Below are 57,671 nucleotides of genomic sequence, written 5' to 3'. Positions count from 1 at the left end.
ACAAGTAATTTCCGTGTGTGTTTCGTTAAGAGTTAATTCAGATTGTGGTTGCGATATATGAAAGCTAGTTACAACTTCACAGCCAGGAGTATTAACCAATTTAGCTACAACGTTATATTCACCAGCAATTAATCCTGAAATTACTAAGGGACCACTATTATCTGCCTGTCCTTCAATAGTTGGCATAGCTCCTGTGATGCTATAATTAAAGGCTCCCGCTTCGTCTGTTGGAAGAGGTTTCGTATCAATTAAGGTCAATTCTACAGTTCCATTAGAAGCGCCGTAACAGATATCTGACTTAATAGGATTAACTTTAATCTCAAATGTATTTGGATCAAATACGTGATAATAGTCCGAAATTTCACAATCTGAATCAGTGTTAATAACTGTTATTAAATAGTCCCCGATTCCTAAACCCGAAAATTCCCCCGTATTATTTGTTTCAGGAACAATTACTGTTTTGTCTATTCCTGTTAATGTAAATTTCAAAGGGGGTGCAATCGTTCCGGTAACAGCGACATTTACTTTTATAGATTCACCAGAAGAGCAACTAATAGGCAAAACTTTACTAAAACTAATATCATCTAACATTACAAAAGGATTAATTGTAAGCGGCCATGATGTCCCAACACAATTATTATGATCGTATACATTTACGATATAACTTCCGCCTAAGTGATCTGTTTCTGTGTAAACATTCGAATCCTTGTTTTGAACCTCGACACCATCCCTTAAGAATTGATAGGTCACATACTTACCAGAACCACCTTCTACCTTATCTATAGTTATAGTCGCATTGCTCGCTCTATTTATATCGGATGCGCAAGTGTATTGCGCAACAGTTGTCTTTGTTACTAATATTAATGGCGACTGGCCTACCACAACATTTTCCAGAGTTGATGTACAACCTCTTCCGGATTTAACCGTGATTGTATAAGTGCCTGCTTTTAAATTACTAAACTCAGATGAAACTTGATCTACGATTGGACTAATTGAACTACCAGATAAACTATATGTGTACTGGGGATTGTCATTTGTTTCATCAATATTTACCGATATACCTCCGTCAGAGCCATCAAAACAAGTTACATTTCTTGTAGTTGCTAATAGTCCTATTACATCTGTAGCTTTGGGAATAATTACCTCACATCCTGTTTCACATTTAGTTCTCTTATCTCTTACCATAAAATTATATTTCCCCGGAATGAGACTACCAAAAATTTCTGAAGCCTGAGTTGTACTCCAATTGTCCTTTGTGAATTCATAATCATCAAGTGAAGAATCTGCCGCTCCACCAGATGGATCTAAAATAACCTCACCTGTATTACTATTACATACTGGCAATTTTGTAATCAATGGAGTAACTTTTAATGGTGCATTAATTGTTATAGATTTTGTATTTGAACAACCATTAGCATCTCTTATAGTAATCTCATGAGATCCGGAAGTTAATCCCATAACATCGTATGGAAGTCCTGCTATGCTGGTAAAAACTCTATTATCAATTTTAATATCGTATGCTCCTGTTCCCGGAGTTATTTCAACAACATGAAGCGCAAAAGCATTTTCGTCAGCGCACTGATTAATTATTGACAAATCAATAACAGGGCTTGGATCTATGATTGTCATTTGATTTAAAGCAAATGTACATCCTTGAGAATCTTTAACAATTATATTCCAGTTTTCACCTGGTGCCGGAAGTTCTAATACATTACTAGGCAAAAACACGGAAGGTATTGCAGGCGCCACGGCAGCCGCATATGAATATGGCCCTTTACCGCCAGTAGTTTCTATTGCTACCAGAGCACCTCTTTGGCAATTTCCATTTACTACACTAGCAATTTTTGAATCAAGAGGCATTGTTGGCTGATTAATTTGAAAAACTTCTGAAGTAGAGCATAACCATAACGTACCATCAAATTCTTTAACAAAAAGAGAATAGTTGCCCGGTTTCAATCCCTTTAAAGTATCTGTATACCCCCCCCCGCCTAAACCAGTTGCTACTCCTTTGATTGGTGGGTTAAGTGGCAAATTAGTTAAGTTGTCTCTAACTTCAAAATGAAGTTCTGCAGCATTGTAATTAGATATGGTAAATGTAACCTCTCCATTAGCAGCTCCATTACAAGTTACATCTGTACTTATGATCGGATCAATAGCAAGATTAGAAATTTTTGGAGTTTTAATCTCAATATAAGATGGACATCCGTTCGAATCTGTTACCTCAAAAACATAATTTGTATTTTGGTCTAGATGATTAAATGTATATGATTTCAGTGGCACTGAACCTGAAGTTGTACCAATACCATAAATAGTGTACATAAAATTTGGTCCAGTTCCTCCTGTAACGCCTAAAGTAATAGAAATACCATCAGCACAAGTAGCTCCAACAACAGTTCCTGTAACATTTAGATATGGAAGTGGTTCAATTCTTAATTTACTACTTTTATATTCACAGCCTTTAGCATCAGTTACGTTAATATAATAATCCCCAAATACTAATCCTGAAAAATTATGTGTAGCTGCAGCATCTGCTACAGTAGCGGCGCTATATTTATCTACTTCTACCATCGAATTATTATACAAATGATAAACGTACGGAGCAGTTCCTCCTGAGACTACATTCACATCAAAACTTCCAGGTTTTGTTGGATTATTGCAAGTAATTCCATTAGTAACAATATTCATACTAATTTCTGGAGGGTCATTTAATAAAATTGTCCCCGCTTCATCACAACCTTTAAAGTCTCTAACAACATATTTATAACTTCCAGCTACTAAATTTCCAAATTTAAACACATTATTAAAAGTGACACCATTATCTATACTAAATTGAAATGGTCCAACTCCAGTAAGTGCTTTTAATGTTATAATACCATCATTGAATCCAGTACAAGTAGGGTCAACTTTTGTATAAGAAGCTGTTACAGGTTCAGGATCATTTATTGTAACAGGGGAAGTTTCTTTTGAACATCCAATAGCATCTGTTATCTCAAATGTATACACTCCCGCTGTTCCAGTTGTATAATCAAAAGTATTAGTGTTAATAGTTGCACCACCTGGTAAAACGATTCCTTCACTGTTCTTAATAATATAGGTATATGGAGATGTCCCACCACTAATAGTAACCGTAATTTTTGCATCAGTTGAACCAGTTAGACAGCTTAATGTTTTTTTAATCTCTATTGCTGCGTCAAACATAGGCGCAATTGTCTGGCCAACTAGTGTTGACTTACAGCTATTTTTGTCGATAATTATAAAATCATATGTTCCCGCTGCAAGTACTTTATATGTAAATGTACGTTCATTAAAGCTTGAACTTAAAGGTCCGTAAGTAGATCCACCATCTCGACTTACCTGATAACTAAAAGGTCCTACACCATCCGTAATACTAACATTTATTGAAGCACCTGTGTTATTATTAAAACATAAATCTGTACTCTGGACAATATTTGCTTTCGGTGGTACTGGGGGATCGATAACGACAGTAGTCTCTTTACTACTATTAGTGCATGAATTATTATCAGTACCTAAAACAGTATACGTACCGGGTTGAATTTGAGTTAAAATACCACCTCCAGATCCATCACTAAGGAATGGAGTCTGAACACCTTCTGAATTTGTAAGTATAAATGAATAAGGTTCAGTGCCACCGGTTGCAGTTGCTTTAATAGTTGCACCATCAGAACACGTTGCTGCTGAAGCTGAAGCATCTACTAAAAATGTTTCAGATGAAGTAACTATCGTAGGGATATCAAAATCACAATCCCCAGCACTAGCATTGTACCTAACTTTAACACTGTACGGAGTATTGCTAGCTTCTAAGCCACTTACTGTTACTGGAGATACACTAGATGATTTCCATGGCTGGCCCTCTACAGAATATTCAAATGTATTTAAATAATTTTCTGCATAGATAGTAAATGATCCATTACTATCACCTTTACATTTTGCAGCTGTAACATTTTCAACCCTAGCTGAAAATGCTTTATTTGAATTAACCTTAAATTTGAATAAAGATTGTGTGCCACAAGCTTTAGGAATTTGAAATACTTTAATATCATCTAAAGCAAAGTCGTTTCCATCTGAAGCTCTTTTATTAGAACGAATAATTAATCGCAACGAAGTATTATTCCCAGGATTAAGAGTTATCGGAGTTTGTGGAAAATGCTTCCAATCTGTATCACCGCTTGATCTTACAATAGCACCTGTAGCAAACCATGATATCTCGGAACCATTAGCATCAACTAAAGCAATTCTTAAATCTGGATCTTCCTTACCCGTACCGGGTTTCATTAAATTCATCACATAAAAATCAAAATTAATAGGTTGATTTGGAATAACATCATTAATTTTCTTTTCATATAAAATAGTAGTTGCTGGAATTTGATCACCAATATTAACAACCAGAAATCTACCTTTAGCATCAGCCCCATTACTAGTATGATCTTTTGGAAATCGCCAATTAAAAGCAGCATGTGCTGTTTGATCTATATAACTTGTTACAGTATAATCTCCATCATTTATAGCATAGTTCCCATTGCAGTTAGTAGCCGGTTGATTGGCCAGCTGTCTTTCAAAACAATAATAAAAATTATTAATACCCGGGGAGGTGGTACTTTCTCCGCTACCGAAACTTTCATCTAATAAGCTACTGTATGAACCCACATCTGCCAAGGTGTAATCCACTGAAATATAATGATCTCCCTTAGGAACATTTAAAAAAATATTAGGATTCGTTTTATTAGGATTTGGCAAACCATCAAGATAATATTCATAAGAATACTTAGGGTCTCCCAGGCCACCATTAATAATAACCGTAGCAGTTGCAGTTCCAGTACAATTATACACAGGATCACTAATGGTGATAGTGGGCGCCGGCGGTTTTGCATCTAATTTAATGCCACCCATTTCAAAAATACAACCAATTGCATCTTTTATGTAAACTGAATAGGGTCCTCCAGGCTTAATATAACCTTCGTTTTGAGTTACCCAAGTCAACTGATTATCAAAACTGTACAAATACAAATTAGGCCCAGCAAAAGGAGTTCCTCCCTGTGGGTTTGTAATTCTTGCTATACCTAGTGAGGGGTCGGAATCTGGCCCACATCCAGATTGCGAGCGTATACCTGCAGAAGCCGTTAAGGCGGTGGCTGTACCAATGGTAACCGTTTGGGGGGCGTCTGAACAATTATTATCATTGTTAACACCATTTTTTTTATATCTTACTATTATATTGTATTGCCCTGTACTTAAATTACTAAAAACAATACCTGCTCCATTGCCGTTTTGATAAATAACTCCGTTATCTTTACTATATTCTATAGTAAAACCATTCGCATTTGTAAGATTTACGTTTATAGTCCCCTTCTCCCCACATTTTCCACTACTTGATGTTATAGTATATTCTGGCTTAACTACCTTATTAACAAGAATTGTCTTGTCTACTATACAACCGTTTAAATCTTCAACACGAATTACATAGTTTCCCCCTTTTAAAACAATAATTGTACCATTCGAAGCATCTTGAAAACCAGCATCATCAATATTAACTGAATATCTATAGGGTTTACTTCCTCCAGATGCTGATGCTTTAATTATACCATTATTACATGAAGTTAGTGCTTGAGTAATTGCAGAATTATTTGTAATTTTAGTGGCTGACGTAATTTCGATTATTTGTTCGTCAATGGCGCATGTACCATCAATAGTAGTTACGATTTTGTATGATCCGGCATTTAAACCAATAAATTCATAATCAGATAGAGATAATGGTCCAACATCACTTACAGGTTTTTCACTTCCGTCTTTATAAATTAAATATTTAAGCTGATTATTAAGTGCATTTGTCTTAATATTAATAATTCCTTTTTCTCCAACACATTTTGGCTGAATTGCAGTTACTAAAGTAGAAAAGTCAATTGCATTAATTACCGTATTTTTAACATTAAAAACACAACCACCAGCTACACCTTTTAATCTTATAAAAATATTGTAAGAACCAGCACTTGAAACTTGAAATACATTACTATCCTGCCAAAGATCAGGAGCTGAATTAGTAGTAAAACTGTACTCATATCCATCACCAAATCCACCTGCAATTATTTGTCCCAAGGTTTCACAACCTTTTACACTTTTAATAATATCCCTCTTAATTATTCCGCTAGGATCTAGTTCATTTTTATAAACATTGAAGTAAAAAACGGATTCTGCATTCGTCTGATATCTAATTTTCACTCTAAATTCTCCACTACTATTTGCCAGATAATCTGGACCATCTGCAACATCGGCCCAAGTACAATTGCCATCTTTATTTGCACAAGTACCATTTGATTCGTCTCTACAACCTCCTGTTCTTCTTTGCCAAGTTATAAAAGATGCATCTGTTATACCTGTCTGAATTAATCTTGAATCATTTAATCCGCACAAAAATAGTTTAGGGAGTAAGACACCATCAATAGGGCATTGGGATACAATTCCAGCATATGGACTCTGCGCATACTTTATTACTGGATTTGTTTTTTCAACTGCATCATTTTTAACAGCACTAACCTCATTACCAATAATACCAATTTTGTTATTATACTGATCATTAGTATTTAGAAATACATTATTTATGTACTTGTTAACTTTCGAATTAAATGAAACTAAATTTTGCGAATATGTTGCAAAATTCAAAAGCATTACGAGTATCAAAGTTGCCGATTTTAAGATAGTATTTCTTTTCATTTTATAGTTTTACTTATATATCTTCCGAAATTTTTAATTGTAATAAAGGCATATTCACCTACCAATACAGTGTTTCACTTAGTCTAAATCACTTTTGATTAATAGTGTGAATTATTTTTTGTTGTGTGTTTACATACCCAGTAACTACAGTAAAAGTTTAGATTAAAAACCTTTTATAGATGCTACCTTACATAGAAGAATCTAAATATCACTTCCTTCACATGATTTTTATTGTATCAAAATCTATTATCATTACTAAAATTTTATTAATTGAATACTTAAACTATTTTTTTACAAAATCTAAATTTAAAGCATCAATAAATTGTTTACGAGGCAGCAGCATACCCTATTATGAATCAAATTGTTGTAATTTCAATTTTCTGCTTAACTGTAAAATAAAATTGTAGTCCATTAATACTAGTCTTTCAATTTTTTAGTCATTTGAAGATGTAAGATTATGGTCATTTATAATACATATTGCCTTCGGATTTTACAAACTCTAGTAATAACTGAACATGTATATATATATTTAATTTGCTTTGGACAAATATCAAAAGTTATGAAAGTAAAAAATAACCAAAAGTAGTTAACGGTCAATATAGCCGTAAAACGTTCTTATCTTTAAGATAATCGTTTAATATACTAGTCAAATATGATCAGACAAAGCGTTAAAAAAATTCATTAAAATGAATTTACTATGTGTTACAACAATAAAAAATTAGAAATAAATTACAACCTAAGCTTTAATTTGGATTTTTTATACGCCAAGTAAATTTAAAATTATTGTATAATAAAGAGTCCCTTACTATTGAATCAAATTGACTTTAAATACAGGAAGATTTACAGAATTAAGTAGTAAAGACAAAACAACGTTGCCAGATATTTAAAAGTTTCTCTTACCTATAAAACGGAATACCTTCACTCAACCTAGTTTGCCCCTGAATTGAGTGAATCTAATCTGCAAATATTTTTCATTACTAAAAAAACCTACTAATCAAAATAACAAAGAAATAATGCAAATACAGTGCAATTTAATGCATGGTAATTCCTATTTTATAACTCATTCTATTAAATGTAAAACCTATGATTTACAATAGTGAACTAGTCTATTTTCTATAAATTTGATAACAGTACACTTACTCTTCATTAAAATTTGATCAACATTTTTAGCTGAATAACAATAGTAGATTGAACTGCAATAAACACTGCTAAATTACCAATCAAACAGAACTAATACCAGTAGAATGTAGTTAAAGGTCAAATTATTGATATAACGTCTCAATACGCCGATTATCGTATCATACATAGAAAATACTTTTTGGAGTTGCCATCTTTTTTACTACAAAAAGCCAAGGGCTTTTGTTGAAAATATGTGGAAAGTAAAAACGCAACACGTTCGAAATTTAGTGAATGAAAAAGGCTCTAAAAAAAATACATCTTACAATTTAAGGTGTTGGCAGTGAGAATAAGTATACATTTTGAAGTATCCTAAATGTGGCCAATGACCACAATATTAGCAAAAATTGCTGTTACAGTTGAGGAAGTTCAAACGTGAAGGCAAGTTCATTTTGAAAGCATCTCCCCTATCAGATACGAAAAAAAGAAATTGTTACAATTATGAAAAGAAATTAAAGACCTGAAGACAGAAAGAGACATTCTAAAAAAGACTCTAAATATCTTCTCGAGCAGAAGGCAAGATATTAATTGATCAAAAAAAAAAATTCTCAATTATTTCCCGTTGGAAAAATGTGCAAGGTTTTTCAGATCATCCCCAACAGTTATCACAAATGGCTTAAGGGCCTTCCAACCAGCAAGGCGCTGCACAGAGTTTTCATAACATCCGAAATCTCCCGAATTTACCAGTGGAATGAATTCCAATATAGAAGTTCCAAAACTACAGAAGAATTGGATGTACTAGGTATAACAATTTCCTGACGCCTTGTTGCCAAGATTATGACAAAACATCAACTACAAAGGATTGAAAAATCGAAATTTAAAACCAAAAGCTGCTCTGACAATAACTCGACGAGATCAATAAAGAATTAATAACTTTTTAAGAGGAAAAAAGAAATCTAACAAAAACGATTCTTAATGTTTTGAACGAATTATGGCACTTTGCTTTTCACAAAATAAAAAACCAGTATTATTAATATTTACTGAATTTCAATTCGAATATTATAAGAACATATGGGAACCTAAAAATGTGGTTTAGGCTACAAATAAATTACAAAATTCTATTCAAAATTTTATAGCAATTTGTGATTTACATTACTATAAATATTATGTACTTGGAGTTACTCAAAAAAACTAAAAAAAGACAACCTGCCAAATCAAAAGATTTATAAAATTTTCTCTATTTTACATCTTTTCAATATTTATAATCTAATTAATTTTGTTTCATAATTACAGTTTTGTTTATCTTAAAACTCTGATTTCTTAGTAATACTATCAGCCAAAAAAAAAAAAAAAAAAAAAACGGTGTTAAGCTAGGCTATACCAACAATACTTCCAATAGTATTTTGGCTAAAAAACTGGAAACATAAGTACTTATTAAAGTGGCCATACATAAATTCTTTTGGATAAAATCTTAACTAGTTATCATCTCCAACAGTTTCATATGTAATAGACTATTCTTTATTAAAGTTGATCACAATTGTGCTACCTTCAAAAGCTTTCATTGCAGGCTCATAACCTCAATTAAAAAATTTGGGGGCATCTTCATTATAGTATCTATATTGTAATGTAATAACTTTTGACATCCCTTTCAGCGACCACTAAATTTCCGTCCTGCTCATCTCAGTGTAAATCTCTTTAAAACCATTCTAAAGTGTTTAGCTTAGAACGGGAAGCAAGTTCCAATTACTGCTCTCGGTAATTTGAGAAACATAAAAAGCTTTAATGGACTTTCCTTTTTCCTTAACAAAACTAAATCTCTTTTACATAAAACTCTGAACACGCTAATAAAAATACTGCACCAATCGTCAACTTTGATTACACTAATTCCTGTATTGTGATTTCAACCATAATAAAAAGTCCTGAATCAATACTTCCTATGTAGATTCCCTATTATCTAAACAAAGAAATGAAATTCGTGTAAAGGGAATTACTATTGTACCTTTCACACACCATGAAATTGTTTTAATATGTATAAGCGTTATCACACTAAAATTTTCAACTACATCATCATTATACACATATATTTTTTTTAGCAATTGCGAAACCTTTTGGATCAAAGTTCATGTTCCAATTTGATCTATCGTTTTATGCATGCCTCTTCAGTAAGATACAAATGTTCTTTATTTACAGACTTTTGATTGATAGAATACTTATCCTAGCTAACTAACAATAAGACTAATAACAAAAACAATACATCATTCATTTTCCTCCTATTATTATTTTATTTCCAACTTCCTTCTCCTTTATATTTTAGTAGAAATGGATTTTTAGGATCTATAGTAAAAATAGGTTTTTTATAAGTGCCTAATAAGTAACCTGTTTTTGTATATCCTTTAAGAATATCCGCGTCAGTAAAAGGAAGATCATTCAAATATATTAAATATTTATATAAATTAGCCAACATATCACGTTGGCCGCCTCCTATATCTCCGCCCAAACATAAATTACTAGAGTGGTCATAGCCGCTATGGTGCGAATATTCATGTGACCAAACTCCCATCAAACCTATATACTGTCTAACTACGTAATCAACTTCAAATTGAGAAGCCAATGGACCACCTCCCCATGGATTTTCTCCCCCAACCATTGCCATATTTAAAGTTCGGCCGTCAATATAATTACTATATACTTGCTCAATTTGAGCTTTGGTAAAATAATCATAAACACCATCAACATCTACAGCATTTCCATGCCAATTTAATGACCCATCCGTATCAGTTTCACCTTGTTCTTTTATATACTTATCATAATTCATGAAAGTATCATAATACAAAGGATGACTTAGCACATAGGAATAATTTATAATCATCAGTATTGCTTCCTTGGCCAGAACAGGATTCATCGGCAAGTATCTATCAGGTTGAATCTTGTGATATTGATCACTAAACTGGACTAACCGTGCTGATTTTATTTTTTTTAATTTAACATATAAGGGATCATTTGATTCTACTGAAAATTTAATCTCTTCAGAAGATAAGTCATTAATTTTATCAATTGTTACAGTTTCACCATTCTCAAGTTTATAATTATGTTTTCCATTAGCTAACGGAAGTTGATGAAAAGAACGATGAAAAGCAGGAACTTGCGAAAACTCATAAATTAAAAATCTCTTGTCGTAGTTTGCAAGCTTTGCATACACTTTTACATCCGTCAGTCCGACCGGGGAGTATAAGGAAATCTGTACGGAATCTTTTCCTTTCTGAATGACTTGCATCAGTTGATTTACGCGAAACCATCTATCTTTATTATCATACATTATTGAAGGACTTTCATCGTCCTCAAACATGGTCATTGGTCTATTCCCTTTAGGCAGGTCAGCTGCATTTATTTGCTTATCATAATTTGCTTTCTCTTCTGATGTATCCTTATTTGTACATCTAATAAAAAGGCTCATACATAGAACCAGAAATAAAAAATAAAATATATTTTTTCCCATAAGTCTTTGAGTTAAAATTTTAAAATCAGGAACAACATTCAAATAATTTACTGTCAATTATAAAAACTACCTAAATTGTTATTGCCTGTTTAATTTTTTTTTCATAATAATGAGATTTTTTATGTCCTTCTTCTCAAAATGAGTTTAAAAAGTACGAAAACCGCTTCCCATATATTAAACAGACTATAATAATTCAAACTCTAACCATTACTAATATTCTTGCTGCTTTTTAATAAAAAAAAAAGTAGTTAACGGTAATATTTATCAAATATCGTATCAAATTCTCCGATGAAAGTTTAATCCATATTATAGTAAAAGAAAAAAAATATGCGGTTTAATTTGGAATTATAAAAATTAGAACTTTCATTTTCTATTAAGTAATTTAGATTATAACTTACATACTATCTTACAAAATAATATTATTACTCATTTCTTTAAATCACTTATAACAACTATAAAATTGAAAGACCTTTACTCAATATAATTTGCTTTCTGAGGCTTAATGAATATCCTTTCTATACTCTTCCTTTTTAAATGCGTACTAATTCATAATTAATGATAAAAAAACGCAAAAAATTCCCACCAAAGCTTACTGCACAGAAACCTATAAGCAACTATAAATCAAACCAGTAATTCATTTTAAGATATATACTCAATTTTTAATAAAAATAGAACGATATCCATCAACAGAATTTTGCGCAAGTACTAAATTATTATTATCAATTTTTTCAATAAGATAAGTTACCCCCTCAAAAGATATCATATCATACTGCTTCTCATCAAAAATACTAATGCCTTTACTAAGCACATACTTATTAATTCTTATTTCAACATCGTTTTTGTATGTAATAATTCGTCCATCTTCGGTAAGAATAATCTTTTTTGAACTCCCTATAGTTTTAGGTGTTGATAAATAAGTTTTATTATCAACATGCACTGATTTTGTCCATTTCCATTTACCAACAATTGGAATAGAATTAACAGGTTTCTTAGTTACAACCGATGTACAAGAATAAAATACTACTGAGATTATAAAAAATTTTAAAAATAAATTCATTTTTTTTAATTATTTAATTACGTATTTAATTATTTTTTTAGCTGTTTTTTCTCAATACATTATCTAAAATTTCTTGCACTTCCATAGAAGAAGTTAAATTTTTATCATTTTTAAAACTCTAAAATGGACTAATTTTAAAGTACATATTTTTTAATCAAAATAATGATACAAATATTGGTCTTTGTTCTTTTGATAAATCAATTTTTTCGAAAAGTTATGCCGTCTTTAATTTCAAAATTATAATTTTAATTCAGCAATATTAAAATACTCATTCTCAAAGCTTTTAATATCACGCCCTAATAATGCTTTTTTCGCATTACAAGCAGAATTCATTAATAAAAATAATATTGCAATGTTTTCACTTTTGGATTCTTCCAATTCGGCATCTAAAACTTTCATTTTTCTCTAAATTTATTGAGTTACCATAATCTTTTTGGAATAAATACAACATCTTTAAAGTTGACTTATTCGTTACAAAAAATGGAATAATTTTTCTAGAATAATATGAATATAAATTCTCTTTGTGCATCTAAATTGGTACTCCACCCTTGAAGTTATATTTGCTCATTTTGAAATTTCAGTTATTCTAATTATAGAAGTTTCATCGCTCACATAGCATTATTCTTTTGTCCTTCACTTTTAATGAATTACCTTATTAGTTAATTACTATTATTGTACAATACAGTACTACCCAGCACACAAGTAAAAAACTTATAATTAAGCCTACTGTAAATATTCTCGATTTTTCTCGTTCGTTCATTTGTAATAGATTTAAAAATTGACACCACACCAGATACCCCCAATAATCAATGATTGTATATTAATAAAATTAAACTAAATTTCATTAAATTTATGCAGATATTTATCTGCGTGAAATTTCTTATCTTTAACTTAAAACCATCTAGAAAAGAAACTTTTTTGCATTAAATTTAATTGTATTAAATTCTCTCCTATCAGAAATTATAAAACAAATTTTACTTTTAATTCGATAAATTTTACATAAATTAAATCATCAAACTCACTTAAATAACAAACCCGAATAATAATTATCAAATTGATTTATAAATAAATCAATATTATTATTTTTTAAACTTCAATTATTAACTTACTGGAATAATGATTTCTAATAAATTTTAAAAATCTTTTAAAGAATCATATATATTAATTTTGTTACTCAAGTATTAATCTTCATATCCATCTTTTTTTAATAGAAGACTAAAACTTTCCTTTATTTAGAAATCCTCTTAAAAAAATTAGATTTTAAAATTTGACATTATAACCTTTTACACTATAATAATTCATTGTTTGAAATTTCATGGAATAATAAAACTTAAATATTCCTACCTGGCTTTTCATTGTATAAGAAATTGATAGCAATTACTAAACATATTTTGTATTAATCTTTTTAGATCAATTCACAATTTTATATATGTAAATATCATAAAAAGCACTATTACTTAATACCAAGATGTAGTTATCGGTCATATTCTCTGATTATCGGTCAATATTTGGTATTAATTAAGTTTCAAACTTTTATATTTTTTGTTATCAATTTGTTAGACCGCTCATCAAAATTATGCGCCTTGCAACTTTTATATTTTTGGAGTGGATACCTTTTTTGCCACAAAAAATTAAGGAAGTTTTTAAAAATATTTCACCCTACTAGTTTTGTGGCACAAGCTATTTGGTAAAGACTAAATATCCTGAAAATCAAACTCTAAAAGGTTTGGGGTCGAATCTGCAGCGGCCTTTCCACCACTTCTATGTCTGTTTCAGAAATCACCTATCATTTAGGTACTGAGCATCCGCAATCTTTTCACCGTCTTTTTAAAAACTGGAATTCAGCACCTTTGGAGTTCAGATAATCCTTTAATTAGTAATTCTTATCGAAATTTTACTACCTAAAAAGCTGTTGATTAATATTATACCACCTGAACTATTTTTCGGAAATTTGTTATAGACAATTTAATCTGTTAGCAGTAGTAATATAGTTTGTACTTATTTTAATGAATATCATTCATTAAGTCTAGAGTTATATTATTTATTAGATACGCTGCGGTGGTTAAAAATACAATCACCGCAAAAATGCGGTTTTAATTTAAAGTAATCACCGCAAATTTTGCAAATGCGGTAAATAAACAATAAATTTACCGCAAAATTGCGGTGGATATGTATATACATCAAAAAAAAGAATGGCCAACTTTTAAATGGAATTCAGAAGAAATTACAGTAATACTAGGAAAAGTCAGATATCGCCAAGGAAAAATCCTTGGACAGATGAAAGCACTTGGTTTTAAACTTCAGGAAGAGACTATGCTGCAAACACTAACTTTGGATGTTATAAAGTCAAGCGAAATAGAGGGCAAATTGTTAAATCATGATCAAGTACGTTCATCAATTGCTAGAAGATTAGGAATTGATATCGCTGGTACCATCAAGGCTGAACGAGATGTTGAAGGTGTTGTTGAGATGATGCTTGATGCAACTCAAAACTATTCAAACGATTTAACAGAAGATAGAATATTTGGCTGGTATGCTTCACTTTTTCCAACAGGAAGGAGTGGTATGTATAAAATCACCGTTGGGGATTGGCGTAAAGATCTTATGCAAGTTACTTCAGGTCCTATGGGAAGAGAGATAGTCCATTTCGAAGCGCCATTACCTGACGTAGTAGATCAAGAAATGCAGGGCTTTTTAAAATGGTTAAATAGTACAGCTGAAATTGATCCAGTTTTAAAAGCTGCAATTGGCCATTTATGGTTTGTTACAATACATCCTTTTGATGATGGAAATGGAAGAATAGCGAGAGCAGTCGCAGATATGCTTCTGGCCAGAGCAGATCAAAGCAGACAGCGGTTTTATTCAATGTCTGCACAAATTCAAAAAGAACGAAATGAATATTATAACATTCTTGAATCAACACAAAAAGGAGATTTGGATATTACACCCTGGCTGGATTGGTTTTTAAACTGCTTATTTCGTTCAATGGAAAGCACAGATATTACAATTGAGAAAATACTAGAGCGAGGACAGTTCTGGGAATCTCATAGAGATAAAACTTTTAACGGTCGTCAGCAAAAAATGCTGCAGGCTCTTTTAGATTCATTCTTTGGAAATCTAAATGTATCTAAGTGGGCAGAAATGACAAAAACGTCAACAGATACTGCTTTAAGGGATATCAAAGATCTAATAGAAAAGGACATTTTAATACAAGAGGGAGCTGGAAGAAATACGAGCTATAAATTAAAAAATCATAATTTTTAATCGAAATCAAAAACACAAAATTCAGCATTTTCATAGTAATACTTACTTAAGTAAGTTAGATCAAACTATCGGCAAAAAACAGGTGTTCATTTTGCGAAATTTTATCATATATTGACGATAGCGGAACTTTTTAAAACATTAAATACTAGCCACAATAATTAAAAATCAGTTCTAAATCATTTCGAGTTAGCAAACAAAACCAAGACAAATGAATCAATTTAACAAATAAAACACCTTATATTTACAACAAAAAGAAGGCTAGCAATCAATAGCGAGTCAATTGACTGAAAATCGAAACATTACACACGTAAAATTAACAATTTTATTTTCGTGGCAACATCGTGGCAACACAGGTTTAAGAAAAATAAAAACGCAGGAAATATGCGGGTTTCAAGCTTAAGGTTCGAATCCTGCTCTCCCCACCAAAAGGGTAAAAGAAGTAAAAAGGTCACTTTTTCAATCTTTTCAAAAACCCATAAAAAACGTGGTAAAACCTGCAAATCCTAGGATTCGCAGGTTTTTTGCTTTTAAGACACTTTTCAAACTTTGTAAAAATACTCAAAAGTTTTGTGGCAAAATCGTGGCACATATTATTTTCGAAAACAAGAAATGCAGCAAAATCAAGTGATTATGAGTTTAGGTTCGAATCGTTATGTATAATCTAAGAAAGAAATTTAAATTTAATTTTTTTGGCAGAATCCTGGCACTTCTCCTTTTACAAGAATATAAAATCAGTATTGACAAGGGCGGTCGACCTAGGGTTCGAAACTTCAAGGGAGAAAAATTTAGGCATAAATATTAGTTAGTCTAAAAAGGAAAAATTCTACATTCCTACACCTCTAAATTGAGATCAAAATCGCGGCACTTTTACTGTATTAAAGAATCAATATTAGCAAAATGAATTCCTATTAAAAAAAAAGCAAGTCGCAGAATGGCTTCGTAAAATGATTTTAATCAAGTCATCATAAAAATCAATACGATTAAATTCAAAAATATTAAAAAAAAAGACTGCCCTGAAGGACAGTCTTAAATATGAATTTTAATTTTCTCTACCTAAAATTATTATTGTTTTTATATTTATAAGTATAATCCGAGGATTTTTTACCTCCTGGTAAATTATACTTCATATCTATTTCGTAGTTGCCATAACGCATAAATAGATAATTGCTGTTTAAAAATTGTTTTGCTAAAGCATCATTGTTTACATCACCATTGACATAGTCATTTACAATCTGATTATTTAAATCAACCCAATCCTGTTTATACAATAAAGGCATATTATATTTAAAAGGAAAATTGCTTGTTGTCCAAGATTGATTTACATCGTTCTCAAGACTTGACATATAATAAGCACTAAGGGGAATTGCTTTTGCCGGAATTACACCCAATTCTGCTGTATCTCTGTTCGTTATTACATAAACTCCATTTAAAGGATAATCTCTGTAAAGAGAAGGAAAGATGTCAGTTGTATAATACTCATCATTAAGCTTCGATTGTGCTGCAATAAGAGGTACATTATCACTGTAAGTGGCACCTTGCAATTCTGTCAAATCAAAAGCTTCCTGACTCGTTATCGTATTGGTAAGATAGATTACATCAGAGTACAATACTCCAAAATTGTAGCTTTTTGTTGTTATTGCATTCATCTTAGAAGCAAATGTTTTGTATTTACTGGTTGTAAAAGAATAAGAAAGTCTATCAATATCTCCTTCTGATTTAGATAAAGCATCCGCCTGATTTTCTCTTACTTCAATATTATTTCCTCCGTCACTGATTGTGTTTGTTTTTTCTGTTGAAACAACATTGATTTGCTGTCCATCTTTAAGACTGCTGACAATTGAAAAGTTATATTTCTTCGCCTGATTAATATTAGGCAAATCGTAATTTACTTCATTTGAAGTGTTATTATAAACAAAAACTGCCACAATTTCATTTGAAGTTCCATCTTCATTAAATTTCACTTTTGTTTCCCATTTTCCATCTTCAAACAAATAATCTTGACCTCGTTTGAGCTGTATATATCCTTTAGAAAATTCTTCCTCCAGAAAATATTTTTGTTCTACCACAGGATAAGAATATTTTACGTTGGTAAGCGGAATATGATTAGGTGCATTTCCAGTGGTAAAAACTCTTTCTTCAAGTTCTTTTGCTACTTTTCCATCAACTTTTATGGGCTGAAAAACACCATTTACCATTTTTTGAAAACTAACCTCAACTTCTGCTTTAAGCGTTTTATTTGGTGGCAAAATATCTGTTGATACAAAATTGGCTTTATCTTTCATAGAATTCCATTCCAATACTCCAGGAATCTCTACAGTACCGTCTAAAACTTTAAATTTCTCCAATATCACTTTGTACGTAACATCTCCTTTGTCTTCTGGAATTACAAAAGCTTCATTTACCTTCATTGAAAACGCCGCTTGCGGTACGGCAAAAACATCTACATCTGTAGACTCTTTTTTAGGAGTTACATCAGTAATAAGCTTTAATCCTCCTAATGGCGAGGCATTTTCAAATTGACATACTTCTCCAATTTCCAATTTAAATCGGAACTTACCTTTAATTAAGCCTCCTAAAATATTCATATTTCCTGCCATGTATCCTCGCATCCAAACCGGATTCGGTAATTTTGCCTGCAGCAACACAGCAGCTCCGCCAGAAATAAGCGGTACTTTAAATTTTAAGAACGAAAGTTCAACTCCAATTCCAAGTTCTCCTTGAAGGTAAGCATAAGATTGACCGTTCGCATACCAACCGTTCAAACCGACTGTTTTTCCTGTATTCGAGCATCTGGCTTCCTGATAATCTTTCAACATAATATCGAATCCCATTCCGGCTTGAAAACGGGCATAGAAAAGCAAGAAACTTAAATCTCCAGTATCAAAATTTAAACTTGCTCCAAAAGCCATTCCTCCTCCATTTGCCAATGCATTTTCGTCACGCATATAATCTAATTCTTTAGCATCAACTCCTAAAATATTAGCTACTTCTGGCGGTGGCGGCGGACTTCCAGGAAGTAAAGTTCCAGCCATAAAATAACTTGTCGTTTTCAGGAAAACACCTGCTACACCAATCTTAATACCACAGCGATCCTCTGGAGTTCCAATATACATATACCAATCTTTGGGATCTTTATGAAAAACGGCCCAGCCTGCTCTTCCTCCTTCTCCAATACCCGACAAAAAGTTGCCCGGAGTATTTATAAAAACATCAAGTGAGCCGTGCAAAGAGTTATTCTGGAAATCAAATTCAATAGCGGAAGCTACCTTGATACCCACTTCTGCAGACAGATCGCCCGGCACCCCTTTTTTTGCTTTGGCAATATATTCACTTTCAAATGAGCCTTTTGGTTCAGGATCATCTGCTGCCATAAAGACTGCTTTTGAGACCGCATTCGAAACTACCTTATCCATTAAACCACTGATGCTTTTTGGGCCTGGTATCTTTGCAACGACATTTGCTTTTCCAAAAATGGCTAATTTATTAATACCTCCTTTTGAGTTAAAGGCAATTTCAAGACCAGCTTCACCATCGCAGATTGTTTCTGATCCAATATGAAAATAAATCAAAGCCTTAACTCCTAAATTTATTTTTTCATCTGGTGTATAACTCAATCCCGAGGGTGAAAAATCGGCAACTGCAACATCTGCATTTCTGTGCATTTTATAGTAAGCTCCTCCTCCAAAACCATTAATCATAAACGGAGCCGGTGTTGGCGGCCATTTTACAGAAGCATCAAAATACCAATATCTAAAAGTACTTTTTCCAAAAATAGCTTTGGCCTGCACAGTTACAACTCCTGCAACATCTACTTCTAATTCTGCATTAAAGCCATTTCCGTAAACAGGGTCTTTTTCCATCATAATAAGACTTCCCTTTATCGCCAGTCCACTGAATTTACAGTCAACACTGATCGCCGATAAATCTAAACCATTGTATTTACTTTTTTGCCTATAGCCGTCTTCATACATTTTGCCCAAAATACCTATTCGGGCTGTGGCTCCTGCTCCAGAGGTTCCATCCATCAAATTGATTCCCAAATCAAAATCGATTCTGGAGTTATTCTCGTTAATTGAAACGTTTATATTGCCAATAGAAACAGGGAAATTAGCAAAGCCAACTGTTCCTTTATACCCCATATTACGAACGGCAATAACTGGCGACACGGTCTGCAATTGTAAATTTTCAAAGGAAATTCCTTTAAAATCAACCATACGCTTGCCTTTCACTTCCGTTTCGTCTGTCGCATCTTTATTGGTACCAAAAGAAATACTTCCGTTTAAGTTCGCTTTGGGCAAAAATTTTCCATTTACCAATTTTAATTCGACGGAACTGTTTGGCAGCAATAAAGCCCGAGCTTTCCAGAGATCAAAAGAAATAGAATCTTTGGTGACAACCGTTAATCGCTGTTCTTCCATGGATATAAATCCGCTGTAAGCTAAGCCGGCTCTTTTGGTCTGAGGTGGTGCTTTTGGCGTTTTTTCAGTATTTCCATCCAACTCATCAAAAGTAGTTGCTGCTTCTGTGACGGCAGCGGGAGTATTGTCACTTTCTTTTTCCTTAGGCAGTCCTTTAGTTATTGGAAGTAATATTTGGCCGTTTAAATTTGCTTTTACAAAAAGATTAGCTGCTATTGTTACATCAATATGATCTAGAGAATAGGCCCATGATTTTTCTTCACTCGTTATACCTCGATCCAGCGGAAAAACATTATTTGCGAAAAAGGTTCCCGAAACGCCAAATTTGTCAATGATCAGATTTTGAGCCCCTACAGTGATTCTTTCTTTTTTAGAGGCACTGTCTGTGGTTTGAAATTCTTTTGGCAGCCCCACCTTAAAGGATTGAATAAACACTCCTTTCCAAGATTGCTGGCTTGGCATTAAAAGATTATTCTTTACATAATAATCGGGAAAGATAACTTTTGGATCATTTTTTAAATCACTTAAATCTAATACTGCATTGCTTACTAAAAACTGAAAATTGCCCTCATAATCTTTTCCGTTTCTTTTATCCGCCTGTACAAAAGGCTGCAAGGTTACGTTGACCAAAATATCATTCCAGCCTGTTGCGGTAAAATTAAAATCCCCTCGTACTCTATTGGGAATCTGAGCTACTTTTCCGTTATAATATATTTTCTCTACAGTTGTTTTTGTTTCGTCAACGGTTTTTGTTTTTGGATCGATAGGAAGTATAAGGTCTCTTGAAAACTCTACTGCACCAGTGATTTTCATTTCTTTAAAACCGTCGCAGTCGATCGTTACATAAGTTAAGTCATCTACATTTCCGGTAGCCATATCAAAACCGCCCATTAGCGAAACCTGCCATTTGTTCTCACTAAACGGAATATCGACATTTCCTAATAATACTAATTTGGCTTCGCCCATTATACCTCCCTGATGCGATAATTTCACATTATCTGCACCAAAAAACAATTGCATTGGCTGCCCATTTTTGTTCTTTTGCGGAATATCAACTCTGCAAAAAACGGTCAGAGTAGTATATTCTGGCGAAAAAACAGCTTTCGTAATTCCTATAGAATATTGAATATTGCTGACCGTATTACGAATTCCGATTGGCAATTCTACCAAATCCTGATTCGAGAACTTATCAACCCAGCGTTCTGTAGCTTCAATCTTTTCGATAGAGCTTGCAGCAGCAGCTACTTCTTTGGAAGCGGTCACATCCTGGCCATACGAAAAAACAACCGAAAGCATGATAAACAGCACCGATAATTGTATTTTGTAAAACTTTTTCATAAGCAAATAATCCTATTTTTTGGTAAAACAAAGCATTGTAACTTTTTATATTGAGCAACAAAAATTGAGATCGATTTGTAAATTTTAGATCTAATCACAAAGACCTCATTTTTATCCTTAATTAATCTTTAAATGTTTAAATTCAACTTCATCATCTTTTACATTTTTAAGTGCCAAATCGTGATAAAACGGAATTAGTTTTATTTTTAATTCCTCTATTACTTCAGCATCTGTTTTTTTGTCTTTCATCATTTTGAAGAAATGAATCAGCTCTTCTTTATTAAAAATGGAAAGATTTTCATTTTCATGAATTGCATCTGCAGAAGTATTAGCAAGTGTCGTGATCTCCTTAAGCATCCATCGATGAACCAGCAATGGTTGCAGCTTTTTATCTTTTCGCTCTACTAATTTTAAATAAGAATTATAACTCGTTTTGTTGGTTATATCTTTTGCATCTACTCGGTGCAACGGATGTTTATTGACTCTGCCCAGTGCCAAAACATAGGCACTTTCAAAACCTTCATCTTTACGAATCATTTCTGCTTCTAAACTTTTTACGGTTTCAAGCATGTACTGATTGTATTTGTCTAAAATGTCATTGTTTAAGTCGTAAGCTTTTAAATAATTTAAAGTCTTTTCTTTGAAACTTTCATCATCAGGTGTCAAAGTCGCCAGAGTTAACAAATGTTCTAGTTCATCTGCATCTTCTTTTGGAATTGGACGAAGCGCAAGTTGAAGATCTTGCAATTGTTTTATGATTTGATTTCTTGTTCCTTCATAAGTTTTATCCTTATGACTTATTTTTAGAATAGGATCTGAAACAATTTTCTCTTCTTTTTTAGCTTCTTTTTTGACTGGCAATTTTATTTTATCTATTGTGTAAGAATAATTTAATGTCGCATTTAAATCGTTATATTTCTTGCTTGCAGTGCTGCTTCTAAACATTGAAATAATACTCATATTAAAATTATGTTTTTGCAAAAGCACATAACTGTTGTTAAACTTAACTCCAAATACAGAACTAGAATTCATATCCCCTTGTGAGTTATTATACAAGATTCCTAAATTAGTATTCAGCTTATCTTTTAACAGCTTTTTTGATGCACCAATGGAAGCTCCCATTGCGGAATTATTATTTCTTCCTACTTGGTTGCTTGTATAATTCAAAGAGCTGTTTAAGGCTGCTTTTATCCCAATAAAATTTACCGAATGTGCCAAATTATAATTTTGAACTGTACTTGCCTGACCTTTTCGTATAATGCCTCCCTGCTCGTTGGCCTGACCCGCAATACTATAATTAAAGTTTAAATTTTGATTTTTCTTTTTCCCAAAAGCATAGGACATATTTATATTGGCATTTTGTGATAATTGCCTATAATCCAAAGTATCAGCTGCTACTACATTAGGATTGTTTATAAGTTCAAACTGATCCAGTTTTTTATTGGTATAAGTTGAAAAATTAGAATAACTGCCTGTGAAATTTATTTGATCTGTAATGCGATAATTCAAATTAATCGAACCCACAACGCGCTTTGTGTCTTGTTTTTTTGCTTTGGCTAAATCATCTCTCTGATATCCTAAACTTGTGGCGACCGTAATTTTATCCTGATAAAAAGGACGTGAAAAACGCAACGCAATATTTTCTAAATCGTTATTAAAATATAAAGCGCCCAACGTATTATAATTAGGGTCGATTCGCTCATATGTCAGTCCGATTATACTCTTTTGAATATTGTAATCAAAATTTACATTTAGGGCATTTAAGAAAGTTGTACTTTCTTTGGCAGCAAATAATTTATCTCTAAAACTGCCGGCTGAAATGTTTTTTGCCCGAGTATCATCAGTTAAAACAGATAAGGCATACTCCACATTCAAATTTAAATTTTTGATTACAGACGTGCTGAACAGTAAGCTGTTTACAAAATTTTCTTTTGGCGTAACTCCTTTATCCGTGGCAGAGAAGTTTAGCGAATTCACATCATCTTTGGCATAAAAACTAATCCATCCTATTTTATATTTTTCTCTTTCAAAACCTAATTTTGCTCCATATCCAAAACGCTGATAAACAGGGACACCACCTAAACCGTCTTCTGCTTGGACAGCTTTAAAAATCTGCCCTCCCATTAAACTAATCTTAAAAGGACTTCTCGGCGTAAGCTCCAACCCAGCTCCCCTAAATGGCAAACCGCTTAAAGTATAGGGTGAAAAACTCATACTCACATTGCCTATATAAGCCTTTACCCATTTGTATTTGGGCATAATACTTAATCTATTAAAATCAAAAGGAGCTGTATATCCTAAATTTTTTCCCTGATTGGTAATACTGTAAAACAATGGAACGCTAAAATTGAAGGCACTTATATTCAAGTTTCCTGAGAACAGATAAGTAAAAGGCTCTCGTGAGTTTGGCATAGTAGAATTATAGTACATCATATTTGCATTAATGTTACCTGTAACTTTAAAATTTGGTTTATAAAAATTCTCTAAGTCTACATCCTGAGCATATCCTTCCCCGCTTATAAAACAGACAAAAACAATACACAACCAAAACAAGACTTTCTTACTTTTTATCTTCATGTATTGGTTATTGTTTTTGCACTTTGATGTCGCATAAAATATAAGAACTCACTCCGTTTTTAACCATGTCTTTTATTTTAATTGCGCCTTTTCTTCCATCCTGAGTTTTAAACAAAATGATTCTTGGATAAGTAAAACCAAATTCTTGTGCTCCTGCTGCGCTGTAACTTATATTTAGAGATTTTATCGGGCTGTCGTTTGTCATGGCATCAAATTGACCTTCGGTGAAATTTAGACCACAGTTGCACAAGCTTTGAGAATTTATAAAAATGGTACTCTGTGCATTCTTCAATGCTAAAAAACCATAATTGTTTGCCTGATCTGGAGATATAAATTTATTCGATGTTAGATTGCTGTTTAAACCTTGAAAAACAATATCGATTAAACTGCTGTTTTCATTCGTAATTTCATTGGCTTTATAAACCTGTCTTGTAACTGTCGAAAACATTGCACCAATATTGTTACTGTTATGTGCCGCATTTATTCCTAATTTAATATTGGTCAAAGTGCGTAGATTAGTATCCGGCGCTACTGTAATAATGGTTTTAGAAACTTGACTGATTTTATCATTAGAAGCTTCTAAAGCAACTTCATGATTTCCTGCGCTTGTAAAAACAACTGTCGGATTTTCTTCTGTCGAAACCGCTGGATTACCTCCTTGAAAAGTCCATTTATAGGTTGTCGCGCTAGTCGATTTATTAGTAAAATTAATAATTACAGGAGCCTCATAATCATCATCTTCAAACTTTGGCTCGTATGAAAACAAACTCGCTAAAAGAGGAGCAACTGTTACGGTCTGAACTTTCTTTTCTGATTCAAAACCATTCGAAACTGTCAGCGTAATAGTGTGTTCTCCTGGGCTGGTAAAAATTACATTTGTCGGTGTTTTTCCTGTAAATGAAGCGGGCATTCCATCTTGAAATTCCCACTTGAATGTAAGTCCTTCTCCAGGTGTTGTATTTTTTAAAATTACCTCAACTGGCGAAAAATTGCTCTTAACAATTTCATGAGTAAATTCAATAGCAATTCCTTCTTTTATAATAACTGTTTTCGTAAATTCTTTACGCTCTCCATCAGCATTTGAGGCTTTTAATGTAATGGTGTAGGTTCCTTGTTTATTATAAAGTACTTCACCAGGATTTTTTAAAGCTGAAGAGGTAGGGCTTCCACCTTCAAAAGTCCATTCATACGTATCAGCACCTGTAATTTTACTGTCTATCTTGACAGTAACCGGTACCGATTCATCTTCGTTTACATAAGAAGCCGTAAAATCACCTTCTACAACTATAGAAGTTTCTTGATAACACGAAGCAACGATAATAAATAAGAGTAAGAGTAAAGTTTTTTTCATTCTGTTCGTATTGAAACACTACAGCTCTTTAAGAACTGAAGTGTTTTTTCTTTAAAGCATTTTATTTACTTGCTGCTTCGAATTTGGTTTGAAAATTTGAAATTTTAATTAATGCTGAATATCTGTCCAGCAGATACATATCATTATTTTTAATTTTCAATACTCTTGCATATTGTAAATCCAGCGTTTCATGTTTCTTACTATCTCCAATTTTTGTTTCTCCTTCTTTCACAGCAGACAAACTATTATTTTGAAGATCTAATTTAAAGAGCCCTTTATTGTACACAAGCACATAAAGATCGTTTTTCGAATCAAATGCCATATCAGAATATACATTGGTTGTACTTGAAATTAAAGTAGTTACATTCCACTCATTGTTTATATACTCGACTTTACGAATTGTTGAATTCAGATAATTTGCTGTCGCTGGATCATATTTATTGTCAATTACATACAAAACATTATTAAGAGAAATTATTCTCGACACACCTATGAAACCGGCACTTAAACCTTTACCATCTTTTATTTCTTCTTTTCCTGAACCTGCAACAAAAACATCTGTACCCAATTCTGGCACAATACGTTTTATACTTTTTGAATTGTAATCAAAAACAAAATAGGTCTTATCATTATTATTGCAAATTGCCGGCATTCTGCTTTTACTTGCAGTTGGAGAACTCGCAATTTTCATGGTATAATAAGAATTGAGATCTACAAAATTATTTTCAAAACGATATATTTTATCCGTATCAGCAACATCAAAAGGAGATGTCAGCAGTATTTCATCTGAACTTGTTATCGTTAGTACGCTATTAAAAAACTTTGAAAAAATCAGCGTTTTAAGTTTTGTGACTTTTCCGCTTAAATCAACTTTTTGCAAGTGAATGTTATAATCTGCATTCTCTTCTTGTCCAATAATATAAACCGAATTGTCACTGCTTACTACAAAGTCATTATTTGGTTTATCTATTTTGTAATCTATTTTTACTTCACCTTTAATTTCTTCAGGCTCATTGGAAGGTTTATCTCCTGAATCTGAACTGCAGCTGTTTAAAACTGATAAAAACACTACTGCTAGTAAAATTTTCTTTTTCATTCTTTTCATTTTTACACCTTAGCGGTGTCATTAAATTAATTATTGATTTGGGGTCTTAATTTTTAATTATTAAATCTTTTAAACCTGAATTTTATTAAAAAAACAAGGTTTTATTAACGCAACTAATAAGGTTAAAAATATTTTTTTCATGCGTAATTTTTTATTTTTTTGATTAATTATATATTTTTTATTTTCTGTCCCTTGCAGAAATCTCTTTTCTTATTAAATATTATCTTTTAGAAACTCATTTGAATAATCAATTTTAAGAGCCTTATTAATCATCAATTTTGTTAAATATTCTAACATGATTTTATTTTCCTGATGTCAATAAATTAATTGCTTCACGTTTTTGCTCCTCACTAATTAGTTCACTTATTTTATTTTTAAAAATAAAGTCTACAAAACTTTCAGGTAATTCAATAGATACTTTATCAACATAATAATTAAGATAATTAGGCCAAATCCAATAATCATCTGTTAAATATGATATTCCTCCAATAATATTAGAATCGTCTTTTATTAAAGAATATACAATCTGCATTGTGACAGCAACCGGATTTCCATTATTTAAATAATTAAGAATTTCTTTTTTATTATCATACTCTACTTCTATCTGAAAATCGCTACACTTTTTTACTTAGTTCTGGACTATGCTCGCTAATGATGCCTATTAATTCCATTTTTTTTTTTTCATAAGCGAGACACTCGCGCCAGCGTGAAAATTATATTTAAAACCATGCTGTTATTAATATCATTCTAATCAAAAATTATTTTTGTTTTTATTTCGTTAATACTATTACTTGTAAGGTAATTAATTATAAAAGCTTTCTCTTCTTCTGTTATCTCATCATAATTTGGCGCATTCCAAGTTTTCAAAGCAACTAGATCTGCATAAAATGTTGGTGGATCAAAAATAAGTTCTCCTGTAATTTGGACTGATTTGTCGTTATACTTCACAATCATTTCTCCTCGAGAAATGATTTCATATTTTATTTTAGTTTCATTAAAAAAAATATTTTTTTCCTTGTTCTCAATTTCATTTATGTTGCTCATTTCAATATTTTCATTTATCCGATTTTGCCAATAAGAGCTGTCAAATAATAATTGATAATTATCAGGTAAAGACTCTTTTAATTTTAAAGCCGAATTAATTACTTCTTTACAAAAAACATTTTCATCCTCTAAAGACATTTTAAGTGGCTCAGGAGGATATTCATCATTATATGTTGATTGATAACTTGCATCTAAATTCTTAATTTGTGCTTTTAAATCATTACTTACAGGTAAATCATCAATTGAAATATTCCTAAATATAGGATCCATATTATTATTCGTTTCCTTAATCCATATCGGAAAACAAAAAAATTCAAAGTTGTATTTTATTTTAAACATATATTTAATTTCAATGAACGTATTTATATTCTGTATATCTCAATTTGCATTCACGATTATGAGCCTCACGAGAGCATTATAAATATTTTAAGCTTATGCTTCCTATATATTGGGGTTCTCTTCCCATAGACATTTCTACTTTCAGTAGTTCGTTAAATGGAAAATCTAAAGATTCTCTTGCCGTGAACCTATCGATTACTTTACTTGGTGGTCTTTTTACTTTTATATCTGGAAAATATTTTTCAATATCATTAGACAAAAAAGGAACCTCTATTTTTTTTTCTTCGATATAAATATCACCCTTAAAATGCGGACTTGAATCATAAACATACGTATAAACGCTAATTCTTGTAATCAAGCTATGTTCTGTGTATATTGCTAAACCACTAATATTTTTAAATACATATTCTTCATGTTCTGGAAATTCAATCATATATTTTTCAGCTTGATATGATATACCACAATACTCTGATAGCCAATCTTGTATATTTACTCCCAAAGCTATTGGAGTATTTTCTAAGTATACTTTATCACTTTTAAAAATTATGTAATTAATGTTATCTAATTTTTTCATGGGCTATAAGGTCCTTTAGAAAATAACTCTACCAGTAAACTATATTTTTCAAAAAGCTCTTTGAGTTTGTATTTTTTATATAATGATGTTAATTTTATTTGATTTATTAAATCTTCAAACGTTTTAAATGGAATATGAATTTTTGCTCCTTTGGAACTTCTTGTATATAATAATAATTCTTTCTCACTATATAGCATATAATAGATGCGAAATAGTATTTTATACTCTTCATTAAGAGAGTGATATTCGCGAAAATCCTTCTGTTCATTAATGTTAGCAAAAAAAGATAATAATTTTTCTAAAAAAATAATGATTTGTCTTTCATATTCAATTTCTAAAGAAAATCCATCGAATTTGATATTTACTAAAAGAGATTGTTTTTTATCCTGAAATTTTTCTTCGTCAGTCATTAATTGCCAACTTTTATACTTATCAATCATTTCGATAAACATAATTTCATCAGGATTTATATTCTCTTTATTATAAATTTCAAGGATACTTTTTAAATTTTCCATAATATTTATTTTTCTATTATTGTAAAAACTTTTCCGCGTATTGCAGGTTGGTAGTCATATTGATGCTCAAAAGCATTTAATAATTGGTCTTCTTTAACACTTTCTAAAATAAATGAGCTTTTACTTTTATGTAAAACCTCAGCTTCTGTTTGCAAATCTGAATATTTTATTATATTTTTTTCATTTTTAGACTCAATAATAATTACAGCAGCAGCTTCTGTTTTACAAAAATTTTTTCTTGCAACTGTACCAGCATAAGACCTTTCCATTGTAGTTCATAAAAAATTCTTATATGTAATTTCATCTCCATTTTCATAAAAACGTAAACCTTGTAAAAGTCTCTGACTTTGATTTCATTCTTAGAATTCAATATTTTTACTTAAAAAAATCTTCAACAAGATGATTTTTTCTAACTATTTCAAAGAACATTTTTTTAATGTTAAAAAAAAAGAATTACTATTAACCTAATTAATTTCTGACAATTTGATAAGTTCATTGTATAAACTCTCAATTTTTTCATAACACTCTCTAAACATTACACTGTTTCCCTGTGCTGATTTAGTAACTTCAAAAAAAGATTTAAATACTTTTCGTGTTTCGTTACTTTTGGGAAATTCCTTTTCATAACTATATCCTGATAAATCAATATTTTCACAAAGGTTATTTACAAATTCTATAATCTCGTCATTTAAAATAGAATTAATTGCTTCTAAATAAGGAAATGTTAATTTAATTTTTTCATAAATATTGATAGTTAATTCTTGTTTCCTGATAAATTTAGGCATTGCGTCAATTTTACGTAAAGTTGCTAAGTGCTGAATTCTACTTGCCTGTTTACTTTCCGTACTTTTGAACTGCCAACTAATATTAGTTTTTAATTCATTAATTAACTCTAGCCTAATACTTATTTTCTCTTTTTCTTCTAAAGTAAATTGGGGGTTATTTAAATGATAATTAAGATTTTTCTCAATTAGTTCAAAATATTTTTTTATGTAGTTTTCCATAATTACGGGATTAATTCAATTAATATTTTGGTAAATTTATTTGAATATTCAAAATTTTTGTCAAAAATCATATGATTAGGATCGATTTCTATTACTTTAAATTTTAAATTAGATTTTAATAAAACTTCCATTTCATTTGGTAAACAAGATATGCCACATATATTTGCTCCGTTTGCTCCCTTGATTTCAAAAATTATTTCATCACCTTTTACATAGCTAAAGTCATATGCAGCAACTTGCTTACTAGTTGAGCTTGATTTAAAATCTTTAAAAGGTACTTCATCACCAACTTTCCATGTTCTTGCCAAATCAGCTTCAGCTCCATAAACACCTCTATAAACATTCCCTGAATGTGATTCTAATTTACTTAAGCCATTATTTAATAAATCATTTAACGCAGTATTAAAATTACTTAAATTACCTGTCCTTAATTCATTGTTTAATGTTTGATAAATTTTGCTTCCATTTCTTAGTTTATCACTTGTATATACTTTTATAGCGGTTAATTCATCTATTGTGAGATTTGGAAATCTTGATGCAAGATTGCTTGAAATTACTTCTTTTTTAATTGCACTAACAGTTACATCATCAAAAAAAGCTTGCCATAAATCACTTAATTCTTTAACTTTCTTAAACTTTGTCAATCTTTTAAGATCATCAGTTTCGTTTAAAATTTCTTTTATCTTCGAATTTCCTATTTTACCCTCTTTAAAAGCTTTCGCGAATGCATCAAGTTCTGCTGGAGTAACTGCCTTTTCTGACAAACGGAAAAACTCAATTAATCTTCCTCTAGTATAGGAAGTTGATATTTTAGAAAGCTTTCCTTCTGCGTTTAAAGTATAAATAGCCCCTCTAAAAAATATTTTAGAATCTTTTGCCAGCTTATTGGCTAATTTTTGTCCTGCTCTTAACTCTCCAGATGCAATAACGGGCAATACTATTGCAGAAGAATACAAGGCTGAACTAAGAACATCTTTTCTGCTAACAGCATACATAAGTCCGATTGCTTCTGGAATTGCATCCGCTGCTACAAACGAAAGAGCAATAGAAGAGGCATCAATAATTCCATATACGACAGGGTCAAGTGTACTCCATTTATCTTTGTTGTAAACATTCGTAAACTCATAAATTGGTGGGGTTTCGCTTGTGCTAGGGAAGACTACAGTAACATCATTCGTCCACTGTGAAAATCCATCTTTAAAAGCATAACCTGTAATATATTTATTTGCTATAGATTCTTCCAGTTGTTTTTCTTTAAAATCTACTGAATTTTCGAAATCAATCCAATCTTTTGGATCAGTGCTGGAATTTGCTTTATCCAAAAGTTCCGCTTTATCCATTGCGTACTTTAGAATTTCTTCTTCATAATAAGGATTTACGGCCCCACTTCCAGGAATATTAGTATATACAATTTTAGGAATAGGTAAATTAGCAATCTTATTAAAATATATATTATCTTTAAGTAATACAGTTTTTACAAAATTATATCCTGATTTATACTCCGGACTTTCAATCTTATCTACTGGTATTGTTCCATTTGCATATCTTAATCCTAAATAAATAACAGAAGGTTTATAAGTCTGTTTATATACTTGTCCAATAAACTCTTCTACTTGTGTATTTAGAATTGATTGATATGTTCCAACAACACCCGTAGTTTCTATACGAGTATTATTCGCTTTTATTTTTGTAATAGCATTAGTGTTTATATCTAAACCTTTTGCATATAATCCTGGCATAAAATGATCTACAGCAAAATCTGTAAAATTCGTACTCTTTTTAAGATTAAAATAAGGAACGGTAATTAAAATTGCATTTTTATCTTTTAGATTACTCGCTTCAAAAACTTGTTTTGTATACTCATTCCAATTACCACTAATTAAGTAATCTACTTTAGTATAAACTACATAAATATTTACTTGATTATTTTTTTGCTTTGAAAAATCAGATAGATAAACAAGACTATGATCTAATCTGTTTAATTTGTCTCCTCCAGCAGGAATATTTTCATCTACAAATATATTTCCTAGATCACTATTGGTCATTTCAGTATTATAACCATAACTAGAATTGTTTTTTAAAATCAATCTGTTTACCTGAGATATTGTCTTCTGAATTTGTTCATTAGAGAATTTGCCTCCATCAATTCTATCAACTTTTACACCTGGAGGAACATCCATACTGGCAATATCAAAAAAACTTGAAGTAAATGCCTCTTTATCATTACCACAGGGAACATTCTTAGCATTATTTAGATTTTCTTCAATAAACTTATTTAATTCATCTGTATTAAGTTTATTTTTTATCTGTAAATAACTAACTGTTAATTCTTTTGATGGACATGGTCTTTCTATATCAAAAAATAGAACTATTTTATCAGTGTCTTTTGGATTACTGATATATTCTATTTTACCTTTATATTTTGTAGTACCGTCGTAATAAGCATCTTTATTCCAACAATAACGTTTTCCTTCTTCACTAAATCCGTAAATAAGACCCTTTTTTGTATTATCAAAGTTACAGGCATCATAAATTAAGCTGTTTGGAACTGGTAAGCTAGCAATTTTATAATCCGGAGTTACTACATAATTAGCAAACTCCCCACTAGCCTGACTCTGAAACGCATACAATTTAAACGCAGGATCATTAATTTGTTTCCAATCTTGATGATTCAACACCGTTCCCGAGCTATAATCCATCAATAAATCAGTGCTTTCGCTCGGAGTTTTGTAAACTTCAAAAGGATGTTCTAGCTTGAAGATACCGTGACCCAATTCGTGCGCAGCAATTTTAACTGGAATTTTTTCTAATCCTGATTTGAAGACATAACCAAATTGTCCATTCAAGCGCATATAGCCCTGCTGTCCTGTACTCGAGGTGTTATTTGTTACAAAAAGCACATAAGTAGGCGCTTCAGACTTATAAATGGTCAGGTACTCATTATTAATACTTTGCTGTTGTGAGCTGTAAGTAGAAGTCAGTGTGTTTTTTTCGGTCTGAATAGTTTTATCTGATACAATTTTGCTGATATTAAGAGCAGACTTTCTGTCAAAATTAATTTTGATTGCTACTTTATTATAAATTGCTTGAGTGTTAGCACTAATTTCATCCAGCGTGGAAGCCGAAACATCATTATCTAAAGGAACCAAAGCTACATTGACCTCTCTTGGAGTAAGATGTACCAATACAAAAGCTCCAATTACCTTCCACTTATCGCCTTGTTTGATGGTTGCCAAGATCTCTTCTTGTCCATAAGCCATGCTGCCTTTAACAGTTAATACAAAGGTATTATCACTCAAATCAGCTTTTATCGCTGCTCCATTTTCTGTCTTGAAAACAATGTCTTTGAGCTTTATCTCTTCATCTGTGAGCGTAACTACGGCTATTACTGTATCGGTATCTCCATTAGCTACTGCCTTGTAAGGCAAAGCAACGCCATCTACTTTTTTGTAGAGCTTTTCTATATTGGCAGCTGCGTTGGGTGGCAGTACATCAAAAGCATATTTACCTCCGCTAGAAAAGGCAACCGTAACCCCTTTAGCAGTAAATGAGGTTACTTTTCCGTTATTATCTACTCCATCCGTATTTGCAGGTGTAGGTTTTCCGGCTGCGGCTGCAAGTTCACCTGCATTGGTTCCGTTTCCATTTTTGTCTACATGATACACTGTACCCTTTGAATCCGTAATTACAGTATTTTTTCCTCCTGGTATGGTAATTTGCTCTCCATTTTTACCATTTACCAAAATATCACCATTTGGATTGATTACAATATCACTGATTTCAAACGGAACAGTTTCTTTTACGTTTCCATCAGGACCTGAGCCTGTAAAATCTTCTACATCGACAACATTCTTCCAATCTGGATTATAACTGGTCTCTACAACACCGCTGATCAATTGGTAATCGGTATTGATCAAAATGTTTTTAAACTCAACTGCAATTTTGGTATCGGCCAAATAAGGCACTATAATATAACCACGACCTGAATAAGGGCTGTGTTCTTTTTCTAATTCTAAAACCGTTACCGGAAAATCTCCCGCCTTAAAAGTTTCACTCTGAATTAAGTTATCAAGCGGTTTTTGATTTTCAATATTAATTTTAGGTATGATGCCGCAGTTATAAGCCGGAACGCCATTAGCCTGTGTAGGCGTTGTAAAAGTGCTGATTCCAGAATAGGTAAAGGATTGGACACCTTCGGAAACGGGATCACAGCTTGATCCCACTCTAAATTGGTAAGTAACGCCAGGCTCTAAATCTGTAATTAAACTTTGTGTATTTAAACTATATGAAGAGAACCATTTTGCATTTGCAACGTCCTGCTTTTTATATTGCAGCTGATAACGTGTATGCTCCGGAATTCCTTCCCAAGTAATTTTTACACTTTTATTTCCTTGTGCCTCGCTTAATAAAAAAGTTGGAGCGGCACAGGAGGCTGTGTACTTAAACGAATATATTTCACTATATCCATCATTTTTAAATACTGCATTTTCTGAAAGTCCAGTAGTTGAAATCGCACGTACACGCCATGCATAGCGCATTCCCGGCGTAAGTATAGGCATGCTTACATTATAAAGCAATGCAGTGCCAAACAGTGTTTCTTCATACAAAACAGGAGACATCTGGAAGCCAATCTGCGGATCTAACGTTGGATCTAAAAGCTGTTTTAATTCGAATTTATACGATATATTGGTAGCATTAATCTGGCGCGGTGTCCAGGTAAAAAGTATATTAGGAAAATCCGTTGAGGCAATCTGTTCGTTGCGCTGTGGCGTATTTAATAACGGAGGATCATTTAAAATCAGGTATAAACTGGCACAGCTTTTTTGAGATATTTTTTGATTGGTTACAAAATCATACATCTCAAAACAAAAATTGTACATGCCTTCCGGAAGTGCATTGGCATATTGCGCAGGAGAAATTCCCTGCAGATTTTCGAGCCTGAAAAGTGCTGCAATATCGGTATTAGTCAACGTCTGCAATTCTCCTCCATTTATAAAAATGGGGCGCTGTCCTTGAATAAAATCGGTACTTTGTATATTGATTCCGTTACCTTGTATGTACAGTTTTAATCGCACCTGCCTTTGCGAAATGGTAATATCATTTGGGTTGATCAGCAACTGCATTTTAGTATCCATGCTAGTTGCGTACTCACTTATTTTTACGCTGTACGGACTATTAAAAATTGGCGATAACTGAACTGGATATAACTGTGCATATCCAGTTGTGCCAAAAAACAGCAACAGAACAAATAAATATATTTTATGGAGAAGGTTCTTCATTTTTTAATAGATGATAATTTTTTTAACAAGCGTTTGCTGAGCTGTTTCAAGGACTAAAACGTACATACCGGCAGCTAATGAAGTACCAAAATCAATTTCGTACTTTTTCTTTCCTGATTCTTTTTTCTGAATCATTGTATATTGCCCAGTTGTCGAAAACAATCTTAAATTAATTGGACTGTTATTTTCCAAAGTGACAATCGCTTTAAAGTTTCCATCGTTTGGATTTGGGGTTACTATAAAACCTGTTATAAATTTTGAGGCATTTCCTGTATCAGGAATAGCGCTTCGCTCTTCGACTGTAATGTTTTTATTGTATATCGCGTAACAATCACCTTGAGTTTGTTTTAAACCAATAGCATAAACTCCCGTTTTTTCGAATTTTAGCGTAATGTATTTATCTTGCTTTTCTACTATTTTTACCCCATTAGGAATGATCCATTCTGTATTTTCTCCGTAAGGATTACTTGTATTTACTAAAATAACTTCTTCGTCTAAATAGGCCTGAGAGCTCAATAAAAATTCGGAACTAATTATAGCCTGGCTTGTTTTAATTACGATTTCATCTTCTATAACACATCCTAATCCTGAAATGGCTTTTACATGATAGGTTCCTGCTTTTGACAAACTTACTTTAGCTTCGCTTGCAGTAAATCCGTTTGTAGAGGTCCATAAATATTGTGCTTTTTCATCTGCAATTGTAGCGTTTAGCTCTAAAGCCTGATCGTTGCATAATGTCCTGTCTGGTCCTAAGTCGATCGTTATTTTATTTGGATTTACAAGAACAAACTTCTTTTTGTACACGCAGCAATCTGGGCAAGTTATGGTTACTTCATAATTTCCTGCTTTAAGTCCCGAGATATCTTTTGTTGAGGCTCCTGTATTCCACTTATAAGTATAGGGTAAATTTCCTCCTGAAACAGTAAGCTGAATTGCACCATCATTTCCTTCAAAACAAGTTGGATTTTTGAATTTTTCGACAGCCATAACTCCGTTTGGATCACCCACAAAAATACTTCCTTGCACTACACAGCCTTTTGCATCGGTAACTTTTACAAAATAATTATTTGAAGTTAAATTTTCTATTCGTGCAGTTGTGGCTTCGTTTGTCCATTCATAAGTATAAGGTGAAGTACCTCCTGATACTTGCGCCTCAGCCCAACCATCATCTCCTGTGGTACACCCTACATCCAGCTTAGTAAAAGCTAGCTTTAATTGGGCTGGTTGTGGCATATTTTGCGTAATATCAATTTCCTTAACCAAAGCATTATTGACATATGTACCCAATTTTATACCATTGGCATCTTCTATATTTAAAGCGTAAATTCCGTCAGATAAATTTTCAGCTGTTTCGTCATGATCGTTCCATATCGCCCATGAACCGTCTTTTTGTTTTTTCTTCCAAGTATAATAGTACAATAATTCCTTATTTTTAGTGGCTTCTAATGGAATTCCACCTTTAACTCTCGCAACAAGAATACCATCTTGAGACTCATCACGCTGTTTGTCTAGCGGAGAGACATCTGCCTCATTTCCAAATTCATTATTTACATTGCAAGATATCGTTCGAACAACCTCTAAAGTTACTTCAAGCGGATCTGGATCATCTAAAGCTGTAACCGAATTTATCATCGTACAGCCTGTTTTATTAACTGCATCTACATAATTATCGTCACGAATGGTCAAGCTATAGGTATCTTCAGGAACTCCATTTAGAGTAATGGTATAAACGCCATTATTAAATTGAGCTGTGGTAGACGTTTGTTTAATTCCTTTACTGTTTTTCCATTCAAACCAATAAGTTTTGTCCGAAAAAATAGTACCACCAGTAATTTCAGCTACAATTTTTCCATTGGTAGCCTTATAAAAACTCGGATTAAGCACTTCCGTATATTTAATAGAAAGCGGCGCTTCCGGTTCTGAAATCGTAATGCTTTGTTGCGTAGTACATCCTCTAAAATCGGTTACATTAACGGTGTATTTGCCCTTTTTCAAAATAGTATTTTCAGCAATCTCTACCCCATTCGACCATATGTAAGTGTATGGACCAGTTCCTCCTGCACCTTTTGCAGTTGCCCAGCCATCATTTCCTCCATTACAAAAAACATCTCCTTTTGTTATCGTTACAACTAATTTTAAAGGTTGCTTCATCGGTTGTATCGAATCTTTTGCTGTCCAGCTGCCATTTGCATAAGTGCCTAGTATAATTTTATGGCGGTCTTCAACATTTAAAGCATAATTTCCATCTGAAAGGTTTGGTGCAATCGAATCTTTGATCGTTTCGAGATCTTTCCAAGTACCATTTGGCTCTTGTTTTTTCCAATGGTAAAAATAAGGCAAGCCTTTATTATCGTCATAAAATAAAGTTGTACCGCCAGTTACGTGTGCGATCAGCATTCCATCCTGCGACTCGTCGCGCTGCCCGTCACTCGGACTTGTATCTTTTGCGCTGCCAAACTCATTACCCGAATTACAGGAAATTTCTTTCCTTTCAAAGGTTACTTTTAAAGGTTTTGGCTCGTCAAGTTCTTTTTGAGAATCAATAATAGAACAATATTTAATCTGACCTGCTATGTCACGATAATTTTCGTCTGTAACTGTCAAAGAATAAACAGAAGCAGGAAGCCCCTCAAGCGTTAGAATAACTTTATGATCTGCATCACCTTTTTTGCCAACAATTTCTATACTCGGAACTAGTTGTGTCTTATCTTTATTTATCCATTTAAAATTGTATGAATCATTTGTATAAGGTGTTCCTCCAGTTATCTCAGCTACAATTTTTCCATTTGCTCCTCCAGCAAAAGTGGGTGGTGTAACTTCTAGATATTTTAATGCTAATGGTGCCGTCGGTCCATCTATTGTGATACTGTCTCTTACAAAACATCCTTCCTTGTTATCTACGGCCTCAACATAATATTTGCCCTTTATTAAATCTTTTATTTCGGCATTCTTGATTTTTATATTATCTGGCAAATACCAAGTGTAAGTATAAGTAGATTTGCCATCTTTAATACTCGCTTTTGCCCATCCATTTGTACCTTCAAAACACGATACATTTCCAGAGGTAAACACTATTTTCATCTCATCTGGCTCAGCAATTGGAAGCTCAACCGCTATTGGTGTTTGTTCTGTTAATGTATAAGTGCCATGCATAATTCCGTTGGCATCTGTAACATTTACAGAATAAAGTCCTTTAGAACGATCCGAAACAATTGAATCTTTTTCTTCATCTAAATCATCCCAGTCACCAGTACCTTCATTTAGTTTTTTCCAAGAAAAATAATAAGGCAGCCCTTTATTTGTTTTTATATCTAATATTTTTCCTCCTTCTGCTAAAGCCACCAAGCTTCCATTAGATGCTGATGCTTTATTTGAACTGCTATTTTCTCCAAGATTTGCGGAGTTACAAGAAATGGCTTGTCTTATTTTCAGTTTTAGCTTAATTGGTTCAGGATCATCTAAAGTAACCGTTAATTCAGGTATACTCTGAGGTTCCAGCTTACACTTTCCGCCATCTGTAACAGATAAAGTATATTTATCCTCAGGTACATTATTTAAGGTAATTTCAAAAACGCCATTTGCAAATTTGGTCGAAGTTTTATTCTGATCAATAAGTTCATCTTTACTATTTCTCCATTCGTACAAATACGAATTTCCTCCGATCAATCTACCGCCTTTAATAATAGCCATAATACTTCCATTTTCTGCTCTATAAAAAGTAGGATCCGTGGGCGTAATACTTACTAATTTTAGAGCTTCAAGCGGCTGTTTAATTTCTTCTGAAAGCATTTTTTCAGATTGATCTGTATTTTTTGCAATACAGCTAATATTGTCTATCAGATTCACCATTTTTCTCACTTTTACATAGCAAAACCCTAATGGCAATCCCTCAATCGTATGCTTATCTGCGTTTGAAAACTTAGTCCATGTCAATCCTTTATCAATAGAAAATTCGTAGATTCCAGTTGCAGCTCCTCCTGTAGCAACAATATTTAAAGCACCATCTTTTCCTCCAAAACAATTGATATCATTATTTTTTGTAATAGAAAAATTTACCGGTGAGGGTGCTTTTATTGAAAACGCCTTCAAATCATATCTGTCAGCGCTGGTAGAAGTACTTAGCCCATCTTTAAAACCTACGAGCTGCAGCATATAATTTCCTGGAATAAGATCCGTAATGCTAAAAGTTTTATCTGTATCGATAGAAAGCTCACCATGATAATCAGTCGGTGTATCTGTATCAACATTCAGCAAAGTATAATTTAACTGCTCTCCCTTAAATAACGTTCTGTTAAATATCAACTTTACACTTCCATCTTCGGTATCGCTGCAACTTGTCTCAACAGCATTTTGAGAATCAACTTTTGGAGCAGACAAACGCACATTATAAGTAACAATATTTGAAACCACCGCTTTATTGTATGCTACTTGCCTAAAGTGAACTTTTTTACCATGACTGGAGGCATCTAACTGAGTTAATACATCTAATGCACTTACTGATATGCTTGCTTGATCAAACTGAGGAAGCGGCATCCAGCTTGCTTCTACATTTTTATCTGGATTTATTGAATATTGCCAGTTATATTCTGTACTCAAAAATCCTGTGTCTGATTTTATTACAATTTTATCTCCCGTAGGTAAAATATCATTCAGATTGGCAGGTCCAATTTCTTGTATATGAAGTTTAGGAAGAACTTTTAATGTGGCTCTTAAATTATAAAGATTAGTAAAATAATTTCCGATATAATATTCAGTAACTCCATAAGAAACATTCATAGATTCTGTACTGCTGTTATCTGTTTTACAGCCAGAATTAAAACCTCCATGATATTCTCTTCCTTCAGAGTAATATTTAATTTTAGTAAGCTTTTTTGAGCTTAAAAAACTGCTTGACCAATTTCTTGGCAAATTTTGTCCATCTCCTATTGGCTGATTAAAAAACGGTAAATCTGCAGCATTGCTAAAAAGCATCCAAGATTCTAAGCGGCTGCCGCAATTTCCTGATATATCAACTTTAATATTGATGTTGGTTATTTCAAAATTAACCTGATAAGTTCCTACTCCCTGAGCAAATCCTAATCTGGAAATCAATACAATTATCAATAAGTAAATCTTCTTCATAGGCATTAATATACAACGGTTAAAACTTCTTCTTTTGCCGGATTGTTGCTTTCCAGATTCGGAATCAGATGATACTCGTATTCCATGTTTATTTTTAAACTCTTATCTTCTAAAGTAAAAACATCACCATTTAATTCTCTCCATAAAGTTGGTGGTGTCCCTTTTACATTTTTATAAATGCTCAGTCCCAAAACCTTATCATTATTTTTTATATAATTCCAGCTTAAGATAATCTTCTTGTTTTCTCTATCTGGAACACCTTGCAGGAAATTAATTGTCTTTACAGGTGTAAAATCTAAAACCGTTACAGTTACGGTAGAATGCTCTAAGGAAGACCACAGATTACTTTTATCTCTTGCCAGAATAGCATACTGATACACTTTCTTGTTCTGTACCTTGTCATCTGTAAATTCCTGAATGGTATCGTTAATTGACTTAATTTCCAACCATTTTTCCTGACCTTTTTCCCGTCTTCTTAAACTGTAACCCGTAACATCTTCACTGTAGCTTCGTATCCATTTCAAGGTAACTTTTCCATCCTTGCTGTCATAATCTTTGAAAATGGGTGCTGCAGGCGGAATCTTGTCTGGTTTATCTAAAACTAAAACATCTGAAGGATCTGAAACATTGAATCGCATGTCTTCTGCAGCGATTTTGTAGTATACTTTGCTATTGGTCATTTTCAGACTTACGCTGTCTTTATAATCATTTCCCACATACGATTGATGGTAAATATCAACAAACTCTTCGTCTGCATTATTTGCTTTTAGAATTCGGTATCCTCTTAAATCTTTTTCTTGATTGGCTTTCCATTTTAATCGCACAATTCCCAAACTGTCAATTACACCTTCTAGACCTATAGGCTTAGATGGAGCTATAGAATCTATAGGTTGCACAAGCATACTTTGAGATGTTAAACGTTGCTTATTTTTTCCTATTACTGAGATTGTAAAATAGTTGGATTGATATAAACCTTCTTTATAATTTAATTTTCGTTCAGATGGAGGAATGATTTTAGAAATCACTTTGTAAGGGCCTCTATCATTATCTGCAAGATTAATTTCAAATCCTTGAATCAAATCTTCTGATTCTTTTGGATAATCCCATTCTAAATTGACTTCATTAGAGTTGATAATAACATAGTCCATTAATCGTGCAGGAATCGAAATAGACGAAACACCTTTTGCAGTAATAGGCTTGCTTACTTCACTTTTTTCTCCAAATGAAGAAATCCCAAATAATCTATAATGATATATTTTATCATTTACGCTCAGTGTATCAACATAGTACATTGTTTTAGATGGACGGTCTGCTTTATCATTTAAGTTGACAAGCGGAATTTTTGAGACTGGTTTAAAATTGATTCCATCCTCTGATTTCTCTACCATAAAAGAAGTATATATTCTTTTAAAAGTTTCATAATCCCAGGAAAGAAGTACTTTTTTATCATCGGGAATTGCCATGAAATCAGTTGGTACAGGCAAAACACTATAATCTTTTAAGCCAATCATATACGATGATTTTTTAACTTTAGGAGTTTCAAAAACACTTACTTGATAAGCATAAACCTCATTTGGTTTTACAGTTGTATCAACAAATCCCCAGCCAGCTTTTACGGCTGCTGTAAAACTCATATCGGCTGCATATAAGGCAAAAGTATAACGCTGATCCAATTCATCAGCCATATTTATTATTCTGGAAAGTTCTCCTTCTTTTGCTCCCGTAACATCAAAACTTTTGCCGTAAATAGACTGAGCTATAACGGCTGCATAATTGTCTTTTTGAATTAAGTCCATCCAAGAATCCAGCACTTCAGGACGCAAAGGCTGTGGGGTTAATAAAACTTTTTCCAGCTTAGGCACGACTTTTCCATCGCGCAGCACAGTTACTCTATTAATTATAAATCCTTTTGTATTAGCTTTCTGCCATTCTATAGCAGAATTGACGGCCCAGCGAAGGACTATTTTGTCTTTTTGCGCTCTCGCATTGACCATTACAGTTGCATCTTTGGTCTGAGAATAGGCAATACAGGACAATAAAACAAATAAGGTTAACAATTTAAATTTAGACATGGGGATGTAATCAATTTTTTGTTAAAAAAAACCAAAAGTAATGCATCTTGATTAACTTACCAATAAGTTTTTTCAACATTACTATAAAATTCAAATAAATTAATTATAAGAAAATTATGAAGCAAAAATACTTGGTCTAATTTTTAAATCCTTACGGTTTTCCACATATTGTAGTAATTTTGCCTCAAACTCATCTAAACAACAATCATTTTTTTGCTCCTGCAATTAAACGCACAAAAAAAAGACTGTTCGCATTGAACTCCAGTTGCCATAAGATTTGCAACAAAAAGTTAAGACATTTTATTGTCTGTTTTTATCAATAGAATTACTTACATTTTACTAAAATGGGCTTTCTTTCCAATTTTAAAAAAATAACATTCTCATGAAGTTACATTTTTAAAATCTTGGTGGCAAAATCATGGCACTTTTGCTCAGAACTATTGCTAGTCCTATTTACTTACACTTGCTAACGACGTAAATTCACTTAATGAATGTTCCGTTAACTATTTCAATAAAGTTTTTTCGATCTCTCTGCCGTGCTGTATAAACTTTATAAAGTGTCTCTAAAAATACTTGAGACATTAACTTTAACTATATAAAAAAGCTTCTAAAACAAGGTTTTCGAAGCTTTTTTATTCATTGTAATTGGGGTAAATTTTTAATAATTCAGATTCATCCCAAATCCTATTCCCATATCACTATCGTAATGAGTAGTAAGACCAAAATTCTTGGCTATTATATATTTTAAACCTGCCATATATTCCTTATCAGTATTCCACATAAGATTCATTCGTAATCTTTTAGAAAGGGGAATATCCATTCGTTCAAACTGGATGCGAAAATTACCATCACTGAAAACTTCCGTTTGCGCTACAATGAGCATCGGCAAGGTATAATTAACCCCGGCGCTAAATACCGCTCTTTTATCTTTTGTGCTAGTTTGTCCAAATAAATTTTGTTCACTCTCGCCCATTTCCATTTTACGGTATCGCCAATCAAATCCTATAAAAGGCATGAGCCATTGCATTTTTCCAATATATCTTCCTATATGAGTTTCGGTTTCATAACCGTGCATTTTGTTATAGCCTAACCTCCATTCTGTTCCTATACTCCATCGCGCATTTTGATACATGGCTTCTCCATCGTTGCCGTTGGATGCAAAATCATTTTGTGTCATAAAATGAAACATTCTGTCATCGTGAAAAAGCATTTTTTGAGCCATTTTTGGATCAGGAATTTCAGGATTTGGGGGATTATTTTCATAACTAAAAATTCTACCCATACCACTCATCATATGATAAAGAATATGGCAATGAAAAAACCAATCACCTTCAGCATTAGCTGTAAATTCTATTGTGTCGGTTTCCATTGGCATAATATCCACCACATTTTTTAACGGCGCATAATCTCCCTGACCGTTCAGCAAACGAAAATCATGACCATGCAGGTGCATCGGATGGCGCATCATAGAACCGTTGTATAATACAATGCGAACATTTTCTCCTTTTTTAATGAGGATTTTATCTGTTTCGGATACCACTTTATTGTTCATACTCCAAACATAACGATTCATGTTTCCTGTGAGTTCAAACCGAAGCTCTTTTACGGGTGCATTTTCTGGAAGTGTTGTTTTTACAGTAGATTTTAGCATACTATAATTTAAGGTTACAATATCTGATAATGCATTACTGTTGTATTGTTCAGCACCTTCTTCGGTATGATTTTTATGAGATATTTTTCCTTTTATTACTGCTTCCCCTGTTATTTCAGGATACATTACAACATTCATATCCATTTGATTCAGCGACATACTCATTCCCATATCATCCAGATCGCCATTCATTTTCATCATGCCGTTCATCATCTTCATTCCTTCAAAATATTTTAATTTGGGCAACGGGTCGGCAAGCTGTTTTATACCAGAACCAATGTAAAGAGAAACCGATTTGGTTCTGTCTTCGGGCGTAGCTAAAAATTCGTAAGAAGTTTGATTTGACGGAATGTTTACAATAACATCATAAGTTTCAGAAACTGCAATAAGCAATCGATCGATACTTACAGGCTCTACATCATTGCCATCATTAGCGACCACTGTAATCTTGCCACCTGCATAAGTAAGCCAAAAATTACTCGAAGCTCCTCCATTAGAAACCCTTAAACGCACTTTATCTCCGACTTTGAACTGAGAAAGCTGACTTTCGCTTGAACCATTAATTAAAAAACGATCGTAATAAACATCGCTTACATCCATTGCGTTCATCCGTTTCCATTCGTTGGCTACTTTTATAGAAAAATGTCCTTGTCTAATAGCTTCTCCATAACTTTGGGTTGTTCCTTTTTTTATAGCAAACCAATCACTGGCGTTATGCAGAAGCCTGTGTACATTTTCAGGTTTCATATCAGTCCATTCGCTTAAAATAACAGGAACCGTTGGCAGATCATCAATGCCTTTTCTGAAATTTGGATCGTCTGTTTTTTTATTGATGATAAAAGATCCATACATTCCAATTTGTTCCTGAAGACCACTATGGCTGTGATACCAATGCGTTCCATTTTGAATAATTGGAAAAGTATATTTATAAACCGAGTGAGGTTTTATAGGCATTTGAGTAAGATATGGAACTCCATCTTCCTTATTTGGCAAAAACAATCCGTGCCAATGAAGTGAAGTTTCTTCATTCATCTCGTTGTGTACATAAATCTCGGCAATATCGCCTTCAGTAAATGTGAGTGTCGGCATCGGAATTTGTCCATTAACCGCAATAGCTCTTTTTGGAGAACCAGTAAAATTGACCAATGTATCTCTAACATAAAGATCATAACGAACAACATGCTGCGCGTTTAAAGTCATTGCAAAGAGCAGTAGAATATTGATATAAATTGATTTCATTTTTATATTTTCAAATTATTGAATAACTTCTACCGTATTGCCACAGTTTAACATCTGAGCGCCATAATAAGGATTTTTCACCGCACTTTCTTTACTGAGCCAATTGGCATTTTTCATAGGACAATATTGATAATAAACAGGCGCTTCGACTTTGGTTACTTTGAGCAATTCATAAATATTTTTAGACAATTCGTTAAAACTTTCTCTTTGTTTATCTATATCTTTCGCTGTTGCAATTTCCTTTGATTTGATTGTTAATACTTCGTTTACTTTAATCCATATTTTAGATTCTTCGGATGCTAAAGATTCAATTTTTACCGAAAAAATAGCTTCCTGCAATACTTTTGCTTTAGCAGAAACTGGCACATTATTAGATTGTACAAAAGCATCTTTAAGATCAAAATAAACAGTACAAACACTTTGTAATGAACCTGCCTGAGGTGTTTCAATAGGAGCATTATGGGAAATCGTATCTAAATCTGATTTTGTTTCAGCTTGTTTTGCTTCACGAACATATTGACAACATTCAGGAAGTTTGGCATAAACTGCCTCCGGTGCTAGAAAAGTACTGCTGTCATAACCTGCCAAGGCAATACGTTTTAGAATCTGATCTGTATTTGTTTTGTTAGCATCATAGGTTATAGAAGCGATTTGAGTATTTTTATCCCAAGTAACTGTTAAAGTGTTTTTTAGGCTTCCTGCCTTTTCTATATTTGTTTTACAAATGGCACAACTACCATATATTTTAATATTTTCTGTAATCGGATTTTTAATTTGAGAATGGCTTAAAGCCGAAAACAACAAAAGCATTGCTGTCACTATTTTTTTTAATGAATACATTGAATTTTCTTTTTTGAGTGAATAGTATAACAATACAATGAACTTACTAGAGTATGATTGCAATTGAAATTATAAACCTAAACGAAGGTAGGCTTGAGCAAGAAAACGCTCTTAAATTGACAGATTTATGGCCGTCACAGTTGTTTTTTATCCTACTTTTGGAATAAACCAAAGCGACTGATAACCTGATAAAAGTGTAGTTTGATAAACAGGAAATTTTTGTTTTATTGGAGAAATTTCTTTTGAAGTTGATGAAGAATTTATTTCATTAAAAAACAAAAAAACTAAATAAGAAGAAAGGCAGACACATTTTGAATCGCCGCATTTTTCGCGGTCGCAATTGTGCTTTTTATTTGTGGATTGAGTCGATTTACAGCAGGAATGTACTTTATATTTTTTTGAAAATATCTCTTTATTTAAAGCATATTTCATTGATTTACTTTTACATGCCATAACATTATGAGATACCATTAGGAAACTCAAAATAAATAAAAGTAAAAGAAAAATGTTTTTCATTAATTGTGTAATGATTTAAAAAAATATAAAATTTATGATTGTTTTTTGACAGATAATACTGTTTTTATCTAAATAGACAAATACGGCACCTTTTCAGAATACCGTATTTTATCCAACTAATTCAATTCACTCTTTATAAACTTGCTTTTACTGCACCGCAAGTCAACATATTTTTTGGATAGTAAGGATTTTTGATTTCTTTACTATCACTTAACCACATAGCGCCTGTCATGGGGCAAACCTGAAGGTTTAATGCAATATCTTCAGCTTTGAATTTAGGTGCTACATCCCAAAATTTAGCCGAAAGGGTCTGAAAAATTTTACGTTGCTTATTGATGCTTTTTGTTGCTGCCATTTCTGCAGCAAGATCAATAATTTCTTTTCTTGCCATTGTTGCAACATTCATTTGTTCAATGTCTAATTTTTTAAACCTGAAGTTCTTTAGTAAAAGCTGCAAATTTATGGCATTTTTAACCACAGAAAGACTATCTGAAATAAGAAGATTATTCTTTAAAGCCAGATAACTGTTCGTAATTTCCTTTTTCTGTACTTCGCGTTTTGCAACTAATTCAGGAGCTACTTCCTGCTTTGATGTTAATTGGGCATTTGCAAGAGTGCTTAAGCCAATTAATACTATAATTAATAGTTTTCTCATATATCCGTTTTATTAATTTTTGAAATGATTTTATCAATTTCGATTAAAATACTTTCAAAATGTTCTTTGTTTAGTCCTGTTGTTCCGTTCATTAATTTTGTGACATCCGATCTTAATTTTAAAAGATGCTGTTTAGCATATAATCTCACATCACTGCGCTGCGCTGTATTTAAAGCTCTGCTTCCTTCCGCCTCTTTCGGCAAAAGCAATAAGTATAACTTATCAACATAGCTGCGTTGTAAACTGCGTCGGTAATAATCTAATTTTTCGTTACCGCTAAAATTAACCCAAACCGTTTGCTGTAAATCGTTTAAAAACTCCGGAACGGTATAAGCTCCTTCAAACTGCATTGCTTTAAGACTGATATTATAAAGCATACCCGAACTTAATAGCATATTCAATACTTGATTTTGTTGATCTGCGATTTGATCTTCGGTCTTTAAAGAAATTAATTGACTAATATCTTGAGGATACATCCAAAGAGGCGCATTAAACAATTGTCGTCCTACATAATCTACGGCAGCTTTTACTTTAGCTTTAGGGACAGGCTGATAAACCAATCCTTTTTCATCAACAGTTCTTTTATTCACATAATTATTACCAATATATTTTAGTACATGATATAAATACAAACCATATTGTTTTACAACTGCCTTATGCATATCAGATAAATTATCATATGCATCGTTAGGCTGATAAGTCCACTCAATAAGATTTGGTACTACGCGCTTTAAATTTTTAATTCCGTAATCGCTGGCAAGAACTGCATCATCTCCAAGATCTTCTGTCTGACTGCGCGGATCTTCGTCTTTTCCCTCACCTCCAAACCATAGTTTTGGGTTTGCTGTTAGACTATCTGTCGTTATCTTGGCAAGTATTTTTTCTTCTTCAAATTCGTCTTTAGCTTTTGGAAAATAAGAATAACCCCATTTAAGAGCCCATTTATCATAAGCACCAATACGCGGATAAATTCCTTTTGGACTAATATTGTCTTCCGGTTGTGCAACATAATTAAAGCGGGCATAATCCATTATAGAAACCGTATGACCATTTGCTTCAACCCATTTTTTATCTCTTAGTTTTTCTACCGGAGTAGCGCTGCTTGCTCCCATATTGTGACGTAAACCAATAGTGTGTCCAATTTCATGCGAAGAAACGAAACGAATTAATTGTCCCATTAACTCATCATCTAAATGCATTTTTCTTGCTCTTGCATCTAAAGGTCCTGCTTGAATCATGTACCATCTTTGCACTAATTTCATTACATTATGATACCAGCCTACATGACTTTCGATAATTTCTCCACTTCTAGGATCACTTACTCTTGGTCCGTAAGCATTTGGCGTTTCTGATGCGTAATATCTAACAACAGAATATCTGGCATCTTCTAAACTCATTGTTGGATCATCTTCTGGCCATTCTTTACCAACAATAGCATTTTTAAAACCTGCTGCTTCAAAAGCTTTTTGCCAATCGTTTATTCCCGCAATTAAATAGGGTCTCCACTTTTTTGGTGTTGCCGGATCAATGTAATAAATAATCTGTTTTTTAGGTTCTACCAATTCACCTCTTTCATACTTTTTAATGTCTTTATCCTTTGGTTCCAAACGATAACGCTGAATTATAAACTTGGCTTGTGCGCGTTGTTCATCATCATCAAACAAAACGTATTTATTCGCAAAAAAACCTACTCTTTCATCGGCAAAACGTTTGCGCATTGGTGTTTTTGGCAATAATACAATCGATGTATTTAATCTTAGTGTTATTGTGCCACTGCTCGCTGTTGTACTTGTATAAGTTTTTGTCGTTTTAACCTCTACGTTAATCGGATAAGTATCAATCGTCTCAATAAAAGATTTATCATCAGCTATAGAAGTTAATTTTTTCTCTGTTTTCTCCTGACTGCCCAATGAGAACATGGCATTCTCTTTTTTGAAAGCGTCTGTTATTTCAATAACAACATTTCCAGTATCAGGATTGGTTGTTTTTATTGGAAAAGCTGCCACAATTGGATTCTCGTTACTTCCTGCTAACGCCTTTGCAAGCATAGAATCGGTGTTACGAACATCTTGCCTGTATTGCAATGATCTCAAAAAAACAGTATTGTTGACTCCTTTCTCAAAGTAAATGGTTTGCTCGTTGGCTTTTTCTCCACCAAAACGTCCAAAACCTTCAGGAGTCGAAAGATACCTGGTTACAACCAGCATGTATCTATTGAATAAACTGTCTGGAATTTGCAAATAATATTTAGTATCGACCTGACTAACAACAAATAATCCTGACTTGGTTTTGGCTTTATCAGTAATTACTTTATTATAAGGTTGCATGCCTTTTGGCTGTGTACCACTGGTACTATCCGCTTTTTTTTCAGGGGTTTGAGCAAAACCATGCTGGTGTATTGTAACCAGCATGATTAGTAATATAAATAATTTCTTCATTGGAATTAAAACGGAAGTTTCTCGTCTGTGTTTAATGTAAGTTTTGGATTCTTTGTTAGAGCAGACAAAGGAAAAGGTATAATGTACAATTTCGAGTTAGGCAATAATGTGTACGTTTTTTGCGGAACGGTTTTATTAACTAATGGAAATAATCTTGTAACGGTTTTTGCATATTCAGTTTCCGTATTTAATCTTTTCAGATCAAAGAAACGATTGAAACCTAAAAGCAATTCTTTTCTGCGCTCGTTTATTACCAATTGCATTGTTGCTGCTCTGGTAGTTGGAACAGTTAAATTTACAGTTCCAGATAAAATTCGTTTTGCTCGCAATGTATTCAAGACAGCAACTGCTTCCGCAAATTTATCTTCTCTGGCAAAACATTCTGCCTGCATTAAATATACCTCAGTTGTCTTCATCCCAACAGTAGGATAAAAGAATCTAGTATAAACAACTGACCAATAGGCTGTATTTGAACCCTGATCTAGATTTGTAGTACTAGTTGTATTGAAAAATAAATTAAAACGGGCATCGTTTGTCCCAAATAAAGTTCGCAGCTCCGGGCTTATAACATTTTGATAGGCAAAGTTCATCTCATTATAACCTGTCATATATTGGTAGCTCAATACTTCTACATTACTTGCTGCCGGAACAGTAACTACAGTTGGTCCGCCTTGTTTGCTATAAGCTACCAAGTCGAAAATTTGATTATTATAGCTTAATGATTTTTCTGCTGCTTCTCTTGCTTTTGCAATTTCACGTTTGAACAAATGAACTTTAGCTTTAAAAGCATAAGCAAAGGCTAGTGAAGGATGATAAACATCAAGTGGTTTTTCCTGAAGATATGGTAGTGCATCTTCTATATCTTTATGAATAAAATCATAAACCTGAGCCACGGTTGATTTTGCCGGTTGTGCTTCTAAATCAAATTTATCCATGATACAAATACCTCCATCGGTTGTGGCTGTTTGCGGATCATAGCCTTTTGCGTAAGTGTTTACTAATAAAAAGTGATCGTAAGCTCTGTTAATTTTAGCTTCTGCTTTTGCTAATTGTTTCGTGCTTTCATCTCCTTTACTATTATCAACTAATGAAATAATAGTATTCCATCTGTTAATATAAGAGTAAGCTTGATTGTAAAAACTGGAAGTTTTCAATAAAGAAACTCTATCTGTGGTTTCATCAAAAGTAAAATTAATAATATCAACGTTTGGAGTTATACCTATTACGTTGCTTTCTTTCATCCATTGATCATCTGACAAATATTGAAAATTATTGATTGGATAACCTCTGTTTGGCAAAGATACCATTTCATAAAATTGTGCTGCTGTTTCTATAACTAAAGCACCTTTAGGAGTTACATCTGTGTATTCTTCGCATGATGTTATGGTTAACATCAAAAGCGACAGCGTTATTATATATATATGTTTCATTTTTTTATAGCGTTAGATTAAAACCTAATAAGTATGTTTTAGGCATTGGCAAATTACGTGTACCTGAGTTAGCCGAATAAACTTCAGGATCAATATGATTTCCTGCAGCGCTCCAATACCAAAGATTATTTACTTGAAATGTAAACTTAGCCGATGCTATTTTCATTTTATTGGCAATAGGTTTTGATAAATTATAAGCCATAGAAATATTTCTTAGTTTGATGTAATCTCCATCGACTACATTTACATCCGAATTTCTCCATTGACTGCTTATTGTTGAAGCATAACTTCTAACATTTTCTGCAAAATCTACATATAAACGAGTGTTCCCATTTTGGTTTGCATCAGTATAACGATCTGTAATACTTGAAAGATTTACCAAATCTGTACTCATATCCAAAGTCTCTTTACGCATTACATTTCCACCTGAGAAAACAAACAAAAAATTTAAATCAAACTCTTTATATGAAAATCGCTGTGAAACTGAACCTGTATAGGTTGGCATTAAAGTTCCCATGTTAACAAGCGCAGCAACATTGTTTACCGATTTTACAGAAGTTGGCACAGGGTTTCCTGATGCATCAAAAGTAATTGACGGATTTCCGTTTTCGTCTAAAATATAAGGGTATCCATTAAAGGTTCCTCCATATTTATAAGCGTACAAACTATTATAAGCCTCATTTTGTAAAAAGTAATCACCTGGAAAACCTACATAATTAGATGCTGTCGATTCTGCTCTAGTTATTTTTTGGACAGTTGTTTTATTAAAACCAAAAATTAGGTTTGAACCAATTCGGAAATTTCCATCATTATACCATTCAGAACCTAAACTAAATTCGATTCCTTTATTTAATAAAGCTCCTGCGTTAATTCTTCTGCTTAATGCACCAACCGTCGGATCTAAATCTGTTGTAGCTAATAAATCAGAACTGTATTTACGGTAAATATCAATGCTTCCGTTTAACTTACTGCGAAACAAACTATAATCTACACCAAAATTAGTACTTGCAGTTTTCTCCCATCTCAACATAGGATTTGGTTGTGCTGTTACATTGATGTATTGTAATGATTGATATAAGTTATCATTTCTTCTCGTAGCAGTTACATATGGAGTTGTAGATTGATCTATATTTCCGTTAATACCATATGTTGCCCTTACTTTAAGCGCACTGATCCATTTTATTTCTTTCATGAAATCTTCACTGCTGGCATTCCATCCCAAACCTGCTGACCACAATGGACGATTTTTATATTTAGGATCTACTCCAAACAAATCTGCTCTGTCTACTCTGTAACTTCCTGTTACGTTATATTTAGATAAAAAAGTATAATTTAAAGTACTAAAAACCGAAAAGTAGCGATGTAGTGTTTCTTGCTGTGTTCTTGTTACAGCGGCTAAAGTTCTATTATTTCCAGAAATGTAACTCGCAACTCCAGTTTGGCTAAGTGCTAAACTATTAAGAACCGCAGATGAAAGTGTTACAGGATCATAACCATACCTTATTTGTTCGATATTTCTTGGAGCGCTAGTTTCTCTCATTTCAAAACCTCCAACTGCACTTACTGAATGTTTTCCCTCTCCAAATTCCTGACTAAAATCTAATTGGTTTCTAAAAGTATAGTTACTTGCCTGATTACTTAATTGTTTGTATCGTCCTCCTGTAGAAAAACCTTCTACATAGGTATATGTATTTGTAGCAGGATTGTATCCGGTTAACGCATTAATAGCGTAACGCATTTTATAAGAGTTTATATCGTTATATTCTGAACTCTCATTTCTTCTATTTTCATATTGAAATTGTGTATTAAAGCTCAACCCTTTATAAAGCTTGGCTCTGATGTTTGCAAAAGCTCTTAAACTTAATGAGTTTTGATTTTTGATACCTTCCTGAAGTGAGTTTAAAACATTAAATTCGTTAGATTTAAAACCACTTAAAGCAGCAAGTTTTCTAGCAACTATTGGGTTGATAACACCACTGGAAGTAAAACCATCACTAATACCTACAAATGGCGACATTACCAAATTTCCATTGTCATCTGTTATTCGCTCGTATCTTTTTTGAATATCATAATTGCCAAAATCATTATCCGTAATATCATCATTGCTTAAGTTTCCATTTACACCAATTGTCGCCTCCAACCAGTTATTTAATTGAAAACTGCTTTTAGCATACAAATTAAAAGCATTGCTATTATTGTATTTAATACGGGCTTTTGATTCGTCGTAATTTAACGATACATAAGTATTTTGCTTTCTTGTACTTCCAGAAAATGTAACATTATAACGTTGTCTAAATTCATTTTGCCACACGTTATCTCTATAATCTTTATAATAATCGTTCTTTTTATATTGGGCAATGGTACTATTATAATCGGCATTGGTTATTTTTCCTTCCTCCAAATCTCGGTTAAGCTGGTAAAGCGGACTGTAATATTTCATACTGCTGCTTCCAATATCGCCATAGCTACTAAACATATCAGTAGTATTATTAAACCTAGCTCTTTCTCTCTTATAAACCGCTTGTTCAAAATCGACTATATCGCTTGTTGAAGCATAGTTCATATCTCTCAAATTTGGTTTATCAGAAATAAAGAAATCAGTATTTACTGTAACTTTCAAATTACCATTTCCTTTTTTAGTACTTAAAACAATAACACCATTTGCTGCTCTTGAACCATAAATAGAAGCTGCTGCTGCATCTTTAAGAACATTTACACTTTCGATGTCATAAGGATTAATTTCATCCAAGGTCAAGTCAGTTGGTAAACCATCAATTACGATAAGCGGACTGTAACCTACTAGTAGGGAAGAAAAAGTACCTATTCCTCTCAAGATAGGTTTATCTGCTGTACTTCCGTTAGGATTTTTTTGAAACATTAAACCAGCTACACGGCCTTCAAGCGCGCTTAATAGACTAGGATTGATATTTTCGTTTAAGGTTTTTTCATCGACTGTAGCAATAGCTCCCGTAGAATGTTTTCTCTCAAGAGTCTGATAACCTGTTATAACAACTTCTTTCATTATAGACACTTTCTCTTCTACAACAAGATTCAATTGATTACGCCCTCCAATTGAAAAAGATTTTTTTTCAATTGTTAATCCTGAGACTTCAATTATACCTTCAGATGGCACATTATCAAGAGAAAAACTTCCATCAAAATCGGTTACAGTATGAATGTTCGTGCCAGAAACATTTACATTTACACCCGGAAAAGGCTCATTTTTATTATTTACGATTTTTCCGCGTATACCGATTAATCCCTTTCCCACTTTCTCCTCATTTGCAGCTGTTAACACTATGGTTTGATTGGTAATGGAGTACTTTAAGTTTTGAGAATTGAAAATTTCATTCAATACCTCTTTCAAAGCAGAATTCTTAACGTTAATGGTTACAGGTTTTGAATCTTTTAGCAATTTCTGCGTATAAAAAACTTCGTAATTGGCCTGTTTAGCCACTTCTTTTAATACCGTTTCAAGTGGTGCATCTTTAAATTTAATGCTAATACTTTGGGCTTGAACTGTAAAACTGCAAAACAGCATAAACAAAACACTAAACGCCCATAAAGGAGTTGAAAAATTAAGATCGGAAATATTTTTTCCGACTTTTTTGTAAGGTTTTTTTGGTTGTAAATTAAATTTCATACATTTACATTTGGTTTTAGTTAAACAATAGGTGGACAACTTATACTGGCTATAAACTTTTTAACAACCAGAAGCATCGCAACTGCCTCTGGTTTTTTAGTTTATAATCTCAATATAATCGGTTAAATTAAAGATCAGGGATATACAATAATTGTCCTTCCTTCGACCTTAAATTTTATATTACTAAGCTCAAGTACTTTTAATACTTCAGACAAATTTTTGTTCATAAACGTTCCGCCACTAAATCTCACATCTGAGACATCACCGCGATATTCTACTTTAATTCCGTACCAGCGTTCCAACTGTCTCATAACCGTTTTTAAATCAGCATTGTCAAATTTAAAACGACCATTTTTCCAAGCAATAGCTTCATCAGTATCTACTTCTCTAATTTTAATTTTAGTAAAATTGTCAGACACATTCGATTCTTGTCCAGGCTTAAGAATCGATTTTTGATTCTTAAAACTAACCGCAACACTTCCTTCTAATAAAGTAGTTTTTACAACTGATTCATTTGAATAAGCGTGTACGTTAAAATGAGTTCCTAAAACTTCTATAGACTGATTATCTGATTTTACTATAAATGGTTTATTTTTATTCTTGGCCACTTCAAAATAAGCTTCTCCTTGTAACTCTACCAATCTTTTATCTCCATTAAACTGGGTTGGATATTTAATTGATGAAACTGCGTTTAGATATACTTTGGTACCGTCTGCCAAAATAATATTATACTGCCCTCCTGTTGGCGTTGAAAGCGTATTGAATGAATTAGGATTATTTTTTGAAGTATCAGCGTCCGGATTTATAACATAAGTAATAACTCCGTTTGCACCCATTTTAATTGTAACTTCTTCACCTTCTTTTGCAATTGTATCTTTTGCCGAAATATTCGCTAAAATAATTTGCTTTCCGTTTGAAAGCGTCAGGATTCCTCGAGTTCCACCCGGAGCAATTTCCTGTGGCTTCACAGCAACTTGAATAATTTGTTCTTTTGGTTTTGCAAAATAAAATATTCCTGTTCCCAATAATAAAGCTATCGAAGCAGCAACAGCTATACGTGGCCAAAGACGAATTACTTTTGACTCTTCCTGTACTGGCAATTTCGATTTCAGCAATTCGTAACTATCCTGAAGTTTATAATCGCTAAGCTGCAAATTGCTATTAGAAGCTTTGTGCAAATACCACGCATCAAGTTTATCCTGATCTTCATTAGATAAGGTACCCTCTTTGTATTTTTGCAGCAATACTAAAATTTCATTTTCCTTCATAATTACAACACGAAATTTTGTCCTGTTTTAAGTAAGACAGTTAGAAACAACTTTTGTCATAGATAATGACAAAAAAAAATAAAAAAATATTATTATATCATTAATAAAATTAGACCAACGTTATTTTATAACTACAAATAAGATAGTTACGAGAAGATTTCATCACAGAAATTAACAATAAGTATTACAATAATTCACCAAATAAAAACACTTACCAAAGACTTGAGTTTTTCTCTTAATATTTTTAACGAATTATATACTTGTTGCTTGGCTGTTTTATCTGTAATATTTAATTGAAGTGCAATTTCATCATACGAAAGTTCTTCGACCTTTCTTAACAAAAAAACTTCGCGCATTTTTTCAGGAAGTAAAGCGATTTCTTTTGCAATTATAGCTTCTAACTCCTGCTCTCTAATTTTAGAATCTGCTAAAACATAGTCATTTTCGATAAAATTTGAAATAGAATCTGCATAACGCGAAACAACTTTTTCGTGCGCCATATGATTTAATATTCTGTTTTTTGTTGCTTTGTATAAATAAGAAGAAAGAGAGCTTGTAATAGTTAGCTCTACACGTTTGGTCCAGATAGTTAAAAAGACTTCTTGAACAATATCATTTGCTTCATCTTGATTACCAAGCATTTTATAAGCATGATTAACTAATAGTTTGGAATACCTTTCGAAAATTTCTGTATATGCTAACTGATCGTCTTCTTTTAGAAGAGTAATTAAAAGATGATCATCATATTTGTTATGAGCAGACATTTGTTTAAAGGAAGTGAAGGTATAAAAAGCAATATTAAGCATTTTATATATTAAAACCCAAAAGATAATTCAATCAAAATTTAGATTTTTTGATATATTTTATTATCAACCAGCCGATATCATTGAATATAATATTCAAAAGATAGATATTTATTGCAAAAAGTAGTGCGTCAGGCTCTACGCTTTTTGTATAATTTTACCTGTAGATTTAAATTTATTATCATAATAATAATTTTTCATTAAAATAATTATTACGATTATCATTATTCAGTCTCATATGTGTTCCTAAAAACATATTGTGCATCTCAAGTAAAATGGTCTTTCAATTGAAAATCCATAAAAGCTTATTTATTTCTATTTTACAATACTTTTCCTGCATTTACATATTCTTTATACACAAGAATCAGTAAACTCAAGCAAAAATTATAGTTATAAAATCTTAAATTTGTACGAAGCATTTTTAATATCATTGACTACATAAGAATTAAACCATAAATTTAAATTAAATAATTTAGGCATTTCCCTCCGGACGGGCTCTTCGCTGTATCTTTTGCGGGAGAATTTTCAGTTTAAAAGAGATGTCCGTGTGCCCACAAAAGGATACCACTTGATCCTTGGCGCATTTTGAGGCAGAAGAGTCGTTCTGGTTTTCAAAAGAATCGGAAAATCGGTCTTACAATAATCAGACACAGCCAGAACTGTCGTAAAACAAAAAATCCCCATCAATTGAATGATGAGGATTCTTAAAAGAAAGGCGACGACATACTCTCCCACATGACTGCAGTACCATCTGCGCAGGCGGGCTTAACTACTCTGTTCGGGATGGGAAGA

Annotated in this window: 27 protein-coding genes and 1 rRNA gene (1 of these 28 running past the window's edge); 1 reads left to right on the top strand and 27 read right to left on the bottom strand. The window is 32.6% G+C overall.

The genetic code is table 11. The features are described from left to right. From EV145_RS21430 to EV145_RS22505, 4 genes are all read right to left on the bottom strand, one after another. On the bottom strand, nucleotides 1-6,726 hold the 5' portion of the coding sequence (locus EV145_RS21430; RefSeq protein WP_133527226.1) for a T9SS type B sorting domain-containing protein. The gene continues 2,217 nt to the left of window position 1, outside the view; the window shows 6,726 of its 8,943 coding nt (coding positions 1-6,726); its start codon is at nucleotides 6,724-6,726; the stop codon falls past the left edge of the window. A 3,397-nt stretch (nucleotides 6,727-10,123) separates the two neighbouring features. Then, a complete protein-coding gene (locus EV145_RS21425) occupies nucleotides 10,124-11,338 on the bottom strand; it encodes a hypothetical protein (RefSeq protein WP_133527225.1) in 1,215 nt (404 codons plus the stop codon). A gap of 652 nt (nucleotides 11,339-11,990) precedes the next feature. Next, a complete protein-coding gene (locus EV145_RS21420) occupies nucleotides 11,991-12,395 on the bottom strand; it encodes a hypothetical protein (protein ID WP_133527224.1) in 405 nt (134 codons plus the stop codon). Between the two features lie 237 nt (nucleotides 12,396-12,632). Beyond that, nucleotides 12,633-12,794, bottom strand: a complete 162-nt coding sequence (locus EV145_RS22505; protein WP_166638503.1) for a hypothetical protein — start codon at nucleotides 12,792-12,794, stop codon at nucleotides 12,633-12,635. A 1,770-nt stretch (nucleotides 12,795-14,564) separates the two neighbouring features. Between EV145_RS22505 and EV145_RS21410 the strand changes: the two genes are divergently transcribed. Then, nucleotides 14,565-15,659, top strand: coding sequence for a Fic family protein (locus EV145_RS21410; RefSeq protein WP_133527223.1), 1,095 nt, complete (start codon nucleotides 14,565-14,567; stop codon nucleotides 15,657-15,659). Between the two features lie 1,049 nt (nucleotides 15,660-16,708). Here the strand turns inward: EV145_RS21410 and EV145_RS21405 are convergent. The 23 genes from EV145_RS21405 to rrf all read right to left on the bottom strand — a co-directional run. Further along, the gene (locus EV145_RS21405; RefSeq protein ID WP_133527222.1) at nucleotides 16,709-21,415 is read right to left on the bottom strand and encodes a hypothetical protein; all 4,707 of its coding nucleotides are present in this window, start codon (nucleotides 21,413-21,415) and stop codon (nucleotides 16,709-16,711) included. Between the two features lie 117 nt (nucleotides 21,416-21,532). Then, nucleotides 21,533-23,992 carry a hypothetical protein gene (locus tag EV145_RS21400; protein ID WP_208110925.1) on the bottom strand — a complete coding sequence of 820 codons (2,460 nt, stop codon included), beginning with the start codon at nucleotides 23,990-23,992 and terminating at the stop codon, nucleotides 21,533-21,535. Between the two features lie 7 nt (nucleotides 23,993-23,999). Next, on the bottom strand, nucleotides 24,000-25,343 hold the full coding sequence (locus EV145_RS21395; RefSeq protein ID WP_133527221.1) for a PKD domain-containing protein: 1,344 nt from the start codon (nucleotides 25,341-25,343) through the stop codon (nucleotides 24,000-24,002). 61 nt (nucleotides 25,344-25,404) lie between these two features. Continuing rightward, nucleotides 25,405-26,439 (bottom strand): hypothetical protein, encoded by a 1,035-nt coding sequence (locus tag EV145_RS21390; protein WP_133527220.1) that lies wholly within the window; start codon nucleotides 26,437-26,439, stop codon nucleotides 25,405-25,407. Nucleotides 26,440-26,749: 310 nt separating this feature from the next. Further along, nucleotides 26,750-26,980, bottom strand: coding sequence for a hypothetical protein (locus tag EV145_RS21385; protein ID WP_133527219.1), 231 nt, complete (start codon nucleotides 26,978-26,980; stop codon nucleotides 26,750-26,752). 215 nt (nucleotides 26,981-27,195) lie between these two features. Then, a complete protein-coding gene (locus EV145_RS21380; RefSeq protein WP_166638502.1) occupies nucleotides 27,196-27,831 on the bottom strand; it encodes a hypothetical protein in 636 nt (211 codons plus the stop codon). 76 nt (nucleotides 27,832-27,907) lie between these two features. Beyond that, nucleotides 27,908-28,405 (bottom strand): hypothetical protein, encoded by a 498-nt coding sequence (locus EV145_RS21375; RefSeq protein ID WP_133527217.1) that lies wholly within the window; start codon nucleotides 28,403-28,405, stop codon nucleotides 27,908-27,910. Beyond that, a complete protein-coding gene (locus tag EV145_RS21370) occupies nucleotides 28,402-28,920 on the bottom strand; it encodes a hypothetical protein (RefSeq protein WP_133527216.1) in 519 nt (172 codons plus the stop codon). The genes EV145_RS21375 and EV145_RS21370 overlap by 4 nt, the downstream gene beginning before the upstream one ends. Before the next feature lie 5 nt (nucleotides 28,921-28,925). Next, entirely contained in the window at nucleotides 28,926-29,189 is a 264-nt protein-coding gene (locus EV145_RS21365; RefSeq protein WP_133527215.1) for a hypothetical protein, read from the bottom strand. 195 nt (nucleotides 29,190-29,384) lie between these two features. Beyond that, a complete protein-coding gene (locus EV145_RS21360) occupies nucleotides 29,385-29,924 on the bottom strand; it encodes a hypothetical protein (protein WP_133527214.1) in 540 nt (179 codons plus the stop codon). 2 nt (nucleotides 29,925-29,926) lie between these two features. Then, entirely contained in the window at nucleotides 29,927-35,203 is a 5,277-nt protein-coding gene (locus tag EV145_RS21355) for an ADP-ribosyltransferase domain-containing protein (protein ID WP_133527213.1), read from the bottom strand. 3 nt (nucleotides 35,204-35,206) lie between these two features. Next, nucleotides 35,207-40,324, bottom strand: a complete 5,118-nt coding sequence (locus EV145_RS21350) for a T9SS type A sorting domain-containing protein (RefSeq protein ID WP_166638501.1) — start codon at nucleotides 40,322-40,324, stop codon at nucleotides 35,207-35,209. A gap of 5 nt (nucleotides 40,325-40,329) precedes the next feature. Next, nucleotides 40,330-42,396, bottom strand: coding sequence for a fibronectin type III (locus tag EV145_RS21345; protein WP_133527211.1), 2,067 nt, complete (start codon nucleotides 42,394-42,396; stop codon nucleotides 40,330-40,332). A gap of 658 nt (nucleotides 42,397-43,054) precedes the next feature. After that, complete coding sequence (locus EV145_RS21340) at nucleotides 43,055-45,286, bottom strand: multicopper oxidase domain-containing protein (protein ID WP_133527210.1); 2,232 nt, start codon at nucleotides 45,284-45,286, stop codon at nucleotides 43,055-43,057. Nucleotides 45,287-45,301: 15 nt separating this feature from the next. Then, complete coding sequence (locus EV145_RS21335; RefSeq protein WP_133527209.1) at nucleotides 45,302-46,126, bottom strand: DUF3347 domain-containing protein; 825 nt, start codon at nucleotides 46,124-46,126, stop codon at nucleotides 45,302-45,304. 147 nt (nucleotides 46,127-46,273) lie between these two features. Further along, nucleotides 46,274-46,558: a hypothetical protein gene (locus EV145_RS21330; RefSeq protein WP_133527208.1), complete on the bottom strand. Its 285-nt coding sequence runs from the start codon at nucleotides 46,556-46,558 to the stop codon at nucleotides 46,274-46,276. Between the two features lie 217 nt (nucleotides 46,559-46,775). Then, entirely contained in the window at nucleotides 46,776-47,297 is a 522-nt protein-coding gene (locus EV145_RS21325; protein WP_133527207.1) for a DUF3347 domain-containing protein, read from the bottom strand. Then, nucleotides 47,294-49,708 (bottom strand): zinc-dependent metalloprotease, encoded by a 2,415-nt coding sequence (locus EV145_RS21320; protein WP_243739298.1) that lies wholly within the window; start codon nucleotides 49,706-49,708, stop codon nucleotides 47,294-47,296. The genes EV145_RS21325 and EV145_RS21320 overlap by 4 nt, the downstream gene beginning before the upstream one ends. 32 nt (nucleotides 49,709-49,740) lie before the next feature. Continuing rightward, nucleotides 49,741-51,165, bottom strand: coding sequence for a RagB/SusD family nutrient uptake outer membrane protein (locus EV145_RS21315; protein WP_133527205.1), 1,425 nt, complete (start codon nucleotides 51,163-51,165; stop codon nucleotides 49,741-49,743). A gap of 4 nt (nucleotides 51,166-51,169) precedes the next feature. Then, nucleotides 51,170-54,808: a SusC/RagA family TonB-linked outer membrane protein gene (locus EV145_RS21310; RefSeq protein ID WP_133527204.1), complete on the bottom strand. Its 3,639-nt coding sequence runs from the start codon at nucleotides 54,806-54,808 to the stop codon at nucleotides 51,170-51,172. Nucleotides 54,809-54,942: 134 nt separating this feature from the next. Next, nucleotides 54,943-56,076, bottom strand: a complete 1,134-nt coding sequence (locus tag EV145_RS21305) for a FecR family protein (protein WP_133527203.1) — start codon at nucleotides 56,074-56,076, stop codon at nucleotides 54,943-54,945. Nucleotides 56,077-56,270: 194 nt separating this feature from the next. Beyond that, complete coding sequence (locus tag EV145_RS21300; protein WP_133527202.1) at nucleotides 56,271-56,840, bottom strand: RNA polymerase sigma factor; 570 nt, start codon at nucleotides 56,838-56,840, stop codon at nucleotides 56,271-56,273. 749 nt (nucleotides 56,841-57,589) lie between these two features. Further along, a 5S ribosomal RNA gene (gene rrf, locus EV145_RS21295) occupies nucleotides 57,590-57,671 on the bottom strand; the annotation flags it as partial.

This window comes from Flavobacterium sp. 245 (genome assembly GCF_004362055.1).
Lineage (GTDB): Bacteria > Bacteroidota > Bacteroidia > Flavobacteriales > Flavobacteriaceae > Flavobacterium.
The sequence above is the reverse complement of the archived record's forward strand: the minus strand, read 5'-3'. Positions and strand labels throughout refer to the sequence as shown.

Coding starts and splice junctions, on each gene's coding strand:
- EV145_RS21425 (WP_133527225.1), bottom strand. CDS start 11,338: ATGGGAAAAAATATATTTTATTTTTTATTTCTGGTTCTATGTATGAGC.
- EV145_RS21420 (WP_133527224.1), bottom strand. CDS start 12,395: ATGAATTTATTTTTAAAATTTTTTATAATCTCAGTAGTATTTTATTCT.
- EV145_RS22505 (WP_166638503.1), bottom strand. CDS start 12,794: ATGAAAGTTTTAGATGCCGAATTGGAAGAATCCAAAAGTGAAAACATT.
- EV145_RS21410 (WP_133527223.1), top strand. CDS start 14,565: ATGTATATACATCAAAAAAAAGAATGGCCAACTTTTAAATGGAATTCA.
- EV145_RS21405 (WP_133527222.1), bottom strand. CDS start 21,415: ATGAAAAAGTTTTACAAAATACAATTATCGGTGCTGTTTATCATGCTT.
- EV145_RS21400 (WP_208110925.1), bottom strand. CDS start 23,992: ATGAAGATAAAAAGTAAGAAAGTCTTGTTTTGGTTGTGTATTGTTTTT.
- EV145_RS21395 (WP_133527221.1), bottom strand. CDS start 25,343: ATGAAAAAAACTTTACTCTTACTCTTATTTATTATCGTTGCTTCGTGT.
- EV145_RS21390 (WP_133527220.1), bottom strand. CDS start 26,439: ATGAAAAAGAAAATTTTACTAGCAGTAGTGTTTTTATCAGTTTTAAAC.
- EV145_RS21385 (WP_133527219.1), bottom strand. CDS start 26,980: ATGCAGATTGTATATTCTTTAATAAAAGACGATTCTAATATTATTGGA.
- EV145_RS21380 (WP_166638502.1), bottom strand. CDS start 27,831: ATGTTTAAAATAAAATACAACTTTGAATTTTTTTGTTTTCCGATATGG.
- EV145_RS21375 (WP_133527217.1), bottom strand. CDS start 28,405: ATGAAAAAATTAGATAACATTAATTACATAATTTTTAAAAGTGATAAA.
- EV145_RS21370 (WP_133527216.1), bottom strand. CDS start 28,920: ATGGAAAATTTAAAAAGTATCCTTGAAATTTATAATAAAGAGAATATA.
- EV145_RS21365 (WP_133527215.1), bottom strand. CDS start 29,189: ATGGAAAGGTCTTATGCTGGTACAGTTGCAAGAAAAAATTTTTGTAAA.
- EV145_RS21360 (WP_133527214.1), bottom strand. CDS start 29,924: ATGGAAAACTACATAAAAAAATATTTTGAACTAATTGAGAAAAATCTT.
- EV145_RS21355 (WP_133527213.1), bottom strand. CDS start 35,203: ATGAAGAACCTTCTCCATAAAATATATTTATTTGTTCTGTTGCTGTTT.
- EV145_RS21350 (WP_166638501.1), bottom strand. CDS start 40,324: ATGAAGAAGATTTACTTATTGATAATTGTATTGATTTCCAGATTAGGA.
- EV145_RS21345 (WP_133527211.1), bottom strand. CDS start 42,396: ATGTCTAAATTTAAATTGTTAACCTTATTTGTTTTATTGTCCTGTATT.
- EV145_RS21340 (WP_133527210.1), bottom strand. CDS start 45,286: ATGAAATCAATTTATATCAATATTCTACTGCTCTTTGCAATGACTTTA.
- EV145_RS21335 (WP_133527209.1), bottom strand. CDS start 46,126: ATGTATTCATTAAAAAAAATAGTGACAGCAATGCTTTTGTTGTTTTCG.
- EV145_RS21330 (WP_133527208.1), bottom strand. CDS start 46,558: ATGAAATATGCTTTAAATAAAGAGATATTTTCAAAAAAATATAAAGTA.
- EV145_RS21325 (WP_133527207.1), bottom strand. CDS start 47,297: ATGAGAAAACTATTAATTATAGTATTAATTGGCTTAAGCACTCTTGCA.
- EV145_RS21320 (WP_243739298.1), bottom strand. CDS start 49,708: ATGCTGGTTACAATACACCAGCATGGTTTTGCTCAAACCCCTGAAAAA.
- EV145_RS21315 (WP_133527205.1), bottom strand. CDS start 51,165: ATGAAACATATATATATAATAACGCTGTCGCTTTTGATGTTAACCATA.
- EV145_RS21310 (WP_133527204.1), bottom strand. CDS start 54,808: ATGAAATTTAATTTACAACCAAAAAAACCTTACAAAAAAGTCGGAAAA.
- EV145_RS21305 (WP_133527203.1), bottom strand. CDS start 56,076: ATGAAGGAAAATGAAATTTTAGTATTGCTGCAAAAATACAAAGAGGGT.
- EV145_RS21300 (WP_133527202.1), bottom strand. CDS start 56,840: ATGTCTGCTCATAACAAATATGATGATCATCTTTTAATTACTCTTCTA.